Below are 56,482 nucleotides of genomic sequence, written 5' to 3'. Positions count from 1 at the left end.
CCCGCCGCCTTCACCGACGACGTCATTGACGCCATGGCAGAAACCCCCAACGTGATGCCCCAGCTGCACATGCCGCTGCAGTCCGGGTCCGACAAAGTCCTGAAGGACATGAAACGGTCCTACCGGTCCACTAAATTCCTCGGCATCCTGGACAAGGTCCGCGAAAAGATCCCGCACGCCGCCATCTCCACCGACATCATTGTCGGCTTCCCCGGCGAAACCGAAGAAGACTTCCAGGCCACCCTCGACGTTGTGGAGCAGTCGCGGTTCGCTACCGCCTTCACCTTCCAGTACTCGAAGCGTCCGGGCACTCCGGCCGCGGACCTGCCGGACCAGCTTCCCAAAGCCGTGGTCCAGGAGCGATTTGAACGCCTGACCGCGCTGCAGGACAGGATTGCCGCCGAGGAAAACGCCACGCAGCTTGGCCGCCGGGTAGAGGTGATGGTCACCGCCCATTCAGGGCGCAAGTCCGAAGAAACCCACAGGCTGTCCGGCCGGTCCCAGGACCAGCGGCTGGTGCACTTCTCTGTTCCCGATGGGGCAGGGGCGCCGCGTCCAGGGGACCTGGTCACCGTGACCATCACCGACGCAGCAGCCTTCCACCTTGTGGCCGACCCGTCGTTGCAGGACTACAGCCTGCGGCGCTCCCGCGCCGGGGACGCTTGGGACAGGTCCCAGGCAGATTCGTGCGGCGCTCCCGTGCCGGCTGCCGCAGGCGGTGGCGCCAGCCGGACCGGAGTCTCGCTGGGTATGCCCACGCTGCCGGTCCGGAGCCGCTGACCGGTGGCCCCGCCTCCGGTCCTTGCAGTTGTTGGTCCCACGGGGTCGGGTAAATCCGATCTGGCCTTGAACCTTGCCCTGGAACTGGACGGCGAGGTCATCAATGCCGATGCCATGCAGTTCTATCGCGGGATGGACATAGGCACCGCCAAGATCACTCCGGCAGAACGCAAGGGCGTTCCGCATCACCTTCTGGACATCCTGGACGTCACGGAGGAAGCCAGCGTTTCAGACTTCCAGCATCAGGCCCGGAGCATCGTCAGCGATATCCACGCGCGCGGCAAGCGCGCCATTCTGGCGGGCGGTTCGGGTCTCTACGTGCGGGCTGCCCTCGATGTCCTCGAATTCCCCGGCACGGATCCTGTCCTCCGGCAACGGCTTGAGGCCGAGCTCGATGAAGCCGGCCAGGATGCCCTCCTGGCGCGGCTCCGGGAGGTGGATCCGGTGTCCGCGGGCCGTGTCTCCGATGCGCGCCGGATCATCAGGGCGCTCGAAGTCCACGAACTCACCGGCCGGCCCTTCAGCTCCTTTATGCCCCAGCGCGAGTATTTCCAGCCTGCCGTTCAGATCGGGCTGGCGGTGGACCGCGACGTCCTCCGTGAACGGCTGGCACTGCGGGTCCACACCATGGTGGACAACGGGCTGTTGGCGGAAGTGCGCCGGCTGGACGCGGCCGGTCTCCGCGCTGGCAAAACCGCGCCGCGGGCCCTGGGCTATGCGCAGTTCCTGAAAGTGCTCGACGGCGGCTCAACAGTTGCCGAGGCTGCCGAGGACACCATTGTGGCCACCCGGCAGTTCGCCAGGCGCCAGCTCACGTGGTTCCGTGCCGATCCCCGCATCACCTGGCTGGACTGGCAAGCGCCGGACCTCGCGGCCCAGGCCGTGGCTCTCAGCCGGTAATCTAGGACCATGGACGCAACTCCCGCAGAGACCACAGAGCCCGCCTTCCGTACTTTGGGCGGACTCCGCTTCTCCAAGGGCCACGGCACTGGCAACGACTTTGTGCTGATCGCAGATCCCGACGGCATCCACACCATTGACGCCGACCAGGTAGCCGCTCTCTGCGACCGTCACCGCGGGATCGGCGGCGACGGCCTGATCCGGGCCGTCCCCTCCCGGTATCTCTCCGAAGGCCGCGAGCTGCTGCTGAGCAGCCCCGAGGCCGAATGGTTCATGGACTACCGCAACGGCAACGGGTCCCTGTCGGAAATGTGCGGCAATGGGGTCCGCGTTTTTGTGCACTTCCTGCATGCCGAGGGCCTGGTAGACCTGCCCGACGGCGGCGCGCTCACCATCGGGACGCGCGGGGGCGTTAAGACCGTGGTCCGGACAGGGGACAGCTACGCGGTGGACATGGGGAGGTGGGAATTCATTTTCCCCGGCGACGCGACCGCCAAAGCCATGGATTCGCTGGTATCCGCGGACGGCCTCGAAGTGCCCCGCCCGGCCTTGTCAGTCAGCATGGGCAACCCGCACACCGTGGTGGCACTGGCGGAACTGTCCGAACTGGAAGCCACCAGGCTCTACACGGCTCCGCAGGTCGATCCGGTTCCCGCCAATGGAACCAACGTTGAATTCGTCGTGCCTTCTGAACCGCTGGTCCACAACGGGATCGGCACAATCACCATGCGCGTCCATGAGCGCGGCGTGGGCGAAACGCAGTCCTGCGGAACAGGCGCGTGCGCCGCCGCCGTGGCCATCCGGCACTGGGCAGGGGCGGAAGCGCCGGACTCCTGGCAGGTCAACGTGCCGGGCGGCGTCGTCGGGGTCAAGTTCTTCGCCGGGGCGGGTGGGCACGAGCACGTCGAGCTCAGCGGGCCCGCCGAGATTGTTGCTACTGGGACGCTTTCCTGACCCGAAGGATCCGGAAGGACTTGGACGTGGACTCCCGGCTGACGGCGAACGATGCATCCAGCTCCGTCGACAGCCAGCGCTGAAGCGAATCCGAGCCCAGGTTCTTTTGGACCACCAGCCACGCGGAGCCGCCCGGTGCCAGCCGGGGCAGCCACATCTTCAGGAGGCTGTGGAGTTCATCCTTGCCGATCCGGATGGGCGGATTGGACCAGATCGTGTCAAAACGCAGTTCCGCGTCCACCGCCTCAGGCGTGCTAGCCAGCACGTTGGCCAGGCCCAGCAGGGCCGCATTCTCATTGGTCAGCGTGATGCAGCGTTCATTGACATCCACGGCGTACACCTTGGCATGCGGCGCCCGCAATGCGAGGGTCAGGGCAATGGGCCCCCAGCCGCAGCCGATGTCAAGGAGGTTGCCTGTGGGGTCCGGAGCCGGGACTTCAGCCAGGAGCACCGCCGTCCCCTTGTCGATGCCGTCGGGGCTGAAGATGCCGCCGGACGTCTGCAGCGTGCGCGTCTCGCCGGTCAGTTCCACTGTGAGCGGCTTGCGGGTGAACGGCCCGGCGGGCGATGCGCTGAAATAGTGTGCGGACTCCATAACTGGCCAGATTAGTTGGCCGGGGTGGACAATGCGAAACCGCGGCCACCGCTTCTGCTAATCTTGAACCCATGTTCCTGATCTTCGAGTAGCCGGCACGGCCGCGGTCCCTTCCGACGCCGCCTGTCCCGAAGCCGTGCCCCGCAGCGATGCAGGTATTAACCTTCCGCAAGTGCGCCACCTAACAGGTCTTTCGTATCTGTTATGCCGCCGGGCAATACTCGAGCGATCTGCCGCTGCCGGTTGCTTGCTGTTTCGCCCGTGCTTTCCACCACTCCACGCATCTCCCGGATGCGAAGATTCCCTGCGCGCCACGGTCCTGACCGGCGCGCGCAGCAGACCAGGAGGCCCGGATGACTGCAAACCGTCAGCCCAGCGCGAATACTTCACCACTGACCAACGATCGGCACTATTCTGAAAATGCCGAATCTTCAAAGGAGACCATGACCAGCCAGCCCAACACCGGTTCCGATCCAGCAGCCCAGGACATGAGTCCCGAGGAGATCCAAGCTGTCATCGACCGAATTCTCGCCAAGGACGTACCGGCCAGGAACGTCACCGCCGCAGACGGTGACAAGGCCGTGTTCGGCAGGGCTCAGGCGATTTCCCGCTTGGACGACGAACACACCAGCTATGACGGCGACCAGCAGGACCGGGAGGAACGCCGGGCACTGCGGCGCGTGGCCGGCCTGTCCACCGAACTCGAAGATGTCACCGAAGTCGAATACCGGCAGCTGCGGCTCGAACGTGTGGTCCTGGCCGGGCTATGGTCCGAAGGCACCTTGGCGGACGCGGAAAATTCCCTGCGTGAACTCGCCGCCCTTGCCGAAACAGCAGGCTCGGAAGTCCTGGACGGGATGGTGCAGCGCCGTGCCAAACCGGACCCGGGCACGTTCCTGGGTTCCGGAAAGGCCCTTGAGCTCAAGGAAATCGTGATGGCCACGGGGGCTGACACCGTTGTGGTGGATGCCGAGCTGGCACCGTCCCAGCGCCGCAGCCTTGAGGACATTGTCAAGGTCAAAGTCATTGACCGTACGGCCCTGATCCTTGACATCTTCGCCCAGCACGCCAAGAGCCGTGAAGGCAAGGCCCAAGTCGAGCTGGCGCAGCTTGAGTACCTGCTGCCACGCCTGCGTGGCTGGGGTGAATCGATGTCACGCCAGGCCGGTGGCCAGGTGGGCGGCGCGGGCGCCGGCATGGGTTCGCGCGGACCCGGTGAAACGAAAATCGAACTGGACCGGCGCCGGATCCGCACCCGCATGGCCAAGCTACGACGGGAGATCGCGGCGATGAAGCCGGCACGGGAAACCAAGCGGGCCAACCGCCGTCGTAATTCAGTGCCGTCTGTTGCGATCGCCGGGTACACCAACGCCGGGAAGTCGTCGTTGCTGAACAGGCTGACCGACGCCGGCGTGCTGGTGGAGAACGCACTCTTCGCCACCCTGGATCCCACCGTGCGAAAGGCCGAGACCTCCGATGGCCTCGGGTACACCCTGGCGGACACCGTGGGTTTTGTCCGTTCACTGCCCACCCAGCTGGTGGAGGCTTTCCGCTCCACGTTGGAGGAAGTGGCTGACGCGGATCTGATCCTGCACGTGGTGGACGTGTCCCATCCGGACCCCGAGGGCCAGATTGCTGCCGTCCGCAAGGTCTTCAGTGAAGTGGATGCCCGCAAGGTGCCCGAGATCATTGTCCTGAACAAGGCCGATGCCGCAGATCCGTATGTGGTGGAGCGCCTCAAGCAGCGCGAGCCGCATCACGTGGTGGTCTCGGCCCGCACAGGCCAGGGGATCACCGAACTGCTGCACGCCATCAGTGAAGGGATTCCGCGGCCGGGCGTGAAGCTGGAACTCCTCATTCCTTACGACCGCGGTGACCTGATCAGCAAACTGCACGAGACCGATGCCGAGATCCTGAGCCTGGAGCACGGCGAGCACGGTACCCGCGCTGTGGTGATGGTGCGTGAGGGCCTTGCGGCTGAACTGGAATCCTTCATCAACCATGACTGAGGTTGCGGCGGGGGAAGTCAAAGGTACGGCCGGCGAGCAGTTCGTGATCGAATTGCTCGACCGCGCCGTCGCCGGAATGGGCGGTCAAAGCCGCAGTGGGCAGCACGAGATGGCCAGGCAGGTGGCCAAGGCCATCGAAACCGGCGACCACCTCCTGGTTCAGGCCGGAACAGGGACCGGAAAGTCGCTGGCCTACCTGATTCCGCTCATTGCGCACTCGCTCGTGAGCAACAAGCCCACCCTGGTGTCCACAGCCACGCTGGCCCTGCAGACCCAAATTGTGGGACGCGACCTTCCCCGCCTGTTGAAGACCATCACCCCTGCCCTGGACCGCCCGGTCAAGGTGGCCCTGGTCAAGGGCCGCTCCAACTACGTGTGCCAGCACAAGCTCGAAGGCGGGTTCCCCTCCGAGGAACCCTCCGAGGGTCAGCTGTTCTCCCTCGGCGAAGACACCAGCGTCCCGCACTTCGCCGCTGCCATGGGCGGGCCGTCGTCCCAGCTGGGGAAGGAAGTGGTGCGACTGCGCGAGTGGGCGGAAAAGACCACCACGGGCGACCGTGATGAACTGCTTCCCGGTGTTACTGACCGGGCCTGGCGGCAGGTTTCTGTTACGTCCATGGAATGCCTGGGGGCCCAGAAATGCCCCATGGCGGCCGAATGCTTCAGCGAACTGGCGCGCCACGACGCCGCCGAGGCCGACGTTGTGGTCACCAACCATGCCATGCTCGCCGTCAGCGCCTTTGAAGGCCTCGCAGTGCTTCCCGAATACGACGTTGTGGTGGTGGACGAGGCCCACGAACTGCAGGACCGGGTCACCGGTGCGGTGTCGGGGCAACTCTCCGTGGCAATGGTGCATGCTGCGGCGTCGGGCGCGCGGAAACACACGGCCATCACGGTGGATGCCCTCAACGCAGCTGCCGCCAACATGGAACTCGCCCTGGCCGGGGTGCCCAACGGGCTGCTCCCCAACGGCCTCAACGACGAACAGTTGGACTGCGTGGACCAGTTGCGTGAGGCCTGCCGGGCTGCCCTGTCCGATTCCAAGGGCGACGGCAGCCAAACGGCCGATGGCGGGCGGCAGCTCGCGCGGTCCCGCCTGATGCTGATCCTCGAACTGTGTGAACGGCTGATTGTGGCCCGTGAAAACCGTGAAGTGGTGTGGTTTTCCCGCGCAAGTTCCTTCGATCCGCAACAGGGCTATGCGCAGCCCGACGAGTCCGCGCCGGCCCTGGTCAACATCGCGCCGCTTAGCGTTGCCGGCAAGCTCCGCGAAGGGCTTTTCGCCGGCCACACCGTGGTGCTGACCTCGGCAACGCTTGCCATCGGCTCAGCCTTTGAACCGGCCGCCGGAGGCTTGGGGCTGGTGGGGGAGGGTGCGCCGAGCTGGACCGGGATCGACGTCGGATCGCCCTTTGATTATCCCAAGCAGGGGATCCTTTACGTCGCAGGGCACCTCCCCAAGCCAGGCCGCGGGGCGTCGCCGGAGGCGCTCGATGAACTTGAGGCGCTGATCCGGGCATCGGGCGGCGGCGCCCTGTGTCTCTTTTCGTCGCGCCGTGCCGCCGAGGAGGCCGCTGAGGCGATGCGTCCCCGGCTCGGCCTCAGCATTCTCTGTCAGGGCGACTCCACCATGACGGCTCTCGTGAAGCAGTTCGCGGACGAGCCCGATACCTGCCTGTTCGGAACCATGTCCCTGTGGCAGGGTGTTGATGTTCCGGGCGGATCATGCCGGCTCGTGGTGATCGACCGCATTCCGTTCCCGCGCCCGGACGATCCGCTGATGACCGCACGGTCCCGCGCCGTTGCGCAGGCCGGCGGAAACGGCTTTATGGCGGTCTCGGCGACGCATGCTGCCATCCGCCTGGCCCAGGGTGCGGGCCGGCTGATCCGATCCACCGGAGACAAAGGCGTGGTGGCCGTGCTTGATTCCCGGCTTGCCACCGAGCGCTACGCCGGATTCCTCCGCGCCGCGCTGCCGCCGTTCTGGCCCACCACCGACCGTAAGACAGCGTTTGCAGCCCTGGAAAGGCTGGCCGGGAAGGGCGCCTGACTGAGCGCGGACCCTGCACGGGTCCCAAAGCCGGGCCTGTCCTAGCCAGGGCGTGTAGGGCCCGCATGCGTCCTAGAGTGACCGCAGGACCGAGACGACCTTGCCCATGATCGTGGCGTGATCGCCCAGGATGGGCTCGTACTGGGTGTTCTGCGGCAACAGCCACGTGTGGCCATCGCGCTGGCGGAACGTCTTCACGGTGGCTTCATCGTCCAGCAGGGCCGCGACAATATCGCCATTGGCGGCGTCGGCCTGCCGGCGGACCACTACCCAGTCGCCGTCGCAGATGGCCGCGTCCACCATGGAATCGCCGGCCACGCGCAGCATGAACAGCTCACCCTGGCCCACGAGCTGCCGGGGCAGGGGCATCACGTCTTCCACCACTTGATCAGCAAGGATGGGCCCGCCGGCGGCGATCCGGCCCACCAGCGGCACCATGGCGGTGTCCATGGCAGTGGGAAGTTCGGTAACCGTTCCGCCGATGCCGTGCAGGACTGAGGGCTTGGTTGTCCCGTTGGTTCTGGCCGACCCGCCGTCCAGCGTCAGGGGCATCAGGACTTCCATGGCGCGCGGACGCTTGGGGTCCCGGCGGAGGTAACCCAGCTTCTCCAACTGCGACAGCTGGTGGGTCACGCTGGACAAACTCGCGAGGCCCACGGTGTCGCCGATTTCTCGCATGGATGGCGGATAGCCGTTGTCATTCACCGAGCGCTGGATGGTTTCTAGGATCTTCTTTTGGCGGGCGGTGAGCCCCTTGGGGGTCCGTTGGGGCTGGCGGCGCTGCGGTGTCGCCTTGCCCTCGGCGGCTGGTGCTGCCATGTTCGCCAATGCCTTTCAGTTGCCCGGATCCGCTATGGCCACTGGTGCCTGGAACGCCCCGGGCTGTTGTCGGAGTTGATTGTCAGACCCTGCTGATCAACTACAGAGATGGTTGTTCTTTGATTCAAACGTAGGCCAGCCACAGTGCTTTTTCAAACATTTGTTCTAGCGAGTCTCGACAATATTCGTTGATAGGTGCTAAAAATGAAGAAGCAAAGTTCGAACATGTGTTCTACTCGTTGCTTGCGGATTCGAATATTCGAATCTATGGACGGCCCAGGCCGGCACCGGCAAGTGGACGCGGAGGGCGCGCCGGGCAGCACAGTATGGTCCAGGAGGGCTCATTTCATGTCAGCTATATCTGCTTCGCAGGACTCGCGTCCGCAACTCATTTCCGTGCAGGACCTCACCTCGCGGCAGTGGTCCGCACCCGTGTCGACCTCAGGTTTGGCGCCCAGACAGCGTGGGGAATCCTTGCCGCCGCTGCGCCTGACCCGCAGGGGTCGGATTGTCCTCATTGGCATCCCGCTGGTGATCCTCGCCGCAATCCTGCTTTCGCTGGCAGGTTTCCTCAATGCCCCGGCTAAGGCGGCCGATTCTGCCGCCGACCTGTCGTTGACGCCAACAGTCTTGGTCACAGTGCAGGCCGGACAGTCTCTTTGGGCCATCGCCGGTACCGTGGCGCCCGAGCGTGATCCCCGTGATGTCATCGCGGATATTGCTCAGTTGAACAACCTATCCGCCGGGGGCGTTGTCCCCGGACAGCAGCTCTTCGTGCCCACCAAGTAAGGAGCCTCAAGGCTCGGGAGCGTGCCGCCGCAGGCCGTCACATTTTCAGGCCGTCTGCTTCGGACCTAAACTGTTCAGGTGAATGACCAGCTAGAGCGTCTGAACAGACTTCCCCTCCGGTCCAACCTCCGCGGACTGACCCCGTACGGTGCCCCGCAGTTGGACGTACCTATCCTGCTTAACGTCAACGAAAACACCCATGGCGTCCCGGCGGACGTACGGGCCGCGATCAGCGTGGCCGTGACGGAAGCCGCGGCAGGCCTCAACCGCTACCCGGATCGTGAGTTCACCGAACTCCGGGAAGCGCTGGCCGAATATCTCGGCCACGGTCTTGATGCCACCAACATCTGGGCGGCCAACGGGTCCAACGAGGTCCTCCAGCAGATTCTCCAGGCTTTCGGCGGACCCGGGCGCACGGCCCTGGGATTCCCGCCCACGTATTCCATGTACCCACTCCTGGCCAGCGGCACGGACACCGGGTACATCGTCGGCCGGCGGGCCGATGATTACGGGCTCAGCGCCGAATCGGCCGCATTGCAGGTCAAAGAGCTTCAGCCCAATATCGTTTTCCTGTGCTCACCGAACAACCCCACCGGCACGGGACTTGGCCTGGACGTTGTGCAGGCCGTGTACGCGGCCGGCGAAGCCAGCCAAGCCATCGTGATCGTTGACGAGGCGTACCACGAGTTCGCCCACGATGGAACGCCCAGCGCCCTTACCTTGCTGCCCGGCCGGGAACGCCTCATCGTGTCCCGCACCATGAGCAAAGCCTTCGCCCTCGCGGGTGCTCGCCTGGGCTATATGGCCGCCGCCCCTGAAGTCACGGACGCGCTCCGCCTGGTCAGGCTGCCGTACCACCTTTCGGCCATCACCCAGGCAACGGCCCTCGCCGCCCTCCAGCACCGCACGGCCCTGATGGCCGACGTCGAGGACATCAAGGAGCAGCGCGACCGCATCGTGTCGGAGCTGACCCGCATGGGCCTCAAGCCTGCTGCCTCGGATTCGAACTATGTCTTCTTCGGCGGCCTGGATAACCCGCATGATGTCTGGCAGCAGTTGCTGGACGATGGCGTGCTGATCCGCGACGTCGGCATCCCCGGCCACCTGCGTGTCACTGCGGGCACTGAGACGGAGACCACAGCGTTCCTGACGTCGCTGGAACGCATCCTGGCCAGCCAGGCCAAGCTGCCCGCCTAAACTTGAAGTATCGGCGCCGCCGCGCGCCGGCACATCTCCTTCGCTGACGCACTACTGACTTCGCTTAAAGGACATATGACCATGAGTTCCACCGGATCGAACGCAGCCGAGCCCCGGACCGCACGCATGGAGCGTGCCACCAGTGAATCGTCAGTGCTCGTGGAGATCAACCTTGACGGCACGGGCGTATCGGACATCGATACGACTGTCCCGTTCTACGACCACATGCTGACGGCGCTGTGCAAGCACTCACTCATTGACATGACGGTCAAGGCCATCGGTGACACCCACATTGACGTCCACCACACGGTGGAGGACGTAGCTATCACATTCGGCGAGGTCCTGCGTACCGCCCTGGGCAACAAGGCCGGGATCCGCAGGTTCGGTGAGGCCACGGTGCCCCTCGACGAAGCACTGGCGCACGCTGTCGTCGACGTCTCCGGCCGCCCCTACCTGGTGCACGGCGGCGAGCCTGCCGGGCAGGAGTACCACCTGATCGGCGGCCACTTCACCGGGTCACTGACCCGCCACGTCTTTGAGGCCATCACACTTCATGCCGGCATCTGCCTCCACATGAACGTCATCGCGGGACGCGACCCGCACCACATCGTGGAAGCGCAATTCAAGGCGTTCGCCCGGGCCCTGCGTGCTGCGGTCGAACCCGATCCCCGCGTTGAGGGGATTCCGTCCACGAAGGGTGCCTTGTGAGCGGTCAAATTCTCCGGGACGGCGCCGTCATCGATCCGGCCGCTGGTAAGAAGCCCGTATCGCCCGAAGGCAAGCCGACGGTCACAGTCCTGGACTATGGTTCCGGGAACGTCCGCTCCGCCGTGCGCGCCCTTGAGCGGGCCGGGGCCGAGGTCATCCTCAGCTCCAAACCTGAGGAAGTGCTTAATGCCGATGGCCTGGTAGTACCCGGCGTCGGCGCCTTCGAGACTGTTATGCGCGAGCTCAAGGCCGTGGACGGCATCCGGCTGATCGGCAGGCGAGTGGCCGGGGGCAGGCCGGTCCTGGCAATCTGCGTCGGCCTGCAGGTCCTGTTCGAAGCCGGGGTAGAGCACGGGACAGAAGCCGAAGGCATGGGGGAGTGGCCTGGCAAGGTGGAGCTGCTTCCCGCAGAGGTGGTGCCGCACATGGGCTGGAACACCGTGGACGTACCGGAAGGATCCAAGCTCTTCGCCGGGGTCGCGGACCAGCGGTTCTACTTCGTTCACTCCTATGGTGTCCAAGCATGGAACTTCGACGTGATCCAGCCGCGGATGACTGCGCCGCTGGTGACCTGGTCAGAGCACGGCGCCCGCTTTATCGCCGCTGTGGAGAACGGGCCGCTTTGCGCTACCCAGTTCCACCCCGAAAAATCCGGCGACGCCGGTGCACGGCTGCTGCGCAACTGGGTAGACGGCCTTCGCAGGCCAGCTGCCACGGACGCCGCCTAGATGTGGTCGATTGTCCTGATGGGCCTGGCCGGTGTCCTGGTGGGCGGCGCCCTGTCCTTCAGGCAGCAGCACAAACCGCTGTGGACCCAGGTGGGCTTCTATGTCCTGGCCGGTATGGCGCTGCTGGCCGCCTACCTGCTGACGCTTCCTGGAAACTAGCCCCAAGCATTCACCCGTTCCGCTTCCACGAGCAACCCAACACCCAAGAGGATTTGAGATGACCACCGCAACCGATCTGCCGGTTCTTGAACTGCTGCCCGCCGTCGACGTCGTAAACGGACAGGCCGTGCGGCTGGTCCAGGGAGAGGCCGGCAGCGAGACGAGCTACGGCACGCCGCTGGAGGCGGCCCTCAACTGGCAGGAGCAGGGCGCCGAATGGGTGCACCTGGTGGACCTTGACGCCGCGTTCGGCCGCGGCTCGAACGCCGAGCTGCTCCGTGAAGTGGTGGGCCGGCTGGACATCAAGGTGGAGCTCTCCGGCGGACTCCGGGACGACGAATCCCTCGAGGCGGCGCTGGCCCTCGGCGTGGCCCGCGTCAACCTCGGCACGGCTGCGCTGGAAAACCCCGAGTGGACCCGCAGTGCCATCGACCGCTTCGGCGACAGGATCGCCGTCGGCCTCGACGTCCGCGGAACCACGCTGGCAGGCCGCGGCTGGACGAAAGAAGGCGGCGACCTCTGGGAGGTCCTGGGCCGGCTCGAAGAGGCCGGGTGCTCGCGGTATGTTGTCACGGACGTCACGAAAGACGGCACGCTGCAGGGTCCCAACGTTGAACTCCTGCGCCAGATGGTGGAGAAGACCGGCAAGCCGGTGGTGGCCTCCGGTGGCATCTCCAGCCTGGACGACTTGAAAGTGCTGCGCTCCCTGGTGCCGCTGGGCGTGGAAGGCGCAATCGTGGGCAAGGCGCTGTACGCCGGTGCCTTCACGCTCCCCGAAGCCCTCGACGTCGCCGGACGCCGCTGAGCAGTTTCCGTGGACAGCACGCACAACGCCGATACGGCTGCGGAATCCCCGGCGCCGCGCCATCTGCCCGGACACATTGCCGCGGCACTGGCGGGCGCGGGCGGCCGTACTGACTCGGCCGGCCAGCCGTGGGAAGGCCGGAGCCTTGCAGGGGACGACGGCAGGATCCACAACTTCGAGGACGACGACGGAACGGCTGACGCCGGTTACCTCGCCGCCGTCACGGCTTTGGTTGAAGGCGCCGGCGACGAAGCGGCTGTGGTGGCCTCGCTGGCCACCGCCCGCGTGTTTATCCCGATCATCGCGCAGCTTGGCGAGGAAGCGGCAGGCGTCGACGGCCTGACGGCGGACAAGCAGGCGGACATGGCGCTGGTCACCCTGAGGGCAGCCGACGGCCGGACGGCCATGCCGGCCTTCACCTCGGCGGATGCCTTGGCCGCCTGGCACCCCGAAGCCCGGCCGGTGGCGGTGTACGCTGCCCGGGCTGCCCTTTCAGCCGTGGCCGAGGGGGCCGAACTGCTGGTGCTCGATCCGGGCTCGGAGGTCACGTTTGTGGTCCGGCGACCCGCCGTCTGGGCACTGGCCCAGCAACAGGACTGGATCCCTTCCTACGCTGATGCAGTGTTGGCAGCCGAGATGGCTGAGGCAACGGCCGCATTCCCGGCGGTACGCCAGCTTGCCCTCCTCCCGGGTTCCGGCGTCGCCGCCCTCACTGGTACGGGTGCCACGCTCACTGGGGGCGGTGCCGGACCGGAACTGCAGGTGCTCCTCCACCTTGAGGATGGTCTGGACGCCCCGGCAGTCCAGGACCTGGTGTCCGGGCTCCAACAGGCATGGTCCCGGAATGTATTGTTTGGAGAGCGTGTTGACTCGATCGAGATCAAGTTGCGGCGCGCAGCACAGTAGCTAACGGTTGGCGCGGAGATCCCGGGCTGCCGTGGGCAGACCCAAAGGATTTTCCGTGAACTTCGCTCTTTACCGGGAGCTGCTGGCCGTCCGGCCCATCCGGCGGTTGCTGCTGGTCGGCATGATTGCCCGCATTCCCCACTCGGCGGCAGGCATGCTGCTGACCCTGCACATCGTCCTGACCCTGGACCAGGGCTACGCCGCCGCCGGTGCCGCGGCGGCTGTTATGACCATCGGCATTGCAGTTGGCGCACCGTGGCGCGGCCGGCGTGTGGACACTGTTGGCCTGCGCCGGGCTCTGATTCCGTCAGTGGTGTCGGAGGCCCTCATCTGGTCCGTGGTGCCGCACGTGTCCTACCAGTGGCTGCTTCCGCTGGTGTTCGTCGGCGGCCTGCTGACGTTGCCGATCTTCAGTGTGATTCGCCAGTCCCTGGGCGTCCTCGCGGACGGCGACCAGCGGCGGACCGCCTTTGCGTTGGACTCGATCGCCACGGAGATGGTGTTTATGATCGGGCCTGCTGCCGGAGCCGTTGTGGCCACCAGCGGTTTCACCGTTCTGGGACTCACGGTGGTGGGTGTTTCAACATCACTGGCGGGGTTGTTCCTCATCTGGTTTAACCCGCCCACTCGAAGTGCCACGCAGACTGAGGAAAGCGAGGCGGACCAGCGCCATGCCGCGGAAGTGGCTGTGGTTTCCGCCGCGCCGGCCCACCTCCAGGAAGCGGCGGCAGACCTCGTCCCGGCCCGGGCCGAACGCGTCGGAAGCGGGCCGGCGGGGCTGCGCGGCAAGGTGGCCCACAACTTCACCTGGTTCACGGCCACTGTCGCGGCCGTCTTCGCCGTGGCGGCTGGAACCGGCATGGTGCTGAGCGGCACCGACGTTGGCATTGTTGCTGCCTTGGAAACTGGCGGCCACCAAGCCGAAATCGGCATTGTGTTCCTCTTTTGGTGCGCCGCATCGGTGGTCGGTGGGCTGGTGTACGGGGCCATGCACCGTCCAGTCTCGCCGATCCTCCTGCTCCTGGGCATGGCAGCCCTGACCATCCCGATGGGCTTCGCCCAGGACACCTGGACCTTGGCCTTTGCCTCGATCCTTCCGGGCCTTTTGTGCGCCCCCGTCCTGTCGGCCGCCTCTGAACAGGTGGCAGACCTGGTGGCGGAGGACCGCCGCGGCGAGGCAATGGGCTGGTACGGTTCTGCGCTGACTGCCGGCGTGGCGCTCGGGGCACCACTTGCCGGGATTTTCATCGACGGGATGGGGTCATCCGGCGGGTTTGTCTCCGTGGGCGTTGCCGGCGTTCTGCTCTGCGTGGTGGGACTGCTGCTTCAGGCCCACCGACGCCGCCGCGCCGCCGTCTGACGCCGATCCTTCCCATCGATGGCTCCATAGCCGTCCTTTGGGCCCTCAAAACGGCGGCTAGGGAGCAATCGATGAGACGCGCGGCCAGGCGTGCCGGTGCCTGAACGACGGCGGCGGCGGTAGGTCCGTGTGGACCGTCCGCCGCCGTCGTCGTACTTTATGAAGTTTGCTGGTTGGGTCTAGTTAACGGCGCCGGTGTACTTCTCGCCCGGGCCCTTGCCCGGAGCGTCCGGAATGATGGACTCCTCGCGGAACGCGAGCTGCAGGGAACGCAGGCCGTCTCGCAACGGGCCGGCGTGCTGGGATCCGATTTCGGGCGCCGCTGAGGTCACCAGCCCGGCAAGGGCGGTGATGAGCTTGCGGGCCTCGTCCAGGTCCTTGAGTTCCTCGGCATTGTCCTCGGCGGCGAGGCCCAGCTTGACCGCGGCTGCGCTCATCAGGTGCACTGCGGCGGTAGTGATGACCTCGATGGCCGGCACCTCCGAGATGTCGCGGATTTGCTGGGTCACGTCAGCCTTGGCATCCGGGGCCTCGAAAACGTGTGAATTACTGTCTGGGGTGCTCATACTGGTAAGCTTGTCACAGACCGACTGGATGTCGTTATTTTGTTGTGGAAGGTCCCATTAACGCCTAGCTGCGTTGGGCGGGATTTTTTCTGTAGAATGACATGCAGTTTGCAAGCGGAGTTCTCTCCCACCCGCGTCAGCCGTTTTCCCGCCGGAAGTAATTCCTGAGGAACCAAAGGTTGCCGGGTACCGGTCGGACAGTTCTTTCAGGCGTTGAGCCTGGGGAAGTGCGCACTGCCTCTACTGAGGACCGTGCATCCGATCATCGAGGCCTTCGATTGCTCCGGCAATTGGGGGCCTTCTCTATTTGCCGGTGGAATACCACATCAATCACAGGAGTTTTAACATTAGCGAGCCAAGAATCAATGAGCGTATCCGCGTCCCCGAGGTGCGGCTGGTCGGCCCTGCAGGCGAACAAGTAGGAATCGTCCGTATTGACGATGCCCTGCGTTTGGCTGCCGAGTCTGATCTTGATCTCGTTGAAGTTGCACCTCAGGCCAAGCCTCCGGTGTGCAAGCTGATGGACTTCGGCAAGTACAAGTACGAGGCCGCCGTCAAGGCACGTGAAGCACGGAAGAACCAGACCAACACTGTTCTGAAGGAAATCCGCTTCCGCCTCAAGATTGACACCCACGACTACGAGACCAAGCGCGGCCATGCACTGCGCTTCCTCGGTGCCGGTGACAAGGTCAAGGCCATGATCCAGTTCCGCGGCCGTGAGCAGCAGCGTCCGGAAATGGGCATTCGCCTGCTTCAGCGCTTCGCTGACGACGTCGCCGAAGTGGGCGTTGTTGAGTCCAGCCCCCGTATCGATGGCCGCAACATGGTGATGGTTGTGGGCCCGCTGAAGAACAAGGCCGAAGCCAAGGCTGAGGCACGCCGCGCATCGCAGCGTGCAGACGCCAAGGCGGAGAACGAAGCGAAGGCTACGGGCGGCGGCCGCATCGACGTCTCCGGCGACGACCAGGCACCGCTGACGCAGTCGCTGGCTGATCTTCTTCCGGAAGGTTTCGCCATCACCACCGAGCCGGAAACTGAAGCTCCGGTACAGTCTGAAGCACCTGAGGCGCCTGTTGAAGCCGCTCCGGAAGTCGAAGCCCCCGTCAAGGAAGCTCCGGCAGAGGCGGCTCCCATAAAGGAAGCTGCCGCGAAGGAAGCTCCTGCAAAGGAAACCGCCGCGAAGGCAGCTCCCGTCAAGGAAGCCGCCGCCCAGGAGGCGCCCAAGCAGGCTGCCCCGAAGGCCGCTGCTTCCAAGCGTGAGGCTCCCAAGGCAGCTCCGGCGCCGGTCAAGGCTCCTGCCGCTGCCAAGGCCGCCGAAGCAGCTGCTCCGGCTCCGGCCGCCCCAGCCGCTCCTCGGCCGCCGGTGCCGATGCCCAAGCCGGTAGCCCGGCCGGCAGCGCCGAAGCCTGCTGCAAGGCCTGCCCCCAAGGCAGCTCCGAAGCCGGCCAGCAAAAAGACTACCTAGTTCAAAGCTGCGGGAGGTTATCCTCCCGCAGTACGCAACCAGCACGCCGCCTGCAGGGGCGGCTGCTCGAAAGAACTGCAGACAATGTCTGTGGACACGTAAGGAGATCGGTTCCCATGCCGAAGATGAAGACCCACAGTGGTGCTAAGAAGCGCTTCAAGCTGACCGGCAGCGGCAAGCTGCGCCGCCAGCAGGCCAACCGCCGCCACTACCTTGAGCACAAGTCCTCCAGGCTGACTCGTCGCCTAGCCGGCGACAAGATTGTCTTCAAGGGTGACGCAAAGGTCATCCGGAAGATGCTCGGCATCTAAGTCCAAGTTCTCTGACTGATGCCACCTGGCAACAGTCAACTACCAAAAAGGCTTCTCAGGCCAGCCGGTTGTTCCGGCAGTAGATGCTTGGGATCAGAATTTTCGAAGGAGTACGCACGTGGCACGTGTGAAGAGGGCGGTCAACGCCCACAAGAAGCGCCGGGTTATCCTTGAACGCGCAAAGGGCTACCGTGGACAGCGTTCACGCCTGTACCGCAAGGCCAAAGAGCAGCTGCTGCACTCGTTTGTGTACAGCTACGGCGACCGCAAGAAGAAGAAGGGCGACTTCCGCCGCCTTTGGATCCAGCGCATCAATGCTGCATCCCGCGCCAACGGTCTGACCTACAACCGCCTGATCCAGGGCCTGAAGGCCGCTGAGGTCGAGGTTGACCGCCGCATGCTTGCTGAGCTGGCTGTTTCGGATGCGAACGCATTCGCCGCGCTGGTGAAGATCGCCAAGGATTCCCTGCCTGCTGACACGTCCGCTCCGGCCGTCGAGGCTGTAGCCCCCAAGGCTGCCAAGGCTGCCAAGGCTGCCAAGGCACCCAAGGCCAAGGCTGCAAAGCCTGCCGCTGACGTGGCTGCCAAGTAGCACCCACGCCAGTTCGAGGACTGGTGGCTGAAGCCACTAAGGTTCTTATATGAACGAAACCGGGCGCCCGCAAGACTTTCCACTCTCCAATCCCCGAGCTGATCGGGTGAGGAAGGTGGCACAGCTTGCCGGGCGCCCGGCCCGTTTAAAGCGCAGCGAGTTCCTGGCGGAGGGTCCGCAGGCTGTCCGTGAGGCCATGACGCTGCACCAGAAAAGGATTGCTGCGGGGGAGCCCGGCGTCGTCTATGAGGTCTACGCGAGCGAGGCCTGCCTCGACCGGCACCCGGACCTGGAGGCACTCGCGGAGGGCATCGACGCATACCTCACTACCGACGAAGTGCTGGCCGCGATGGCGGACACGGTAACCCCACAGGGCATTCTCGCGGTCTGCGGCTTCCTGGACGTGAGCCTTGAGCAGGTCCTCGACGCCGGCCCGCGGCTGCTTGCAGTGCTGTGCCAGGTCCGGGACCCCGGCAACGCCGGCACCGTGCTCCGGGCAGCTGACGCGGCCGGGGCGGACGCCGTCATCCTGACACCATCCAGCGTTGACATCTATAACCCCAAGGCGGTCCGTTCCACCGCCGGTTCCCTGTTCCATCTGCCCGTGGTCCTGGGCGCCGATATTTCGGAAGTGGCAGCCGCCTGCCGGGCTCGGGGGATTGGCATACTGGCCGCCGACGGTGACGGTGACGTTAACCTGGATACGCTCCAGGACGAAAACGCCGCCCGCCGGATCGCAGGCCCCGGCGTTGAATCGTTGTTCGCCCTGGAGAGTCCCACCGCGTGGCTGTTCGGAAACGAAGCGCAGGGGCTCTCCGAAGATGAGCTGGCTTTGGCCGATCACCGGGTGGCTGTGCCCGTATACGGTGCCGCGGAAAGCTTGAACCTCGGCACGGCGGCAACGGTGTGCCTCTACGCGAGTGCCCGTTCCCAGAAGGCATGACTGACCTCCAGGCGTGGCTCACGAGAAATTCTGGCTCGCCTGGACACGTGACCTAACAAGGCAGGGCCCCGGAAGTTCTCCGGGGCCCTTGCTGTATATGAATCAGATGAGGTTGGGGTAATCAGGGCGCCCGCGTGCTCTTGCTGCGTCCTGTGATGGCGCCGTAGACACCGGCAACTACCAGGCCGCCTACGATAGCCATGATCCAGGTACCCAGATCAAAGAAGGCAAGGTCACCCCTGCCGAACAGGAGACTGCCAATCCAGCCGCCTACAATCGCGCCGACTACGCCGAGCACGAGACTCGTCACCCAGCCGCCGCCAACCTTGCCCGGCATGACAGCCTTGACGATGGCCCCTACGATGAGGCCGAGAATAATCCAAGCAAGAAAACCCATGTCTCCTCCTTCATATTCGTCGGGATTAAACGTCCCGATTAGTGTTCAAGCTAACATACGGTCCCTCTAATGTCAGCAGGCTTAGTGCATGTCAGAGGCGCGTCTTCTTCACCCGAAAAGGTACGGTGTTCGTGGGCGGGGCCGACTGCGGCGCCGCGAATATCCCTGCTTGTTCTTGAAACCTGTGAAGAGGAGAAGCCTCCGTGGCTGCAAATGGCGGTACCAAGGCGATCGTCGCGGCCCTAGCCGCAAATCTGACCATCGCCGTCCTGAAATTCGTGGCCTTTTTTCTGACGGCATCCTCGTCAATGCTGGCCGAAGCCATCCACTCTGTGGCCGACTCGGGCAACCAACTGCTGCTCCTGATCGGCGGCAAGCGCGCCAGGAAGGCAGCCAGCCCAGAGCACCCGTTCGGGTATGGCCGCGAACGCTACATTTACGCCTTTATCGTCTCGATCGTGCTCTTCAGCGTGGGCGGGCTCTTTGCACTTTTCGAAGCGTGGGAGAAACTGCAGCACCCGCATGCCATCGAAGGGGACTTCTGGTGGGTTCCCCTGGCTGTGCTGATCGGCGCCATCGTGGCTGAGTCCTTCTCGTTCCGGACGGCCATCATCGAGTCCAACCACGTCCGCGGCAAGCAAGGCTGGGTGAGTTTTGTGCGCACGGCCAAACAGCCGGAGCTTCCGGTCATCCTGCTGGAAGACCTCGGTGCGCTTCTCGGCCTTGTGTTCGCGCTCGTCGGTGTGAGCATGACCCTCGTCACCGGCAACGGGATCTGGGACGCCGCGGGCACAGGCATGATCGGCCTGCTGCTTGTGGCCATCGCGGTGGTGCTGGCTATCGAAACCAAGTCCCTGCTGCTGGGCGAGTCTGCCACCCGCGATGACGTGGCCCGCATCAGTGAGGCCATCGAGGCCGGGGGACACAACCGCATCATCCACCTCAAGACCCTTCACCTCGGACCGGAGGAGCTGCTGGTGGCCGCCAAGATCTCCGTGGATGCCGCCGAAAACGGCCGGGACATCGCCGCCGCGATTGATGGTGCCGAGTCCCGGATCCGCACGGCTGTTCCGATGGCCCGGGTGATCTACCTCGAACCGGACCTGCATCGCGAAGACGGTCCGACGGACGAGATCTCAGGCGCAGGTCGGGTTCCAGGCGACGGCCACATTTCCGCCGAGGCCGGGGCTCAGGACGCGCAGGCCTGACGTTCGTTCCTCAGCGCACCGAATGCTTCGGTGAAGCCGCTGGCCGCCCCGTTCCCCCGGATCAGGCGGCCAGCGGCTTCTTGCGTTCCAGGAGGCCGCTGGTTACGGCGATGCCAAAGCCTAGGACAGCCAATACGGCCCCCACGAGCGCGGGCGCCACGAAGCCCCAGCCCCAGGCGATCACTACGCCGCCCAGGAAGGCGCCCAAGGCATTGGCAACGTTGAGCGCGGCGTGGTTGAGCGAAGAAGCGAGGGAGGGGGCGTCCGGCGAGGCATCCAACAAGCGGGTCTGCAGGGCCGGGATCAGCATGGAGCCGGACGCTCCCACCACAAAGACCATCACGAGGGCTGACCAGGGCCAGTGCACAGCTACCGCGTAAACCATCAGGGCGACGGCGATTCCGGGCAGGACCCAGTACAGCGTCCCCATCACTGACTTGTCGGCAAGCCTGCCGCCCACGATGGTTCCCGCCACCATGCCCAGTCCGTAGAGTGCGACGACAATGGGGAGCAGCGACGCCGGAATCCCGGCCACCAGGGTCATGGTGTGGGCTATGTAGGTGTAGGTCGCGAAGAAGCCGCCAAAGCCCACGATGCCGATCAGGATGGCCAGCCACACCTGAAGCCGCCTGAGCGCACCGAGTTCGCGGCGGATGCTCGCGTCAGGATGAGGTGCCTGGTACGGAACATAGCGCAACAGCAGTACCAGCGTCAGCAAGCCAATACCTCCCACGAGGAGGAACAGCAGCCGCCAGCCGAAGGTCTGGCCGACCCACGTGGCCGCGGGGACGCCGATGACGTTTGAAACGGACAGGCCTGCCATGACCATGGAAATGGCCCAACCGCGGCGGGTGGGGGAAACCAGGGAGGCGGCGATCACGGCCGCGACTCCGAAGAATGCGCCGTGCGGCAGTCCGGCCGCAAACCGGGAAACCAGCATGCTGCCGTAATCGGGAGCAAGATAGGACGTCAGGTTGGCAAGGGTGAAGAACAGCATGAGGCCGAGCGCGAGGTGTTTGCGCGGAAGTTTGGCTCCGACTGCGGCGAGCAGTGGCGCGCCCACCACAACTCCGAGAGCATAGGCGGAGATGAGGTGCCCCGCCTCCGGGGTGCTGATGCTGAGTCCTTGTTCCACCTCTTTCAGCAGGCCCATCATGGTGAACTCCGTGACGCCGATTCCGACGCCGCCCATGGCCAGCGCGAAAATCGCTGCGCCAACGTGCGGAGTCTTCGCCTTGGACGCGGTGGGTGTTTGGACGACGCTGCTCATGTGCCTGCTTTTCAAAGGGGTTGCTGGGGAAGGCCCGAAGACCATTCTCCCTCATAGACTGGTGCGGTGAGTGGACTGATACAGGTAGTTGGCGGAGCAATAGTGGACTCGTTAATGAAGCCGACGCGCATGCTGGTAGCCAGACGGACTGCTCCCGAGCAGTTCGCTGGACTCTGGGAATTCCCCGGCGGCAAGGTGGAGGCCGCGGAACAGTGCGAGGCTGCGCTGCACCGGGAACTCAGGGAGGAACTTGGCGTAGAGGTCCGTCTGGGGCCGGAACTCCCCGCCGGGACGGCGGCTGGCTGGCGGCTGAACGAGCGGGCCAGCATGCGGGTGTGGTTGGCGGAAATTTCCAACGGTGATCCCCAGCCGCTCGAAGACCACGACCTGCTGAAATGGATCAGCACTACGAACCGTGATGAAGCTCTCAGTCTTCCGTGGATCCCGGCCGACTTCCCTATTGTCCGGGCACTTCTTGAATCCTTGGGCACACCTGTTGTTTCAACTGCCCCCGCTGAATTTTAGGACGGCCCGACGCCCAAAATCGCGGCGTATGTTCGGCGCCGTTTCCCCGGAGGGCATTCCGGATTCATCACAGCACAGAACTTCTGAGGAGCGCCATGATGCCGGAAGCACCCTGATCCGCGCCATCAATTCACTGGAGCGTCCCGAATCCGGCAGCGTCACCGTTGACGGCCGTGACATGACCACCCTGGAAGGGGCGGAACTGCGCGCGGCACCGCACAACATCGGCATGATCTTCCAGCACTTCAACCTGCTCAGCAGTCGCACTGTCCAGGCGAACGTGGAGCTGTCCCTGGAAATCACCGGTGCCAGCCGCGGGCAGTGCCGTACGCGTTCGCTGGAATTCCTGGAGCTTGTAGGCCTTCATGGAAAGGCTTCGGCATATCCCGCCCAGCTGTCCGGCGGCCAGAAGCAGCGGGTGGGCATCGCCCGCGCCCTGGCGTCCAGCCCGTCCGTCCTCCTCAGCAATGAGGCCACCTCGGCGCTGGACCCTGACACAACGCAGCAGATCCTGGACCTGATCCGGCAGCTCATGACCTAGGATTGACCGTGCTTTTGATCACCCACGAAATGGACGTCGTGAAACGGATCTGCGACTCCGCCGCCGTGATGAGCCAGGGAAAAATCCTGGAGCAGGGATCGGTGGAGCAGTTGTTGACTACGGAAAGTCCCTTGCTCGGCCATGCGCTTTTTCCCCTCGGTGAGATTCCCGAGACGGCGAACACCATAGTGGAGATCACCTTACCGGCGTGACCGTGGGCCGCCCTGTCTTCGCCCAGTTGGCACGCAAGCGCGGCATTGACGTCGGCATCCTCGGCGCCGCGCTCGAAACCATCCACGGGCACCAGACCGGGCGGACCAGGCTGGAACTCCCGGGGGAGAGGCAGGCCGTGGACGCGGCCATAGCCCACCTTCGGTCGCAGGGGCTATTTGTGGAGGTAATCAAGTGATTGACCGCAATGATCCGTACTTCTGGGCAGACTGGTTTGAGACGATCCTCAAGGGCGCCGGGGAAACTTTCTACACCGTGGGCGTCAGCCTGCTATTCACCGTCCTGTTCGGGCTGGCCGCCGGTGTGCTGTTGGTGACCACCACAGCGCTCTGTATTTCCCTACGTGCACGCATCCCCATATCACCCCGCACCATCCTGAAGGGGATCCCCATGATCCGAACACATGTCATCAAAGCAGCAGCCGCCGGTATCGCAGTCGTCCTGGCGCTGTCCGCCTGCGGTTCCAGCAGCTCTTCCGATGCGTCCAGCACCATCAAGGTGGGGGCCCTGGCCGTCCCCGCCATGGGACATGCTCAAACATGTCCAGCGCGAGCTTGCTGAGGCCGAGGGCCTGACGGCCGAGTACAAGGAGTTCAGCGACTACACGCCGAACCCCGCCGTCAGCGACGGTGACATGGATGCCAACCTCTCCCAGACCACCACCTTCCTGGAGACGTACAACAAAGCGTCCGGCAAGAACCTGGTCAGCGTCGGTAAGGTCTACCTGCCGTCGATGGCGCTCTACTCGAATGACATCGCCGAACTGCAGGACCTGCCCGACGGCGCCAGCGTCGCCATCCCCCAACGATCCCACCAACGAGTCCCGGGCCCTGAAGCTGCTCGCCTCGAAGGGCCTCATCGAGGTGACAGAGAATCCCATCACGCTTAAGGACGTTACGGCCAACCCGAAGAACATCCAGTTCACCGAGATTGAGAACGCCAGCCTCCCGCAGGCCCTCAACGACAAGGACGCCGCCATTGTGACCCTGGCGTTCGCACTGCCTGCCGGATTGAGCGCGGATAAGCAGTTGCTGGTGGAAGGTAAGGACAGCGCTTACTACAACGTGCTTGCGGTCAAGGCCGAGATGACGGACGATCCCCGGGTGCAGAAGCTCTACAAGATACTGACCTCCCAGGACATGAAGGACTTCCTGCAGGAGAAGTACAAGGGTCTGGTCGTTCCGGCCAGCTAGGAATCTGCCACTAGAACAGGGTGGGCTGCTGACGCGGCCCGGTAGCGGCGGGCTGGGTCTCCGCAGCCGGGCGCTTTTGCGCGCCGACGGAGTTTGGTGAAGGGATGCTCCCGGCCGGATACGAGGCTTCCTCGCCGCGGGGGTCGTCCTCCAAATCGCGGTGGCTGAAGCCGTGGAAACTTGCAAAGCCGTGCCGCTGCTTGAAGTAGCGGACTTTGGCGGCGAGCCACGTGCGGTATTCCTTGGAGGCATAGGAGCCTGTGCCGTAGAGCCTCCGGTAGCGGCCTGCCAGTTCCGGGTGGTTCCTGGCAATCCACTCCATAAACCATTCCCGGGTACCCGGCTTCAGGTAAAGGGCGCCTGCCGTCACACCTGTGGCCCCTGCGGCGGCCAAGGAGCCGAACAGGGCATCGAGCGCTTCGTCACTGTCCGACAGCCACGGCAGGATGGGCATCGCCATTACACCGCAGGGGAGCCCGGCATCACGTAAGCGGGAGACCAGCTTCAGCCGCGCACGCGGCCCCGGCGTGCCTGGTTCCACGGCTTCCGAGAGTGCCTCGTCCGTCATCGCCAGGGAAATGCCCACCCCTACCGGCACCTGGGCGGCAGCCCGCTTCAGGAGCGGAATGTCCCGGGCCAACAACGTCCCCTTGGTGAGGATGGACAACGGTGTTCCTGAGTCCGCCAGCGCCGTGATGATTCCCGGCATCAGCTGGTAGCGGCCCTCGGCCCGTTGGTAGGGATCGGTGTTGGTGCCAAGCGCCACCTGGTGGCGGCCCCAGGACGGCTTGGCCAGCTCCTTCCGGAGGACCTCGGCGGCATTGACCTTGACCACCACCTGGCTGTCAAAATCCAGCCCGGCGTCAAAGTCCAAGTACGTGTGGCTCTTGCGCGCAAAACAGTAAACACAGGCATGGCTGCAGCCGCGGTACGGGTTCACGGTCCACTCGAACGGCATCCGCGACCCGGCCACCACCTTGTTGAGCACCGATTTGGCGGTGACCTCATGGAAGGTGATGCCGGCGAATTCGGGGGTGGTGACCGAACGGACCAACCCGGCAAGGGGGAGCAAGGCGGGTGATGGGCCACTTCCGAGGTCATCGGCGGGCCGGGGCATCAGTGCTTGTGCATCCCATCTCATGTCTTCTATTCGAAGATATGTTCGAACTTAAGTCAAGGACCGGATACTGCGGAAGTGCGCGCGCCGGACTCGACACCGGCTGGGGGAGCCGTCAGGCCTGCAGTTCCCACACCACAGTGACGCTGGCGTTGATGCTCGCGTGGCCCGCTTCCACGCTGATGGCTTCGCTGGCGGCCGCGCGCTGGAGTCGGGCCACCGGAACTGGCCCGGGCGCATCAGGGTGCTCGGCAAGGGAGATCACCGGGCCAAGCCGTGCGGACGCCAGGGACGCAAACTGTTCGGCCCGGGCGACGGCATCCTGCCACGCAGCTTCCCGGGCAAGGGCGGCAACGGCTGACTCATCCGAGAAACCAAGCTCCAGTCCGTGCAGACGCACGTCGTCGCCGCCGGCACCTACTGCGGCGGCAATAAGACCGGACGCCGCAGTCACTTGGCGCAGGCGTACTGTAAGCACACTGGAGGCCACATACCCGGTCACTTGCTGGCCCCCGCCGTCGCGCCAGACGAACTCCGGCCGGACATTCAGCCCGGACGTCCGGATGTCCGCGTCGGCCACGCCATGCTGGCGGAGCGCACTGGATACAGCGCCGGACGATGATCCCGCATCCGCATAAGCGGTGCCCACGCTGTCCCGCCGGCATTCGATGCCCACGGAAATGGTCAGTAGGTCAGGTGGCGCCTCGGCCGTCCCCGTTCCGGTCACGGTGATGGTCCTGGTATTGGGTTCGCCCGTCATTGTCAGACCTCGATTCCGCCGGCCCCTGGGGCGCCGGCCTTGGTGTCCTGATGTCAACGTAACCGCCGGCTGCCAGGCCGGCTTGCCGTTCGAAGTAATTTGCGGACGCCGGATCGCCCGTCCGTAGCAGCGACCAGCCTGCAGCCAAGAAATACAGCGGAAGGAAGGGCAGACCCAGGCAGTAGGCGTACTGGCTGCAGTGCTTTTCCTCATGCCCGAGGAGCGCCGGATTGGATGTCAGTTCTTCAGTCTGAATCCGGCAGATGACCATGTTGCCAAGAGTGAAGGCTCCCGCATACGGAATGCGCCACCGGTATCCGGACGCTATGACCAGCCCTCGGGGGCCTTGGCTGACGGCGGTTCCCGCAGCTGCGGCAACCGCCAAGCCCAACAGGGTAGTTCCGTTGGCCAGGTTGGCGAGCTGCCGCACCCGCTGCCCCGGCGTCAACAGCTGCGCGGCTGCCCGGCCCTGCCCTTGTGTCATGAGGCCATGGTAGCCGGAGCCTTCACTTAGACTGGAGGATAGCGGCCACCAGTCTTGATCGGTGTGCCCTGACCTGGTCATCGAGTGCATTCATCAAGCATGGATTCACGGAATGACCTGCCAGTGACGGATGCGCTGCCGGGAAACCTCGCACGGCCGCACCGCTCACCGGCAGCCCCGACTCGTAGCTAAGAACAGTAGATGACTGAAACTTTGCCGGGCGCCGCCATCCCGAACCCTACGGATGAAGCCGCCATCACTGCCGCTGTAGACCAGGCCATCGCCGCCATTGCCGGCGCCGGCTCCCTTGACGAACTCAAGGCGGTGAGGCTGGCGCACACCGGTGAGAAGTCACCGCTCAGCCTGGCCAACCGGGAGATCGGCGGACTGCCGAAAGACCAGAAAGCCGTAGCCGGCAAACTCATGGGTTCCTCCCGGGGCCGGGTCAACAAGGCGCTCGCCGACCGTACCGCCGAGCTGGAAGCCGAAAACGACGCCCGGATCCTGCTGGAAGAGACAGTGGACGTCACTGCCGCACCCCGCCGTCGTCGGGCAGGAGCCCGTCACCCACTCTCCACGCTGCAGGACCGCGTGGCGGACATCTTTGTTGGCATGGGGTGGGAAATCGCCGAAGGCCCCGAGGTGGAATCTGAATGGTTTAACTTCGACGCCCTGAACTTCAAGCCGGACCACCCGGCCCGCGAAATGCAGGACACTTTCTTCGTGGAGCCCCCCGAAGCCCACCTCGTAATGCGGACCCATACTTCCCCGGTGCAGGTTCGCTCCATGCTGGAGCGCGAACTGCCCATCTATGTGCTGTGCCCGGGCAAGGTGTTCCGCACCGATGAGCTGGACGCCACCCACACTCCGGTGTTCCACCAGTTCGAGGGCCTCGCCATCGACAGGAACCTGAGCATGGCCGACCTTCTCGGAACTCTGGAACACTTCACCCGCCAGATGTTCGGCGACGAAGCCCAGGTCCGACTGCGCCCGAACTACTTCCCGTTCACCGAGCCGTCCGCCGAGCTGGACATCTGGCACCCGGGCGCAAAGGGCGGCCCGCGCTGGATCGAGTGGGGCGGCTGCGGCATGGTCAACCCCAACGTGCTCCGCGCGGCGGGCATCGACCCGGACATCTATTCAGGCTTTGCCTTCGGCATGGGCATCGAGCGCGCCCTAATGTTCCGCAATGAGGTGGGCGACATGCGCGACATGATCGAAGGCGATGTACGTTTCAGCGAGCATTTCGGGATGGAGATCTAACAGTGCGTATCCCACTTTCCTGGCTGCGTGAATTCGCAGCAGTACCGGCCGGAGCAACGGCCGAAGACGTTATGGCCGAACTGGTCAAGGTTGGCTTTGAAGAAGAGGACGTCCACCGCCCCACGGACGCCCTGCAGGGTCCGGTTGTGGTGGGCCAGGTCCTGAGCGTCGTCAAGGAACCCCAGACCAACGGCAAGACCATCAACTGGTGCCAGGTCCGGGTTGTCCCCGAAGGCCAGGAACAGACCCTGACCGGCGACGGCATCGACCCCTCCGGCGTGCAGGGGATCATCTGCGGCGCCCACAACTTCGTTGAGGGCGACAAAGTAGTGGTCACCCTGCCCGGAGCGGTCCTGCCCGGCGACTTCCGTATCTCCGCCCGGAAGACGTACGGCCACCTCTCCGCCGGCATGATCGCCTCCGTCCGCGAGCTTGGCATCGGCGAGGACCACGACGGCATTCTGGTCCTGTCCCGCATCGGGCTTGATCCGGAAATCGGCACGGACGCCATGGAACTGCTGGGCCTCTATGACCAGGCAGCCGAGATCAACGTGACTCCGGACCGCGGCTACGCGTTCTCCATCCGTGGTGTGGCCCGTGAATACGCCCACGCCACCGGAACTTCCTTCACGGACCCCGCCGCCGAGGTCCGGGCCCCGGCGGAACTTTCCGGCGGCTACGGCGTGAAGCTCAACGATGATGCTCCCGTCTACGGCAAGCCCGGCTGCGACCGTTTCGTGGCCCGCACCGTCCGCGGTGTCAATGCCACCAAGCCGACGCCCCCGTGGATGACCTCGCGGCTGCGGCTTGCCGGAATCCGCTCCATCTCCCTGCCGGTGGACATCTCCAACTACGTGATGCTCGAGCTTGGCCAGCCCACGCACTGCTATGACCTGGACAAACTGTCCGGCGACATCGTGGTCCGGCGCGCCGTGGCGGGGGAGAAGATCACCACCCTGGACGACAAGGAGCGCACGCTCGACGTCGAGGACCTCCTCATCACGGACGGTTCCGGCGCGATCGGCATTGCCGGTGTGATGGGCGGTGCAGCCACGGAGGTGAGCGATTCGACGTCGAACGTCCTGGTTGAGGCGGCGCACTTCGACGAGGTGTCCATTGGCCGATCCCGCCGCCGGCACAAGCTGCCGTCCGAGGCGTCCAAGCGCTTCGAGCGCGGCGTCGACTGGCACGTGGCGGACATCGCTGCCCAGCGTGTTGTTGACCTCCTGGTGGAACTTGCCGGTGGGGTTGCTGACCAGGCGGGGACCGACGTCGGGACCGCGCCGGACGCCGTGACCATCGCGCTACCGGCTGCCTTCGCCGCCCAGCGGATCGGCATCGACTTCACGGAAGAACAGATCACCACCTCGCTGGTGGACCTCGGTGCCGTGGTGGAAAAAGCCGACGGCGGCTGGACCGTTACCGCCCCCAGCTGGCGCAACGACCTGGAAACCAAGGAAGACCTCTCCGAGGAAATCGCGCGGCTGGTGGGCTACGACAACATCCCCGCCACCCTTCCGGTGGCCCCTCCGGGACGTGGCCTGACCCGCGTGCAGCAGCAGCGCCGTCGGCTCATCCAGGCACTGGCTGACGCCGGTCTGACCGAAGTCCTGGCCTACCCGTTCGTCTCCAAGGCCGCCAACGAGACGTTCGGCGTCGCCGAGCAGGGTGCTGCCCGGAGCGCGGTCAAGCTGGCGAACCCGATTAGCGAGGAACACGGCTTCCTGCGCACGTCCATCCTCCCCGGGCTCATCGAGGTGGCCAAGCGGAACTACTCCCGCGGCTTCCGCGACCTGGCGCTCTTCGAGTCGGGCCTCGTTTTCCTGCCCGGCGGGACCGTGGGAACACCGTCCATCCCGCCGCTGGGCGTCAAGCCTTCCGACGAGGTGCTGGATGCGCTGTACGACGGCGTCCCGGACCAGCCGCTGTACGTCGCCGCTGTCCTCACGGGCCACGATTCACCCGCTGCCGCCGGCCACACGCCGCGCTTGTGGGACTGGTCCGACGCGCTGGATATTGCCCGGCTCGCCGGGGATGTCCTGGGTGTGGAGGTCGTTGTCAGCCAGGGTGCGCACCAGGCGTTCCACCCGGGCCGCGCTGCGCAGCTCTCGCTTCGGACCGGTGAAGTGGTGGGTTACGCCGGCGAGCTGCACCCGAAGCTCGTGGCCGCGCACGACATGCCTGCCCGTTCGGTGGCGCTGGAATTCAACGCGGATGCGCTGTTCGAGGCAGCCGCGGATGTGATTGTGGCCCGCCACATCTCCACGTTCCCGGTAGCCACCCAGGACGTTGCCCTGGTGGTACCGCAGGACATTCCCGCGGACCAGGTCCTCGAGGCTCTGCGCGAAGGCGCCGGCGAGCTGTTGGAGGACGTGGCGCTGTTCGACGTCTACGCCGGCAAGGGTATTGAAGAAGGCAAGAAATCGCTGGCCTTCGGCTTGCGTTTCCGGGCTACGGACCGGACGTTGACTGCCGATGAGGCCTCGGCTGCGCGCGAAAACGCTGTGGCCCTGGCTGCAGAGCGCTTCGGCGCCGTGCAGCGCTAAGCCCGGATCCGGATGGCGAGGCCGGGCTCTCCAATGCCGGTCCTGCGTTCCTGCCCTCCCGGCCTACCGGGAGGGTGGGAGCCGACGGCGGGCCGCCAGCCGGTACTGCTGGGGCCTGCCGAACTGGCCCGCGCCGCCGCCCTGGCTCCTCGCCCACGGGCCGTCTTTGTGGCTGGCCGGCGTGCCCTGCGAACGTTCGCCGCAGAACTCCTGGACGTCCCGGCGTCGGATTTAATCACACACTTCAGCTGCCCCCGGTGCGGCGCCGGCCCCGAGTTATCGCACGGCAGGCCCGGTTACATGCTCAGGGGAGAACCGGTGCCGCTCGCGCTGAGCCTGTCCCGGAGTTCCGGTTGGATCCTGCTGGGCGCTGTTGTGGAGCCACCTGCCGGACTCACGATAGGCGTGGACCTGGCGGACCCGTCCGGCATGGCCTTTGAAGGGTTCGACGGCGTGGCGCTCACCGCCGCCGAGCGCGCGGCCCTCGACGGGCTGGCCGGGCCTCAGCTGCTGCAGGAGCGGGCACGGCTCTGGACGCGCAAGGAAGCATGGCTCAAGATGACGGGCGACGGCCTCATTACTGCCCCGGACACCCTCGATGTTTTGTCCCGCCCGGGAATCCGGGACCTGGCCGCCGGAGAGGCGGGCCTCCCGCTCAACTTTCGCGCCGCCGTCGCGGTTTCACGAACCGGCAGCTAGCGCGCTGGCCGAACAATAGAGCTGGGGCCCGCTAGCGGCGTTGCCCGTCAGCGCACAGGCAGCGGCGGAAGGGTTGCCTCGAGCAGCCACGGGTGCAGCAGCGCCTCCGTGTCCAGGCCGGTGGCCCGGTCCGCGGCGATGATAAAGGCCGCCGTGGACACCGAACCGTGACGGTGGGCATCCGTCCAATCGTGCAACAGCGCAAAAAATGCCAGGTCGCCGCAACGGATCCGCAGGGCATGCAGGGCCAAGGCTCCGCGCTTGTAGACTCGGTCATCAAACATAAGCTCCGGCCCGGGATCGCCCACGATGATGTCTTGGCTGCCGGCGGCCAGCTTCCGCCAGGCTGAGGCGGCCCGGTCCGCGACGGGTAGGACGCCTGCTTCCTCGGACCAGATCCACTCCGCGTAGCAGGCGAAGCCCTCGTGGAGCCAGATGTCCGTCCAGGACGCGGCGGTGAGGGAGTTCCCGAACCACTGGTGCGCGAGCTCGTGGGCGATGAGGCGCTGGGACTCCCACTCCTGCGTCAGGTGGTTCCGGCCCAGGATGGAAAGCGTTTGCGCCTCTAGCGGTATTTCCAGCTCGTCTTCGGTCACCACCACGGAATATTCCGAGAACGGGTAGGGCCCGAAGCAGTTGGCAAAGGTGCGCATCATCTCCGGCTGCCTCGCCAGGCCTTCGCGGGCCGCATCGACCAACAGCGCCGGGATGGCGGCGAACTGCGGAACCTGCCCGTCCACGGGGAAGGGAGTCAGTGTGAGGAACTCATACCGGCCGATCTGGACCGTGGCAAGGTAGGTGGCCATGGGCTCCGCCTGCTCGTAGACCCAGGTCTCGCGGCTGGCCCTGCTGGTATGGGAGACCAGCGTGCCGTTACACACGGCCCGGTAACTGGCGTCGGTGGTCACACTGATCCGGTAGCTGGCCTTGTCACCGGGGTGGTCGTTGCACGGGAACCAGGAGGCGGCACCGTTCGGCTGGCCGGCCACGAGGACGCCGTCGGTGAGTTCTTCCCAGCCCACCTCGCCCCAGAACCCGCGCCGGGGACCAGGGTTGCCTTCGTACCGGATATCCAGGGTAAATTCCTCGCCCGCCGGCAGTGCGGCCTCGGGCACAATGACCAATTGCCCGGCGCGCTGGCTGAACTTTTTTACCCGGCGCCCGCTGAGCTGGATCTTCGTGGCCCGGAGCCCCGTCAGGTCCAGCACAAGGGCCGCCGTCGCGTACTGGGTGACAGCGCGCAGGACCGCGCGCCCGCTTAGGCGGTTGCTGCTGAGCTTGTAGTCAAGGTCCAGTTCATAGCGACTGACCTTGTACGCGTTCGTGCCATGGCCCGGCATGTAGGGATCAGGTGCTGAAGCAGCCTGCTCCGACGTGCGGGCAGGGCCGGTACTCGCGGCCGTCGGGCTCGGTGCGGGGGAACTCATAAGTCGGTCTTTCCGATCAGCGTAGGGGCGGCAGGACAGCTGCAGGGCTACCGTGGTTTGGGAGCGGACGCTGCGGGACCGCTCCAGGGGCTCACCGGGTTACCCATCCAATAGGTCGCGGCTGGCACCGATTCGCCCCGCATCACCAGCGACGCCGGCCCTACAGTTCCACCGCTGCCGATGCTCGCCTGCGGCAGGATGACACCGTGGGGCCCCATGGTTGCTCCGTCTTCGAGGGTAACAGTGTCCAGGCTCATGACGCGGTCGTGGAACAGGTGCGTCTGGACCACGCAGCCCCTGTTGACGGTGGAGTTCCGCCCGAGGAACACGAGGTCAGCTTCGGGGAGCCAGTAGCTTTCGCACCATGTTCCGCGGCCGATCCGTGCGCCGAGCGCCCGGAGCCACCAGACCAGGGCCGGCGTGCCGGTTGCTGCACGGGCGAACCAGGGGGCGCTGACCATTTCGATAAACGTGTCCACCACCTCATTGCGCCAGATGAAGGAGCTCCAGAGCGGGTGTTCGCCGGTACGGATCCGTCCCACGAGGACCCATTTGGCGACGACGGCGCTGCCCGCGGCCACCGCGCCCGCCAGCAGCATCACGACACCGCCCAGGGCTGCGGCAATTCCGTAGTTGTACGTGGCGGCCAGCCAGTCGAAGGCAAGTATCACGGCGGCTGCGATGGAGACCGTGGTCATGACGGGGACGAAGCGGCCCAGTTCCCAGAGGCCGCGCGCAATCTTGAGCCTCAGCGGCGGCTGGAAGGTGCGCGTGTCATCCGAGGCGATGGCGGTGCGCCGGAGCCGCACGGGCGGGCTGCCCAGCCACGACGTCCCGGACTTGGCCTTGGCTGGTGTGGCCGACAGGACGGCGACGAGTGAGTTCTTGGGGACGTTCCGCCCGGCAGCGGTCATGCCGGAGTTGCCCAGGAAGGAGCGCTTGCCGATCTTCGCAGGCGCAATTCGCAGCCACCCGCCGTCGAGCTCGTAGGAGGCCACCATGGTGTCGTCGGCCAGGAAGGCGCCTTCGCCCACGGTGGTCATCTTGGGGATGAGCAGGACCGTGGAGGCTTCGACGTTCTTGCCGATCTTGGCACCGAGGAGGCGCAGCCAGACTGGAGTGAAAAGGCTGGCGTAGATCGGGAAGAGCAGGTCGCGGGCCAAGTCCAGTACGCGTTCCGTGGCCCAGACCTGCCAGCCGATCCGGCTGCGGACGCGGTAGTAGCCCTCGGCTAGGCCGATGCCGAGCAACCGGGTGGTGACCAAAATGAGCAGCAGGTTGACGACGAACCACACGAGGGCCGCGGGTGCGAGGCCGAGCAGGAGCTGCGGGACGGCGGCGGAGAGCGATTCACTGCCCCGGATAAAGCCAAAGACCACCAGTGCCGCGGCGGCGGCGGACACGTAAGGGATCAGGGCCAGCACGGCCGAAGCCGCGGCGAATCCGGCGAACCAGAGCCGACCAATCAGCCGATGTTCTGCGGGAGTGTCCGGCAGCGAGTGCTTGGCCTTGCCCCGACGCTCGGCCGGGGACCCGGCCACGTGGTGGCCGGCCTTCACCTTGCCGAGGACGGCCGAGCCCGGCTCCACCTGGGCTCCGGCGCCGATGGAAGCCCCGGGCATCAGCGTGCTGCGCGCCCCGATGCTGGCTCCTGCCCCGATGTGGACCGCCCCGATGTGGACGATGTCCCCGTCGATCCACCAACCGGAAAGATCCACCTCAGGCTCGACGTTGGAGCCACTGCCGAGGGAAAGCAGCCCGGTTACCGGCGGCAGCGAGTGCAGCTGGACGTCGTTGCCGATCTTGGCGCCCAGCGCCCGGGCGTAGTACGGCACCCACGGTGCGCTGGCGAGGCTGATGGCACCGGCTAGGTCCTGGATCTGTTCGGCCAGCCAGAGGCGCAGGTGCACGCGCCCGGAGCGCGGGTACGTTCCAGGTCCCACCTTCCGGAGCAGGATCCGGGCCGCGGCCACGGAAAACAGCATCCGGCCGGCCGGAGAGACGAATACGAGCCAGGATGCGGCCACCCACCACCAGGAAACGGTGGGGGCCGCGCTGAAGCCGGCCAAAGCGGCCAGCACGTTGTTAGCCGCCATGACGTAGGTCAGCCAGCGCATCCCCACCAAGATGTGCAAGGGAATGCCCATCAACGTCTGAAAGACCTGGGACTTGAACGCGGTGGGGCGCACAGTCCTGGACGGCGCCGGTCCGGCGGCCACTCCGTCGGGAAGCGTCTGGCGGGCCGCATCAATCAGGGCCCCGATCCTGGGCGTGGCATAGATGTCGGCGACCGTGATGGTCGGGTACCGGCCCCTGAGGGCGGAGACCAGCTGGGCAGCGGACAGCGAGCCGCCGCCGTAGGCGAAGAAGTCGGCGTCGAGGCTTGATACGGGGCTGCCAAGGACGGCAGTCCACTGTTCGGCCACCCAGGCGGCATCTTCCGGCAGGTTCAACGGAGCAGCGTCGGCCTCCGCCGCGCCGGTCCCGGTTAATGGCCAGGGCAGGGCATGACGGTCCACTTTGCCGCTGGTTTTCGTAGGCAGGGACTCGACGACGGTCAGCAGCGGAATGAGGGGGGCGGGGAGACTCGCCGCCAGGAGTTCGCGGGCTGCCACCAGATCAAGGTCCGCATCAGCGGCGGCCAGGTATCCCACCAGGATCTGGTTGCCCGCCGCGGTAGTCCGTACGGCCGCCGCAGCTCCGGCAACGTGGGGGAGGGCCTGCAGGGCGGCGTCAATTTCGCCCAGCTCGATCCGGCGTCCACCGAGCTTGACCTGTTCGTCGGCGCGGCCCATAAAGATCAGTCCGGCGGCTTCGTAGCGGACCAGATCGCCGGAACGGTAAGCGCGATCCCAGCCGAAGGACGGCATGGGCGCGTACTTCTCCCGGTCCTTGTCCAGGTCAAGGTAACGGGCCAGCCCGACGCCGCCGATGATCAGCTCGCCGATGTCCCCTTCGTCGACGGGCAGCCCTTCGGCATCCACCACGGCCAGGTCCCAGCCGTCCAGCGGCAGCCCGATCCGGACCGGACTGGGGCCGCCCAGAGGGGCCGCGCAGGCCACTACCGTGGCCTCCGTGGGGCCGTAGGTGTTCCATACTTCACGGCCCGGGACGGCAAGCCGCTCGGCGAGCTCGGGCGGGCAGGCCTCGCCGCCGAAAATCAGGAGCCGGACACTCTCCAGGGACTCGGCCGGCCAGAGGGCAGCAAGTGTAGGAACAGTGGACACTGCGGTAATGCCGTGGCTGATGAGCCACGGGCCGAGGTCCGTTCCCGTCCTGACCAGGGCACGCGGCGCGGGCACCAGGCAGGCACCATGACGCCAGGCAAGCCACATTTCCTCGCACGAGGCATCAAAGGCGACGGAAAGCCCTGCCAGCACCCTGTCCTGCGGGCCGAGGGGTTCCTCCTGCAGGAGGAGCCGGGCTTCGGCGTCAACAAAGGCAGCGGCGGAGCGGTGGCGGACGGCGACGCCCTTGGGTGTGCCGGTGGACCCGGACGTAAAGATCACCCACGCGTCATCTCCGGGTTCGGCAGCACGGCGCTCGGCTTCACGGCGTTCTGCGGGTTCCCGGGAGCCAGGTTCGGAGACTGCGGCCCCGCCGGTGAGCACTGCGGCCACGCCTGCCTCGCCGAAGACGAGCCTTGCACGTTCCTCGGGGTCGTCGGCGTCCACAGGCACGTAGGCGGCACCGATGTGCAGGATCGCGAGAATCGAGATGTACAGCTCGTTGGTCCCAGACGGAATCCGCACGCCGATCCTGTCGCCGGCGCCCAGCCCGGCGGCCTGGAGCTCACGTCCTTTGGCCCGGACCGCGGTCATCAGGTCGGCGTAGCTCAGGGAACCCCGGCCGTCGTCGAGCGCCGATGCCTCGGGGAATCTTGCTGCCGAGTCCTCCAGGATAGCCATGAGGGTCCGCTCGGGCGGGGCTAGGGGCATACCGGCCAGCTGGGGGCGGTATAGATTTTCCGGCAGGGATGCCACGACGTTTGACTGATGCTCACTCACGGACGGATTCTGCCTGAGGAAAGTGAATGGAAGGTGTCCAGGGTTCGTTGAAGATTCATGTTCTTTTCACGCGGGAAGCGGGCGCCATTAGGGAACCAGCAGGACCTTGCCCGTGGTGCGCCGGCCCTCGAGGTCCTCATGGGCGCGTCGCGCCTCGGCCAGGGGGTAGGTGGCACCGATCCGTACCTTCACGCTTCCGTCGGCTACGGCCCCAAAGACCTCGCTGGAGCGCCACAGCCGTTCCTGCGGGTTGGCGAGGAAATGCGCCAGTGTCGGCCGCGTCAGCGACAGCGAGCCGCCGGCATTGAGCCGCTGCGGATCCACCGGCGGCACCGCCCCGGAGGCGGCCCCGAACAGGACAAGGAAGCCGCGTGTGCGCAGGCTGGCAAGCGAACCGTCAAACGTATCTTTTCCCACGCCGTCGTAGACCACCTGGACGCCGGCGCCGTCCGTGAGGTCGCGGACTGCTTCGGCGAATCCTTCATAGCGGAGCACAACGTCGGCGCCGGCTCCCTTGGCCAGTGCTTCCTTCTCGTCGGTGGAGACCGTGGTGATAACCCGGGCTCCGCGGGCCTTCAGGAGCTGGGTAATCAGCAGACCCACGCCGCCTGCGCCCGCATGGACCAGCACTGTGTGGCCGGGCTCCACCTTGAAAGATGAGTTGATCAGATAGTGGGCGGTCATGCCCTGGAGGGGCAACGCAGCCGCCGTCAGAAGGTCCACGCCATCCGGTACGGGGAGCGCTTTCGCAGCGTCCACCACGGTGTAGCCTGCGTAGCATTGCCGGCCCTCGGCTGTTGCCACCCGGCTGCCTGCGGTAAAGCCCTCAACGCCCTCGCCGATTTCCTCGACAACGCCCGCTGCCTCTGAGCCCGGCGTGAAAGGGTAGGCAACCTTGTACATGCCGCCGCGCTGGTAGGTGTCAATGAAATTGACGCCCGTGGCCGCCACTTTCATGAGCAATTGGCCAGGGCCAAGCGTCGGTCGGTCCTCCTCGGCAAGCTCGAGGACTTCCGGGCCTCCGGACTGGCGGGCGACGATGGCATGCATAAAGGGTCTCCTCTCCGGGCGGGGATTTCCCGCGGCCGGTGTCTCTGACCATCCTAGGGACACCGCCACCGACGGCGAAGCGACGGCCGGTAGCCGGCCGTCGCTTCGGGTCATGCGGGGGAAGAGTCTTACGGGGGAGCCGCGTGACTCGTGGGGTGCTAGAACCGCCGGGTCACCGTGGCCATGGGGCACTCGAAGTGGCGTCCTGCAGCAAGGCCTACGTCGTTGAGGTAGCGGACGATGATGCCGTAGGACTGCAGCAGCGTGGTTTCCGTGTAGGGAACCTGGTGCTTCTTGCAGTACTCACGGACGATCTTGGCAGCCTTGTCCAGCTGGGGGCGTGCCATGTCCGGGAAGAGGTGGTGCTCAGCCTGGCGGTTCAGGCCGCCGAGCAGGATGTCCATAAACCGGCCGCCGGAGATGTTCCGTGACGTCAGGACCTGGCGGCTGAAGAAGTCCACGCGGCTGTCCGCGGGCAGGACCGGCATGCCCTTGTGGTTCGGTGCAAAGGAAGCGCCCATGTAGAAACCAAACACGGCAAGCTGCACGCCGATGAAGGCAAACGCCATTCCCAGCGGCAGGAACGTAAAAGCGAGCACGGGCAGGAGGCTTAGCCGGACCAGCAAAATGGGAAGCTCTACCCAGCGGTGCGTGACCTTGGCCCGGCGGAAGACGAACTTCACCGAATCGATCTGCAGACCGAGGCCAACAAGGAACAGCAACGGGAAGAAGAACCAGCCCTGCTTGCGGGTCAGGAATGAAAACCGGCCCTGCCGCGTGGCGGCACCTTCGGTGTGGAAGGCGATGGCCCCGGTGGCAATGTCCGGATCCTTGGAAATGACATTGGGGTGGTTGTGGTGGGCGCCGTGCTTCTGCTCCCACCAGGAGTAGCTCATGCCTGCCACCGAGGTGGCCAGGATCCGAGCCGTCCAGTCGTTGGCCCGGCGCGACGCGAAGATCTGGCGGTGCCCGGCCTCGTGGGCCAGGAAACTCAGCTGCGTGCAAAGAACCCCGACGGCCGCGGCGATGAGGAGCTGGAACCAGCTGTCGCCGATCAGGGCGAAGCCGAACCAGGTGGCGGCCATCAGGAGGACCAGGCTGGCAAAGAGCGTGATGTAGAAACCGACGCGGCGTTCCAGCAGGCCTTCAGCCTTGACGCTCTTCAACAGCTCCGAATAGCTCAGGACAACGGCGTTGGGCTGCCGGACACGCGATTTAGGGCGCTCTGACGTGGGGAGGGTGGTGGTCATGGAGCGGGGCCTCGTAACTGTTTCGGGCAACGGTGCAGCCGACATTCGGACGGCACGGTCAGGATCACCCTCACCCCATCTTACGCGTGCTTGTCTAGCGGCCCTGAGAATCGAAGAAACGCGGATGCATAAATATCGGGCACACTGAATACTTTTGCTGTAAGATTCAGGGCATGACTATTTCTGTTGCCGTCTCCGGAGCCAGTGGCTACGCCGGGGGAGAAGTCCTGCGCCTCCTCGCAGGGCATCCGGACGTGACCATCGGTGCCATCACAGCGCACAGCAATGCAGGCTCCCGCCTCGGTGAGCTGCAGCCGCACCTGCATGGGCTGGCCAGCCGCATCCTGGAAGACACCACGGTGGAAAATCTTTCCGGGCACGATGTGGTGTTCCTGGCACTCCCGCACGGGGCTTCCGCCGAGATCGCGGCGCAGCTTCCCGAAGACACTATTGTGATCGACGCCGGCGCAGACCACCGCCTCGAAGATCCGGCAGCGTGGGAAAAGTTCTATGGCTCGGCCCATGCCGGCACGTGGCCCTACGGTCTGCCGGAGCTCCCCGGCCAGCGCGAGGTCCTCAAGGGCGCCACGCGGATCGCCGTCCCGGGCTGCTACCCGACGTCAGCCCTCTTGGCGCTGACGCCCGGGTTCGCCGCCAAGCTGCTCCAGCCCGACGACGTCGTGATCGTCTCCGCCTCAGGCACCTCAGGTGCGGGCAAGGCCGCGAAGGTGAACCTCATCGGTTCTGAGGTGATGGGCTCCATGAGCCCCTACGGCGTGGGCGGCGGCCACCGCCACACCCCCGAGATTGAACAGGGGCTTTCCAGCGCCGCGGGGGAGAGCGTCACGGTGTCCTTCACCCCGACGCTCGCGCCGATGAGCCGCGGCATCCTCACCACCGCCACCGCTAAGGTCAAGCCCGGCACCACTGCTGCGGACCTCCGCCAGGCCTGGGCTGATGCCTACGACGACGAACCGTTTGTCCACCTCCTGCCGGAAGGACAATGGCCTGCCACCAAATCGGTCCAGGGCTCCAACCACGCCGCCATGCAGCTGGCACTGGATGAACACACCGGCCGCGTGATTGTGACTTGCGTCATTGATAACCTCACCAAGGGAACTGCCGGCGGCGCCGTGCAGTCCATGAACATTGCGCTAGGCCTGCCGGAAACCGCCGGCCTCAACCTGCAGGGAGTTGCACCGTGACCGTTACCGCCCCCCTGGGATTCCGCGCCGCAGGCGTCACCGCCGGCCTGAAGACGTCCGGCAAGCCGGACTTCGCCCTGGTCGTCAATGACGGCCCGTCCAAGGCGGCGGCCGCCGTCTTTACCAGCAACCGTGTGGCCGCGGCTCCCGTCCACTGGTCCCGCCAGGTGGTCTCGGATGGCCGAGTGGACGCAGTTATCCTCAACTCCGGCGGTGCCAACGCCTGTACCGGACCCCTGGGGTTCCAGAACACCCACAGCACGGCCGAGAAAGTGGCTGCTGTCCTGGGCCTCTCGGCGACGGACGTGTTTGTCTGTTCCACCGGGCTGATCGGCGAGCAGTTGCCCATGGACAAGATTCTCCCGGGCGTCGAAGCTGCCTCGGCAGCGCTCAGCACCGACGGCGGGCCGGATGCGGCCAACGCCATCATGACCACAGACTCGGTGCCCAAGTCCGCGCTGTTCATCGGCACGGACGCCGACGGCCAGGAGTTCACCATCGGCGGCATCGCCAAGGGCGCCGGCATGCTGGCACCCGGCCTGGCCACCATGCTGGTGGTCCTCACCACTGACGCCGACGTCGAAGCGGAAATGCTCGACGTCGTCCTTCGCGATGCCACGCGCGTCACCTTCGACCGGGCTGATTCGGACGGCTGCATGTCCACCAACGACACCGTGGTGCTGCTGGCTTCCGGCGCGTCCGGCGCGGTCCCGTCCGCGGAAGCCTTTGGTGCCGGGCTGACCCAGGTGTGCGCTGAACTGGCGCGCAAGCTGATCGGGGACGCCGAAGGCGCCAGCCACGATATCGCAATCCGTACGTTCAACGCGGCCAGCGAGCGGGACGCCGAAACCGTTAGCCGCTCCGTGGCCCGGTCCAACCTGTTCAAGGCAGCCATCTTCGGTAAGGACCCCAACTGGGGCCGCGTGCTGTCCGCGGTGGGCACCACGGACGCCGTGTTCGAACCGGACCAGCTGAACGTCGCCATCAATGGCATCCAGATCTGCCGCAGCGGCAGCATCGGCGACGACCGAAACCTGGTTGACCTGGAACCCCGCGAAGTCCTGGTGGAAATTGACCTGCAGTCCGGTGACGCCGAAGCCACCATCTGGACCAACGACCTCACCCACGACTACGTCCACGAGAACAGCGCCTACTCGAGCTGATCCTCACGCTAGATCCACCAGCAACCCTGGAGATACTGCACGCATGAATACCCAGACCCGTGAGACGACGTCCATGAGTGATGCCCAAAGCAAGGCTGGCACGCTGATCGAGGCGTTGCCCTGGATCCAACGGTTCGCCGGCACCACCATGGTGATCAAATATGGCGGCAACGCCATGGTTAATGACGAACTGCGCCGTGCCTTCGCCGAAGACGTGGTATTCCTGCACCATGTGGGCATCCACCCCGTGGTGGTCCACGGTGGCGGCCCGCAGATCAACTCCATGCTGGCGCGGCTGGGCATCGAGTCCGAGTTCAAAGGCGGCCTCCGCGTCACCACCCCCGAAGCCATGGACGTGGTCCGGATGGTCCTCACCGGCCAGGTGGGCCGCGAACTGGTGGGCCTGATCAACTCCCACGGCCCCTACGCCGTGGGAATGTCCGGCGAAGACGGCGGCCTGCTCCGTGCCGTCCGGACCGGCACTGTCATTGACGGCGAGGAAGTGGACCTGGGCCTGGTGGGCGAAGTCGTCGGCGTAAACCCGGAGGGCATCCTGGACATCCTGGCCGCGGGCCGCATCCCGGTCATCTCCACCGTGGCCCCGGAAATCGAGTCCTACGGCGTCGAGACCGCAGCCGGAGAGGTCCAGACAACAGGCCAGGTCCTGAACGTCAACGCGGATACTGCTGCGGCGGCCCTGGCCGAAGCGTTGGGGGCGTCCAAGCTGGTGATCCTCACTGACGTCGAAGGACTGTACGCCAGCTGGCCGGACCGGTCCTCGCTCATCTCCTCCCTGACGGCCTCGGAGCTGCGGCAGCTTTTGCCGTCGTTGGAATCCGGCATGATCCCCAAGATGGAAGCGTGCCTCAAGGCGATTGACGGCGGGGTGGAACGCGCGCACATCGTGGACGGCCGTTTGCCGCACTCGATGCTCCTGGAAACATTCACGACGGCGGGCATCGGCACGCAGGTCGTCCCTGATACAGAGGTGAACGCAGCATGACCCACACAGGACTAAGCCAGTCGGCTGAAGGCCGCAGCAGCGATGGGCGGCCGGGTGTGGTCGGGCACCGCGAAGCGGGCGGGGCCCCCATCGCTGCGGAGGCCGCCGCAAGCGCACTCGTTGGCCACACCAGTGGGGCTGACTGGCTGGCTCGCTACTCCACGTCCTTGATGGGCGTCTTTGGTACCCCGCAGCGGGTCCTGGTCCGCGGTGCCGGCTGCCTGGTCTGGGACGCCGACGGCAAGGAATACCTGGACCTGCTCGGCGGCATCGCCGTCAACGCCCTGGGCCACGCCCATCCATTTGTCACTTCCGTGATCTCCAGCCAGCTGGCCACCCTTGGCCATGTCTCCAACTTCTTCACAAGCCCCACCCAGATCGCACTGGCCGAAAAGCTGTTGGCACTGACGCACGCCCCGGCGGGCTCCAAGGTGTTCTTCACGAATTCCGGCACCGAAGCCAACGAAGCCGCCTTTAAGCTGGCACGGCGCAACGGAGCCAGCCCCGACGGCACCACGGGAAAGCGCACCAAGATCATAGCCCTGGAAGGTGCCTTCCACGGCCGCACCATGGGTGCCTTGGCCCTGACCGCCAAGGAAGCCTACCGAGCACCTTTCGAGCCGTTGCCCGGCGGCGTGGTCCACATCCCGTTCGGCGACGTTGACGCCCTCGAAGCCGCAGTCGACGAGACCGTGGCCGCCGTTTTCCTGGAGCCCATCCAGGGCGAAGCCGGAGTCCGGCCGCTGCCCCCGGGCTACCTGAAGGCAGCCCGCGAGGCGAGTACCAAAGCGGGAGCCCTGCTGATCCTGGACGAGGTCCAGACCGGAATCGGCCGGACCGGCAAATGGCTCGCGACGGAGGACGCCGGGATTGTTCCGGACGCCATCACCCTGGCAAAGGGCCTCGGCGGCGGCTTCCCCATCGGCGCGCTCCTGACGTTCGGTGAGCAGACGTCGTCGCTCCTGACCGCAGGCCAGCACGGCACCACCTTCGGCGGCAACCCGGTGGCGACGGCGGCCGCGCTGGCCACGCTGCACGCGATCGAAAGCCAGCGGGTACTGGAGAATGTTGCTGCCGTGGGGGACTACCTCCGCGCCGGACTCGCCGCCGTCGACGGCGTCACCGAAGTCCGCGGCGAAGGCCTGCTCATCGGCTTCGACCTGGATGCCGACGTGGCCCCCGCCGCCGTGACCGCCGGCCTTGACGCCGGCTTCATCGTCAACAGCCCCGGCCCGCGCACCATCCGGCTTGCCCCTCCGCTGGTCCTCACCAAGGACCAGGCAGGCACCTTCCTCGCCGCCCTCCCGGCAATCCTCCAGACAGCTAAGGACGCGCAGTGACCCCTGTAGCCAGCACCACCCGCCACTTCCTAAAGGACACAGACCTCAGCCCCGCTGAGCAGGCCGAGGTCCTGGACCTGGCCGTCCGCATGAAGGCCGCGCCCTACAGCGTGCAGCCATTCGCCGCGGAGGGCAACGGCCGCAAGACCGTAGCCGTGATCTTCGACAAAACCTCCACCCGTACCCGGGTCTCCTTCGCCACAGGCGTTGCCGACATGGGCGGCAACGCCCTGATCATCAACCCCGGCGAGGCACAGATCGGCCACAAGGAATCGGTGGAGGACACCGCGAAGGTCCTGGAACGCATGGTCTCCACTATTGTGTGGCGCACGGGCGCACACTCGGGCCTGGTAGTGATGGCGGAAAACTCCAGCGTGCCCGTGATCAACGCCCTGTGCGACGACTACCATCCCTGCCAGCTCCTCGCGGACCTGCTCGCGGTCAAGGAGCACAAGGGCGAACTCAAGGGCCTCACCATGAGCTACCTTGGCGATGCCGCCAACAATATGGCCAATTCCTACCTGCTGGCGGGCGTCACCGCCGGGATGCACGTCCGCATCGCCGGACCGGTTGGCTACCTCCCGGCTGCAGAGATCGTAGCCGCGGCCGAGGAACGAGCTGCCCAGACCGGCGGTTCCGTGCTGATCACCACCGACGCCGCCGAGGCCCTCAAGGGCGCCGACGTCGTGGCCACGGACACCTGGGTGTCCATGGGCCAGGAAGCCGAAAAGGAAGCCCGGATGCAGCTGTTCCGGGAGTACTCCGTGGATGAGGCGGCCATGGCACACGCGGCGGATGACGCCGTCGTGCTTCACTGCCTGCCCGCGTACCGCGGCTACGAGATTTCGGCGGGCGTCATCGACGGCCCGCAGTCGATCGTCTGGGACGAGGCCGAGAACCGGCTGCACGCGCAGAAGGCCCTGATGGCCTGGCTCATGCACCGCTCGGGCCTGGCCGTGGTTGACGGACTGCAGCCCGTGGAGGTTGGCAACTAGTGTCCGTTCCGCCGGCAGCGCCGGGCTCCAGCCCGGCCACCAAAACGGCCCGCCAGGCGCGCATCGCCGCCATCCTGACGGGTGAATCGGTGCGTTCCCAGGCGGAGCTGGCCGCTTTGCTGGCGGACGACGGCGTCCAGGTCACCCAGGCCACGCTGTCCCGGGACCTCGTGGAACTCGGCGCCGTCCGGGTCCGCGGCAAGGAAGGCGTGCTGGTTTACGCCGTCCCCGGCGAGGGCGGCGAACGGGCGGCCAAGAGCGGGGTCAGCCAGGAGATCCTGGATGCCCGGCTTGCCCGGCTGTGCAGCGAGCTCCTGGTCACGGCGGAGGCCTCGGCCAACATCGCGGTGCTCCGGACCCCGCCCGGTGCAGCCAACTTCCTGGCACTGGCCATCGACCACTCGGTGATGCCCTCCATCCTGGGGACGATTGCCGGTGACGACACCGTGCTGCTGGTCTCCCGGGATCCGCAGGGCGGGCAGGGCCTCGCGGTCCGGTTCCTGCAGCTCGCCGAGGAAGCCGGCGGCAGCCAGTAACAGCGCACGCCGCCAGAACACCTTCCCGGTGTGACAGGCTTTCCCGAGAACGTTGTTCCCTGAAGAATTTCCCGACAATATCTACAACCCCCAATTAGGAGCATTTTCGTGACTGAGCGTATTGTTCTGGCCTACTCCGGTGGCCTCGATACTTCCGTAGCCATCGGCTGGATCGGTGAAGCCACCGGTGCCGAGGTCATCGCCGTGGCGGTCGACGTCGGACAGGGCGGTGAGTCCCTGGAGACCATCCGCCAGCGTGCACTGGGCTGCGGCGCCGTCGAGGCATACGTGGCCGACGCGTCCGACGAGTTCGCTGACGAATACTGCATGCCCACGCTGAAGGCCAACGCCCTCTACCAGGGCCACTACCCGCTGGTTTCGGCCATCTCCCGGCCGGTGATCGTCAAGCACCTGGTCAAGGCCGCCCGTGAATTCGGCGCCACCACCGTGGCCCACGGATGCACCGGCAAGGGCAACGACCAGGTCCGCTTCGAGGTGGGCATCCAGACCCTCGGCCCGGATCTGAAGTGCATCGCCCCCGTCCGCGACCTCGCCCTGACCCGCGACAAGGCCATTGCCTTCGCCGAGGAAAAGGGACTGCCGATCGAGACCACCAAGAAGAACCCGTACTCGATCGACCAGAACGTCTGGGGACGCGCCGTCGAAACCGGTTACCTCGAGGACATCTGGAACGCGCCCACCAAGGACATCTACGACTACACCGCGACGCCGGAGTTCCCGCCGGCCCCGGATGAGGTCACCATTTCCTTCGAAGCGGGCGTGCCGGTAGCGATCGACGGCGTCCGGGTCACCCCGCTGCAGGCCATCAAGGAACTGAACCGCCGTGCCGGCGCCCAGGGTGTGGGCCGCATCGACGTCGTGGAGGACCGCCTCGTGGGCATCAAGTCCCGCGAAATCTACGAAGCCCCGGGTGCCATGGCGCTGATCACTGCGCACAAGCACCTTGAGGACATCACGATCGAGCGCGAGCAGGCCCGCTTCAAGGCCTCTGTTGGCCAGCGCTGGGCCGAACTGGTCTACGACGGCCAGTGGTTCTCACCGCTCAAGCGCTCGCTGGACGCGTTCATCGAAGACACCCAGAAGTACGTCACCGGTGACATCCGCATGGTGCTGCACGGTGGACAGGCGATCGTCAATGGACGCCGTTCCGAGACCTCGCTCTACGACTTCGACCTCGCCACCTACGACACCGGCGACACGTTCGACCAGTCCATGGCGCGCGGTTTCATCGAACTGTGGGGCATGTCCGCCAAGGTTGCCTCCGGCCGCGATATCCGCGTCGCAGGAAAGTGAATCAGCGTCCGGGGACGACCCCGGTTTCGACAGGCTCAACCACCGGCTCGACGAACACCGGCGCACTGTGGGGCGGCCGGTTCGCCGGCGGCCCCGCGGATGCCCTCGCGGCTCTGAGCAAGTCCACGCACTTTGACTGGCGGCTGGCCCGCTACGACATCGCCGGCTCCAAAGCGCACGCCCGCGTGCTGCACAAGGCCGGGCTGCTGGACGACGCCGAGCTAGAAGGGATGCTCGACGCCCTAAGCCGGCTGGATGACGACGTCGCCTCCGGCGCGTATCTTCCGGCGGAGTCCGATGAGGACGTGCACGGGTCACTGGAACGCGGCCTGATCGAGCGCGCCGGCTCCCAGCTGGGCGGCAAGCTCCGCGCCGGCCGGTCCCGCAACGACCAGGTGGCCACGCTGGGCCGTATGTTCCTGCGTGACCACGCCCGGATCATTGCGCGCGGCGTGCTGGCAACCATCGAGGCCCTGGTGGACCAGGCCAAGGCCCACCACGGCGTGGCCATGCCCGGCCGCACTCACCTGCAGCATGCCCAGCCCATCCTGCTCAGCCACCACCTGCTGGCCCATGCCTGGGCGCTGCTGCGCGATGTGCAGAGGCTCCAGGACTGGGACAAGCGCGCAGGGGTCTCGCCTTACGGCTCCGGTGCCCTCGCGGGCTCGTCACTGGGCCTCGACCCGGAGGCCGTCGCTGCGGACCTTGGGTTCTTCTCCGCCACCCACAACTCGATCGACGGCACCGCCTCCCGCGATGTCTTCGCCGAGTTTGCGTGGGTTACGGCCATGATCGGCGTGGACCTGTCCCGCGTCTCGGAGGAAGTCATCCTGTGGGCCACGAAGGAGTTCTCCTTTGTGACCCTGCACGATTCCTACTCCACCGGTTCCTCGATCATGCCGCAGAAGAAGAACCCGGACGTGGCCGAACTGGCCCGCGGCAAGGCGGGGCGCCTGATCGGCAACCTGACCGGGCTGCTGGCCACGCTCAAGGGCCTGCCGCTCGCGTACAACCGCGACCTGCAGGAGGACAAGGAACCGGTCTTCGACGCCGCCGACACCCTGGAGCTGCTGCTCCCGGCTGTCTCGGGCATGATCGCGACGCTGAAGTTCAACACGGAACGGATGGAGTCGCTGGCACCGCAGGGCTTCGCGCTTGCCACGGACATCGCCGAATGGCTGGTCCGCCAGGGCGTCCCGTTCCGCGAGGCACACGAGCTGTCCGGAGCGGCCGTGAAGCAGGCCGAAAGCCGCGACGTGGAGCTGTGGGACCTGACCGATGAGGAGTACGCCGCCATCTCGGAGCACCTGACTCCGGAGGTCCGCGCGGTCCTGTCCACCGAAGGCTCGCTCAAGAGCCGCAACTCCCAGGGCGGCACCGCACCCGCCGCCGTCGAACGCCAACTGCTTGCCCTCGAAGTCGAGCTTGCCGGCGTGCGCGGGTACGCCGGGTAGTCGTTCCCTTCTGCGCGAGATGGCATTTCACGGCAATGTTTTTCGAAACAACTGCCGTGAAATGCCATCTCGCTGCGTTTAAAGTGGGGGAATGAGCGATGCCTTCCGCAGCCACCTGCGCGCCCTGCCGGACTTCCCCGAAAACCTGCCAGACTTCGACCCGGCCAAAGCGCCGCCAGACCCAGTGGCGTTATTCAAGCTATGGCTGGATGAGGCCCTCGCTGCCGGTGTGTTGCAACCGCATGCCTGCAGCCTGGCCACGGCGGACGGAAACGGCCAGCCCTCTGCCAGGCTGCTGATCCTGAAGAACATCGACGACGACGGCTGGCACTTCGCTACGTCCCGTACGTCCCGGAAGGGCAGGGAGCTGTCCGTCAACCCGCGCGCGGCCCTGAACTTCTTCTGGCCGCAGCAGGGCCGGCAGGTCCGGGTCGCCGGCCCGGTGGTTGAGCTGTCCGCTGAAGCGTCGGCGGACGACTGGCAGGCGCGCCCGGCAGCTGATGGCAGCGATAATCCGGACTGGCAGCTCTACGCGATTAGGCCGACGGAACTGGAGTTCTGGCAGGCCCGCCACGACCACCGGCACATTCGGCACCGCTATGGACCGGACCAGCTGAGTTAATCCCGGTTAGCCCGGAGGCTCGGCTAGGATGGCGCCATGACCGCAATTACCCCAGAGAAACTGCTGGAAGAACTCCGCCGCGCCGCCGACGTTGTGGCCGGAATCACCGCGAAACTGACCGAACAGGACGTCAAGGCGCCCTCGGAACTGCCTGGCTGGACCCGGGGCCACGTCCTGGCGCATGTCGCCGGCATTGCCAACGCGATGGCCCGCCAGCTCGAATACGCCGCCCGCGGTGAAAGCATCGAGCTGTACGACGGCGGCTTCGAGGGCCGCACCCGGGCGATCGAGCTGGCCGCCGGACACAGCCCGTCGGAGCACCGGGCCGACGTGGACGCGGCCCTGGACCGGGCCCTTCGCGCCTTCGGCGCGCTCGATGCCGCGGGCTGGAACCGGCCCATCACCTACCGCGGAGGAGTGGTCTTCGACGGCGGCCTCGCGCTGTGGCGGGAACTGGTGATCCACACGGCGGACCTGGGTGCGGGCCTCGGCCCCGAGACGTGGAGCCGGAAATTCTGCGAGCACCTCTTCGACTTCCTGGCGGCCCGCGTGCCGCCGGGGGACAAACTGGTGCTGCAGCCACTTGGGCTTCCGCCCGTGACCCTTGGCGCCGGCCGCTCCACCGTCATCAGCGGCATGATCACCGACATCGCTGCCTGGCTGGCCGGCCGTGAACCGTCGCTCGGCAGCCTGCGTGCCTCAGCCGCCGCGGACGGCGTGGACCTCCCGGAACTGCTGCCCTGGCCATCCGGGACACCCGCTGCTGGAGCCACGCCATCTGGGACACACGCAGCGCGGTAGCCCCTATCCGGCTTCGCGGGCCAGCAGGCTCTCCTTGATGGCCAGGCCCCAGCGGAAACCGCCCAGGGAACCGTCGGTGCGGATGACGCGGTGGCACGGAACAAACAAGGCTGCCGCGTTGAAGGCACAGGCGCTGGCCGCGGCCCGGACCGCTTTCGGGTTTCCGGAAAGTTCGGCGTATTCGGTGTACGTCACCGGTGACCCGGGACGCACGGTCCTCAATACATCCCAGGCATGGGACCGGAAGGAACCCGACTTCTGCCGTACGGGGACGGCCATGGCGGGCGCGGGGTCGCCGGCATAAAAGGCGTCAACAGCCCTGGAAATGGGGCCGAGGTCCGCGGCGGCCTCAATGTCTCCGGGCCGCAGCTCGGGGTGGATCTGGCCAGTCAGCTCATCCGGCTCGGCGGTCCAGCCCGAGGCGAGGACTACGCCGTCCTGGGCAAGGATGGTGAACGGACCGTCCGGCGTGGACATCACTAACAGCTGGGCTTTCATAGCATCGCTTTCTCTGGAACGGCTTGTACACGTTTGGGGGATTTGGGCGCCGCGGCGGCGCGCCACAGGTGCATGGTGGCGTAGGACCGCCACGGGCTGACCTTCCGGAAGTCCGGGCTGGGCACCACGCCAGGCGAGTCAGCGCCGCGGCCATCTTGGCTGTTGAGGGCTGGGGCGAGCGCCCTGATGCCGTTTCGCACCGCGGCGTCGTTGGCCAGGAAGACGTCCGGGGCACCGAGCACGCGCATTGCCACGTAGCCGACGGTCCACGGGCCCACGCCGGGAAGGGGAAGCAGCTTGGCGCCGAGCCCGGGCAGATCGTCCCCGTAGCCAAAATCCAATTGGCCGCCAGCGAGGGCCGACGCGGCAGAACGGATGGCGTCAATCCGGCGTTGCGGACCGCGCAGCAGCGAGTAGCCGGCCTCGGCGATTTCGGCCGCCGTGGGAAACAGCCGGTCAAGCCCCTCGCCGGGGACCGCGCTGGCACTGCCGGCGGCGGCCAGTTGCGTCAGTGCGGTCCGGGCCGCAGCCACCGTGATTTGCTGCCCGATCATCGCCCGGATGAGCAGCTCCTGCGGGTCCAGTGCGCCGGGCATCCTGATGCCCGGGGCACTGGCAACCGAAGCGGCCAGGCGGGGCTCCTGCGACAGGGCAATGTCGATGGCTACAGGATCGGCGTCAAGATCGAAGAGCCGGCGTACCCTGCTCAGCAGGGCGGGCAGGTCCCGGAGGGCCACCGCGCCGATGGTGAGGGTCAACGGCCGTCCGCGATCGCCGTCGTCGTACGTCACGCTGAAGCGGGCATCACCATGCGGAAGCTGCAAAGTACGGGCGTACGACGTCGGCGTCCCCGCCTCGATCCCGGGGATCGCCCTGACAGCGAGGAAGGAAAAGATGCCGGGATCGAACGGTTCGCGGTAAGGCAGGCTCAACGTCAGCGACGTCGCGGCGGCGGGGGAGCGGTGGTGCCTGGCGGTCGCGCGCAGGGCAGTGGGAGTCATGGCGAACACCTCCACCATGGTGTCGTTGAACTGGCGGACGCTGCTGAATCCGGACGCGAACGCGATGTCTGCCAGCTTCATCGCCGTGGACACCAACAGCGTGCGGGCGGTCTGGGCGCGGCTGGCCCGGGCCAGGGCGAGCGGACCGGCGCCGAGTTCGTGGCTGAGGATACGGTTGAGCTGGCGGGAGGAATATCCCAGCCGGGCGGCGAGGCCCTCCACCCCATCCCGGTTGATCACGCCGTCGTTGATCAGGCGCATCGCGCGGCCCGCCAGGTCCTGCCGGATGTTCCACGCAGGAGTGCCGGGCACCGCCTCGGGGAGGCAGCGCTTGCACGCCCGGTAGCCGGCGTCGTGGGCTGCGGCTGATGTTTCGTAGAAGGTGACGTTGACCGCTTTCGGGGTCCTGGCGGGGCAGGACGGACGGCAGTAGATGCCGGTGGTCCGGACAGCGGTGTAGAACTGCCCGTCGAACCGGGTGTCCCGCGCGTCAATCGCTCGGTAGCGCTGCCAGAAGTCCATGCCCTCCATCCTGCCAGCCAGCGACCGGGTCTGCTAGCGGAAATCAGACACTGTCGTGGGCGTTGGGTAGAGTCGGACCATGACCGTCAGCAGCAGCCCCGCCAGCCCGGAGCGGCTCCGTGAACTGCTGTCGGGCGACGCACGGAGGGTCGCTCCGCAACTGCTGGGATCCGTCCTGACCCACCACAGCCACGAGGGAACGGTGGCTGTGCGGATCACCGAAGTGGAGGCGTACATGGGTCCTGGCGACTCGTCGCATCCGGATCCCGGCTCCCACACTTTCCGTGGACCCACGGCGCGCAACGCTCCCATGTTCGGCCCGGCCGGCCATCTCTACGTCTATTTCACGTATGGCATGCACTACTGCGCCAACATCGTCTGTGGCCCTGCGGGCACCGCGTCTGCCGTCCTGCTGCGGGCGGGCGAGGTGGTGGAGGGGCAGCGCCTCGCGCTGGTGCGGCGTCCGACGTCGAAATCGGCCCTCGACCTGGCGAGCGGCCCGGCCCGGCTGGCCACCACCCTGGCCCTCACCACTGCCGACAGCGGACGGGATGCGCTGGCTGACCCCTTCGAACTGCGGCTGCCTTCCGTTTCTGCCACCGAATTCATGTCCGGGCCGAGGGTAGGCGTCTCCGGCGACGGCGGCTCCGCGACGTATCCCTGGCGCTTCTGGCTGCCAGGCGATCCCACGGTGTCCCGCTACAAGGCGGCGAAGGTGCGCCGGGCATAGTCCGTCCCGCCCGGGTGGTCTCCCGCCAGTGCGAACGGCGCCAGCCGGCGCTGGATTCGCTGCTGCACCGCAGGCCATTCCTGCCCCAGGATCGAGTAGACCGCGGAATCCGCACGTGTGCCCTCAGGCGCCAGACGGTGGCTGCGCAGCACGCCCTCGAACGTTGCCCCCAGCCGTTCGATTGCTGCGGCACTGCGCACATTGCGTGCATCGCAGCGGAACGCAACCCGCTGCACTTGGAGGACTTCGAACGCAAAGGCGAGCAAGGCGTGCTTGCTGGCGGGATTTACGTGAGTGCCCCAGAATTGCCGTCCAAAGAAGGTGCCGCCCACTTCCACGCGATGCTGGGCGGCCTCGAAGGCTTTCAGGGCGGTGGTGCCCAGGAGGGCCCCGGTCCGCTGGTCCGTCACGGCGAAGGCCAGGCTGGTTGGGTCCTCAATCCTGGCCGCAAAGCCCGTATCCGGTCAGGACGCTCTTGTGGTGCATCGCAGTATTGAATCACTCACGGGGCGGCGCAGCTACTGATGTGTGCGGCCTGAAGGTGAACATTGGGTGACTTCCGGGGCAGGGGACCGGCCGGCGCGTTAGCGGAAATGGTTGTAGAATGGACGGTCTGTCTTTTGCGATAGGGGAACGTTTAATGCTCGACGCCGATTTGGCCCACGAACGGGACTATGTTGCCGGCCTGTATGCGCGGCTGGAAGAGCTCCGCACGGAAAAGCGCCTGCAGTTGGCACAGGTCCGCCGGGCCGGTGCCGTGGGCACCATGCAGAATGTTTCCGAACGGGACGCCTTCGCCGCGCTCTACGAGGACCGCCTCGCGCAGCTCGACGCCGTCGATGACCGCTTGGTCTTCGGCCGCCTCGACCTGGATTCCGGTGAGGCCCAGTACATTGGGCGAATCGGCCTGACCACCGATGACCTCCAGCGGCTCATGGTGGACTGGCGCGCGCCCGAGGCCGGCCACTTCTATCAGGCAACGGCGTTTGACCGGCAGGGCGTCCGCCGCCGGCGGCACCTGGTTCTGCAAGGCCGGGAAGTCAAGGCCATAGAGGATGACGTCCTTGATGCGGACATGCTCGCGGACGACGCATCACTGCAGGGTGAAGGAGCACTGCTGGCCGCCCTGGACTCCAAGCGCACCGGCCGGATGTCCGACATCGTCGGCACCATCCAGTCCGAGCAGGACCGCATCATCCGGTCCTCCATTTCCGGAGCCCTCGTGGTGCAGGGTGGTCCCGGAACCGGTAAAACTGCTGTGGCACTGCACCGGGCCGCGTACCTGCTTTACACGCACCGGGAACGGCTGAAGACCGCCGGTGTGCTGCTGGTGGGCCCGTCGTCGTCGTTCATGAAGTACATCGAACGTGTTCTTCCCTCGCTCGGTGAGACCGGTGTGGTCATGGCCAGCGTGGGTCGACTGATGCCCGGAATCAAGGGGGTAGCTGAACCCGAGGCAGAGGTCGCGGCCATCAAGGGGCGGCTGGACATGGTGAAGGTTGTGGCCAATGCGGTGGCGAACCGGCAGCGGATCCCTGCCGAAGACCGCGTCCTGGACGTCGACGGCCGCAAGCTGGTGCTGACGCGGCGGCAGGTAAGCCGTGCGCGCGAACGTGCCCGGTCCACCGGCAAGCCCCACAACGAGGCACGCCTGACGTTTATCAAAATTCTGCTCCGCGAGCTGACCGAGCAGCTGACCGATCTTGTGGAGGCCGGGAGCATCGGCAACAATGCCGACCGCTCGTATCTGGCCGAAGATGTCCGCACGGCCCGCGACGTCCGGACCGTCCTGAACCTGTGCTGGATGCCGATGACTCCGGAGAAGCTGATCACCGAGCTTCTGAGCAAACCCACAGTACTGGCGTCCTGCACACCGCATCTGTCCCTTAAGGAGCAGTCGCTGCTGCTGCGCCCCGCTGATGCTCCCTGGACCGAGGCTGATGTCCCGCTGTTGGACGAAGCCGCCGAGCTCCTTGGCGAACTGGACCCGGCGGCCGGACGTGGACTTGCACAGCAGGAGCACGACCGCGCCCGGGACCTTGCCAACGCCAAGCAGACGCTGGTGAACATGGGGGACATGGGTGTCGATGTCCTCATCACCGCCGAGGAACTCGCCGATCAGAACCAGGAGCGCGAGAATCGCCTGACCGCCGCCGAGCGCGCCACCAGCGACCGCACGTGGGCATTCGGCCACATCGTGGTGGATGAGGCGCAGGAGCTTTCGCCGATGCAATGGCGCCTGCTGGTCCGCCGTTGCCCGCTGAAATCCTTCACCATCGTGGGCGATATCGCGCAGACCAGTTCTGTTGCCGGTGCCAACTCCTGGCAGGGGGCCCTGGCACCCATGTTCGGTGACCGCTGGCAGCTGGAGGAGCTGACAGTCAACTACCGGACACCCTCCCAGATCGCCGAAGCCGCGGCCCGCATGGCCAACGCCGCCGGACTCGTGGTTTCCGCGCCGAAGGCCGTCCGCGAGGGGCGCTGGGCCCCTGTCATCGACAAGGTTGACCACGGACAGGTGGTGAGCCGTTTGGTGGAGGTGCTCCCCGAGGAACTGGCAGCGCTCGACGGCGGCCTCCTGGCAGTGATTGCCGACGGTGACCTTCTGCCCGCAGCAACGTCAGCCCTTCGTGCCGTGTACGGCCGGCGCATCGGCAACGGGGCAGGCAGCTACGAACAGGACATCGTGGTCATCAGCCCGCGCGAAGCCAAGGGCCTGGAGTTCGACGGCGTTGTGGTCCTCGAGCCGTCCGTCATGCTCAACCACGAGCACGGCCGCGTGGGCGATTTGTATGTCGCCATGACTCGGCCCACGCAGCGGCTCAGGCTGATTGCCGCGGAAGGTATTCCGGCCGGCATAGAAGGCTGAGCCGGTCCGCTTGCCCCTTGACGCCCGGCGCCGTTCATTTCGGCGCCGGGCGTCGCCGATCCTGCTAACTTAGAAGTCGTGTCAGAACTCAACGATCTCGAATCCCAGCAGAACGACCCCGCCTTCGCCAATGTCTGGCAGGAACTGAAGTGGCGCGGCCTGGTCCACGTCTCCACTGATGAAGAGGAACTGGAAAAGCTCCTCGCCGGTGATCCGATCACCTATTACTGCGGATTCGACCCCACCGCGCCGAGCCTGCACCTGGGAAACCTGGTCCAACTCCTCGTTATGCGCCGGCTGCAGCTCGCTGGGCATAAGCCGCTGGGCCTGGTGGGCGGATCCACGGGACTGATCGGCGATCCGCGGCCCACCGCCGAGCGAACGCTGAACACCAAGGACACCGTCAATGAATGGGTGGGCTACCTGCAGGCCCAGGTCCGCCGATTCCTCAGCTTCGATGGCCCCAGCGCCGCCCGTATGGTCAACAACCTCGACTGGACCGCGCCGTTGAGCGCCATTGACTTCCTGCGCGAGATCGGAAAGCACTACCGGGTCGGCACCATGCTTCGCAAGGATGCTGTCGCTTCCCGCCTCAGTTCGGACGAGGGCATCAGCTACACGGAATTCAGCTACCAAATCCTGCAGGGCATGGACTACCTCCAGCTGTTCCGCGACTACAGCTGCATGCTGCAGACCGGCGGCTCGGACCAGTGGGGCAACCTCACCAGCGGCACTGAACTCATCCGCAAGGTTGAGGGTAAGAGTGTGCACGCCCTGGGCACGCCGCTGATCACAAACTCCGACGGCACCAAGTTCGGCAAGAGCGAAGGCAACGCCATCTGGCTTGATGCCGGCATGTGCAGCCCGTACGCCTTCTACCAGTTCTGGCTGAACACCGCCGACTCTGATGTGGTGGACCGGCTTAAGGTCTTCACCTTCCTGAACCGCGCGGAGATCGAAACGCTTGAAGCGGCTGTGGCCGAGCGTCCCTTCGCACGGGAAGGCCAGCGGAAGCTGGCTTTCGAAGTGACTTCCCTGGTCCACGGTGCGGAGGCCACGGAGAAAGTCATCGCGGCATCTGCTGCCCTCTTTGGCAACGGTGACCTGTCCGCCCTGGACCGACTGACGCTGGAAGCAGCCACGTCAGAGCTTCCGTCCGCCCGCATCCAGGTGGATGGCCTCGGGATCATCGACCTCCTGGTGGCATCTGGCCTGTCGGAGAGCAAATCCGCGGCACGGCGGACTGTCGGCGAAGGCGGCGCCTATGTAAACAACGAGAAGGTGTCCGACCCGGAAGCTGTCATCTCCGAGTCGGAGCTGCTGCATGGCCAGTACCTGCTCCTGCGCCGCGGCAAGAAGAATCTCGCGACTGTCGAAGTCTTGGTTCCTTAGCCTTCCCAAGCTCCTATTCACGCTCCTCCGCAGCCGATTTGCACGGCCGCGGGGGAGCGTGTATTGTTTTCTGAGTCGCCGCCGCTGAGTGGCGACAAACCCCCTTCACAAGAGAAGCAATTCATCGTGTGCAAAGCACGAAAATGATGAAAAGCTTCACTTTTTGATGGGCGGATTCGTTCCACAGAGTGAATATCGGAAAAATAACCCGGATTTGCAAAGTGAATAAGAATGAAATAAGCTATAAACATCGCAGCGAAGAAAAGCGAAACATAAAAAATTCATTTGAATATGAATTTGTTTCGGGAATTATTCGAATGTGTCTGTTGTTTGAGAACTCAATAGTGTGCCAAGTTTGTTGATACCAATTTATTGTATTGAATTGGTTGAATTGACTGGATTATGCCACCCCGTGGTGTGGTCTGGTTTTTAC

At 65.7% G+C, this 56,482-nt stretch carries 56 protein-coding genes (1 of these 56 cut by a window edge); 41 read left to right on the top strand and 15 right to left on the bottom strand.

Annotated features, from left to right (window positions below; translation table 11 throughout):
• The 3 genes in view from miaB to dapF are tightly spaced (at most 9 nt apart) and all read left to right on the top strand, a layout consistent with a single transcriptional unit that may run on beyond the window.
• Positions 1–780 carry the 3' portion of a tRNA (N6-isopentenyl adenosine(37)-C2)-methylthiotransferase MiaB gene (miaB, locus tag ACZYZ4_RS09755; protein WP_463860352.1) on the top strand. Its footprint begins 771 nt before the window's first position, so only the last 780 of its 1,551 coding nucleotides appear in the window; the start codon falls outside the window, past its left edge; it ends in the stop codon at positions 778–780.
• Positions 781–783: 3 nt separating this feature from the next.
• Positions 784–1,680, top strand: coding sequence for a tRNA (adenosine(37)-N6)-dimethylallyltransferase MiaA (gene miaA, locus ACZYZ4_RS09750; RefSeq protein ID WP_463860350.1), 897 nt, complete (start codon positions 784–786; stop codon positions 1,678–1,680).
• A 9-nt stretch (positions 1,681–1,689) separates the two neighbouring features.
• On the top strand, positions 1,690–2,634 hold the full coding sequence (dapF, locus tag ACZYZ4_RS09745) for a diaminopimelate epimerase (RefSeq protein ID WP_463860348.1): 945 nt from the start codon (positions 1,690–1,692) through the stop codon (positions 2,632–2,634).
• Here dapF and ACZYZ4_RS09740 read toward each other — a convergent pair.
• Positions 2,615–3,229: a class I SAM-dependent methyltransferase gene (locus tag ACZYZ4_RS09740; RefSeq protein WP_463860346.1), complete on the bottom strand. Its 615-nt coding sequence runs from the start codon at positions 3,227–3,229 to the stop codon at positions 2,615–2,617. The two genes, dapF and ACZYZ4_RS09740, sit on opposite strands and share 20 nt — an antisense overlap.
• A gap of 443 nt (positions 3,230–3,672) precedes the next feature.
• On the opposite strand from ACZYZ4_RS09740, the gene hflX reads away from it, so the two are divergent.
• Together hflX and ACZYZ4_RS09730 are read left to right on the top strand one after the other, a co-directional pair.
• Positions 3,673–5,238, top strand: coding sequence for a GTPase HflX (gene hflX / locus ACZYZ4_RS09735; RefSeq protein WP_463860344.1), 1,566 nt, complete (start codon positions 3,673–3,675; stop codon positions 5,236–5,238).
• On the top strand, positions 5,231–7,288 hold the full coding sequence (locus tag ACZYZ4_RS09730) for an ATP-dependent DNA helicase (RefSeq protein WP_463860342.1): 2,058 nt from the start codon (positions 5,231–5,233) through the stop codon (positions 7,286–7,288). Before hflX ends, ACZYZ4_RS09730 begins: the two co-directional genes overlap by 8 nt.
• A gap of 72 nt (positions 7,289–7,360) precedes the next feature.
• Here ACZYZ4_RS09730 and lexA read toward each other — a convergent pair whose 3' ends face one another.
• Complete coding sequence (gene lexA, locus ACZYZ4_RS09725) at positions 7,361–8,107, bottom strand: transcriptional repressor LexA (protein WP_463860340.1); 747 nt, start codon at positions 8,105–8,107, stop codon at positions 7,361–7,363.
• A gap of 348 nt (positions 8,108–8,455) precedes the next feature.
• Between lexA and ACZYZ4_RS09720 the strand changes: the two genes are divergently transcribed.
• The 8 genes from ACZYZ4_RS09720 to ACZYZ4_RS09685 all read left to right on the top strand — a co-directional run bounded on the left by ACZYZ4_RS09720 (position 8,456) and on the right by ACZYZ4_RS09685 (position 14,759).
• Complete coding sequence (locus ACZYZ4_RS09720; RefSeq protein WP_463860338.1) at positions 8,456–8,896, top strand: LysM peptidoglycan-binding domain-containing protein; 441 nt, start codon at positions 8,456–8,458, stop codon at positions 8,894–8,896.
• Between the two features lie 78 nt (positions 8,897–8,974).
• Entirely contained in the window at positions 8,975–10,093 is a 1,119-nt protein-coding gene (locus ACZYZ4_RS09715; RefSeq protein ID WP_463860337.1) for a histidinol-phosphate transaminase, read from the top strand.
• An 81-nt stretch (positions 10,094–10,174) separates the two neighbouring features.
• Complete coding sequence (gene hisB / locus ACZYZ4_RS09710; RefSeq protein WP_463860335.1) at positions 10,175–10,801, top strand: imidazoleglycerol-phosphate dehydratase HisB; 627 nt, start codon at positions 10,175–10,177, stop codon at positions 10,799–10,801.
• Positions 10,798–11,529 carry an imidazole glycerol phosphate synthase subunit HisH gene (gene hisH, locus ACZYZ4_RS09705; protein WP_463860333.1) on the top strand — a complete coding sequence of 244 codons (732 nt, stop codon included), beginning with the start codon at positions 10,798–10,800 and terminating at the stop codon, positions 11,527–11,529. Before hisB ends, hisH begins: the two co-directional genes overlap by 4 nt.
• A complete protein-coding gene (locus tag ACZYZ4_RS09700) occupies positions 11,530–11,688 on the top strand; it encodes a CG2302 family histidine operon protein (protein ID WP_181577254.1) in 159 nt (52 codons plus the stop codon). It abuts the gene before it with no gap.
• 58 nt (positions 11,689–11,746) lie between these two features.
• Complete coding sequence (priA, locus tag ACZYZ4_RS09695; protein ID WP_058929461.1) at positions 11,747–12,493, top strand: bifunctional 1-(5-phosphoribosyl)-5-((5-phosphoribosylamino)methylideneamino)imidazole-4-carboxamide isomerase/phosphoribosylanthranilate isomerase PriA; 747 nt, start codon at positions 11,747–11,749, stop codon at positions 12,491–12,493.
• Between the two features lie 9 nt (positions 12,494–12,502).
• Complete coding sequence (locus tag ACZYZ4_RS09690; RefSeq protein ID WP_463860331.1) at positions 12,503–13,399, top strand: SseB family protein; 897 nt, start codon at positions 12,503–12,505, stop codon at positions 13,397–13,399.
• 55 nt (positions 13,400–13,454) lie between these two features.
• A complete protein-coding gene (locus tag ACZYZ4_RS09685) occupies positions 13,455–14,759 on the top strand; it encodes an MFS transporter (RefSeq protein ID WP_463860329.1) in 1,305 nt (434 codons plus the stop codon).
• Positions 14,760–14,938: 179 nt separating this feature from the next.
• Here ACZYZ4_RS09685 and ACZYZ4_RS09680 read toward each other — a convergent pair whose 3' ends face one another.
• Positions 14,939–15,325, bottom strand: coding sequence for a DUF1844 domain-containing protein (locus ACZYZ4_RS09680; RefSeq protein WP_058929458.1), 387 nt, complete (start codon positions 15,323–15,325; stop codon positions 14,939–14,941).
• Positions 15,326–15,713: 388 nt separating this feature from the next.
• Between ACZYZ4_RS09680 and infC the strand changes: the two genes are divergently transcribed.
• The 4 genes from infC (at position 15,714) to ACZYZ4_RS09660 (ending at position 18,636) form a co-directional block, all read left to right on the top strand.
• On the top strand, positions 15,714–16,790 hold the full coding sequence (gene infC, locus ACZYZ4_RS09675) for a translation initiation factor IF-3 (RefSeq protein WP_463860327.1): 1,077 nt from the start codon (positions 15,714–15,716) through the stop codon (positions 16,788–16,790).
• 116 nt (positions 16,791–16,906) lie between these two features.
• On the top strand, positions 16,907–17,101 hold the full coding sequence (rpmI, locus tag ACZYZ4_RS09670) for a 50S ribosomal protein L35 (protein ID WP_009358635.1): 195 nt from the start codon (positions 16,907–16,909) through the stop codon (positions 17,099–17,101).
• A gap of 118 nt (positions 17,102–17,219) precedes the next feature.
• Positions 17,220–17,693 carry a 50S ribosomal protein L20 gene (gene rplT / locus ACZYZ4_RS09665; protein WP_463860324.1) on the top strand — a complete coding sequence of 158 codons (474 nt, stop codon included), beginning with the start codon at positions 17,220–17,222 and terminating at the stop codon, positions 17,691–17,693.
• Between the two features lie 49 nt (positions 17,694–17,742).
• The gene (locus ACZYZ4_RS09660) at positions 17,743–18,636 is read left to right on the top strand and encodes a TrmH family RNA methyltransferase (RefSeq protein WP_463860322.1); all 894 of its coding nucleotides are present in this window, start codon (positions 17,743–17,745) and stop codon (positions 18,634–18,636) included.
• Positions 18,637–18,757: 121 nt separating this feature from the next.
• Here the strand turns inward: ACZYZ4_RS09660 and ACZYZ4_RS09655 are convergent, their stop codons facing one another.
• Complete coding sequence (locus tag ACZYZ4_RS09655) at positions 18,758–19,033, bottom strand: GlsB/YeaQ/YmgE family stress response membrane protein (protein WP_463860320.1); 276 nt, start codon at positions 19,031–19,033, stop codon at positions 18,758–18,760.
• 203 nt (positions 19,034–19,236) lie between these two features.
• On the opposite strand from ACZYZ4_RS09655, the gene ACZYZ4_RS09650 reads away from it, so the two are divergent.
• Entirely contained in the window at positions 19,237–20,241 is a 1,005-nt protein-coding gene (locus ACZYZ4_RS09650) for a cation diffusion facilitator family transporter (RefSeq protein ID WP_463860318.1), read from the top strand.
• 61 nt (positions 20,242–20,302) lie between these two features.
• On the opposite strand, the gene ACZYZ4_RS09645 is transcribed toward ACZYZ4_RS09650, so the two are convergent.
• Entirely contained in the window at positions 20,303–21,511 is a 1,209-nt protein-coding gene (locus tag ACZYZ4_RS09645; protein ID WP_463860317.1) for an MFS transporter, read from the bottom strand.
• 66 nt (positions 21,512–21,577) lie between these two features.
• Between ACZYZ4_RS09645 and ACZYZ4_RS09640 the strand changes: the two genes are divergently transcribed.
• From ACZYZ4_RS09640 to ACZYZ4_RS09610, 7 genes are read left to right on the top strand one after another with little or no spacing between them, the layout of a single operon-like run.
• Entirely contained in the window at positions 21,578–22,036 is a 459-nt protein-coding gene (locus tag ACZYZ4_RS09640; RefSeq protein WP_463860315.1) for a (deoxy)nucleoside triphosphate pyrophosphohydrolase, read from the top strand.
• 28 nt (positions 22,037–22,064) lie between these two features.
• Positions 22,065–22,577: an ATP-binding cassette domain-containing protein gene (locus ACZYZ4_RS09635; RefSeq protein WP_463860313.1), complete on the top strand. Its 513-nt coding sequence runs from the start codon at positions 22,065–22,067 to the stop codon at positions 22,575–22,577.
• 8 nt (positions 22,578–22,585) lie between these two features.
• Complete coding sequence (locus ACZYZ4_RS09630; protein WP_463860311.1) at positions 22,586–22,789, top strand: hypothetical protein; 204 nt, start codon at positions 22,586–22,588, stop codon at positions 22,787–22,789.
• Positions 22,786–22,986: an NIL domain-containing protein gene (locus tag ACZYZ4_RS09625; protein ID WP_463860309.1), complete on the top strand. Its 201-nt coding sequence runs from the start codon at positions 22,786–22,788 to the stop codon at positions 22,984–22,986. Before ACZYZ4_RS09630 ends, ACZYZ4_RS09625 begins: the two co-directional genes overlap by 4 nt.
• Positions 22,983–23,369, top strand: a complete 387-nt coding sequence (locus ACZYZ4_RS09620; RefSeq protein ID WP_463860307.1) for a hypothetical protein — start codon at positions 22,983–22,985, stop codon at positions 23,367–23,369. Before ACZYZ4_RS09625 ends, ACZYZ4_RS09620 begins: the two co-directional genes overlap by 4 nt.
• Complete coding sequence (locus tag ACZYZ4_RS09615; RefSeq protein WP_463860305.1) at positions 23,338–23,697, top strand: MetQ/NlpA family ABC transporter substrate-binding protein; 360 nt, start codon at positions 23,338–23,340, stop codon at positions 23,695–23,697. Before ACZYZ4_RS09620 ends, ACZYZ4_RS09615 begins: the two co-directional genes overlap by 32 nt.
• A complete protein-coding gene (locus ACZYZ4_RS09610; protein ID WP_463860303.1) occupies positions 23,672–24,001 on the top strand; it encodes a MetQ/NlpA family ABC transporter substrate-binding protein in 330 nt (109 codons plus the stop codon). The genes ACZYZ4_RS09615 and ACZYZ4_RS09610 overlap by 26 nt, the downstream gene beginning before the upstream one ends.
• Positions 24,002–24,011: 10 nt before the next feature.
• Here the strand turns inward: ACZYZ4_RS09610 and ACZYZ4_RS09605 are convergent, their stop codons facing one another.
• The 3 genes from ACZYZ4_RS09605 to ACZYZ4_RS09595 form a co-directional block, all read right to left on the bottom strand.
• Positions 24,012–25,142: an Rv2578c family radical SAM protein gene (locus tag ACZYZ4_RS09605; RefSeq protein WP_463860301.1), complete on the bottom strand. Its 1,131-nt coding sequence runs from the start codon at positions 25,140–25,142 to the stop codon at positions 24,012–24,014.
• 91 nt (positions 25,143–25,233) lie between these two features.
• Positions 25,234–25,878, bottom strand: coding sequence for an SIMPL domain-containing protein (locus tag ACZYZ4_RS09600; protein ID WP_463860299.1), 645 nt, complete (start codon positions 25,876–25,878; stop codon positions 25,234–25,236).
• Complete coding sequence (locus ACZYZ4_RS09595) at positions 25,811–26,362, bottom strand: hypothetical protein (RefSeq protein ID WP_463860297.1); 552 nt, start codon at positions 26,360–26,362, stop codon at positions 25,811–25,813. The genes ACZYZ4_RS09600 and ACZYZ4_RS09595 overlap by 68 nt, the downstream gene beginning before the upstream one ends.
• Positions 26,363–26,563: 201 nt before the next feature.
• On the opposite strand from ACZYZ4_RS09595, the gene pheS reads away from it, so the two are divergent.
• The 3 genes from pheS to ACZYZ4_RS09580 all read left to right on the top strand — a co-directional run bounded on the left by pheS (position 26,564) and on the right by ACZYZ4_RS09580 (position 30,870).
• Positions 26,564–27,625: a phenylalanine--tRNA ligase subunit alpha gene (gene pheS / locus ACZYZ4_RS09590; RefSeq protein ID WP_463860295.1), complete on the top strand. Its 1,062-nt coding sequence runs from the start codon at positions 26,564–26,566 to the stop codon at positions 27,623–27,625.
• A 2-nt stretch (positions 27,626–27,627) separates the two neighbouring features.
• On the top strand, positions 27,628–30,171 hold the full coding sequence (gene pheT, locus ACZYZ4_RS09585) for a phenylalanine--tRNA ligase subunit beta (RefSeq protein ID WP_463860293.1): 2,544 nt from the start codon (positions 27,628–27,630) through the stop codon (positions 30,169–30,171).
• Between the two features lie 300 nt (positions 30,172–30,471).
• Complete coding sequence (locus ACZYZ4_RS09580; protein WP_463860291.1) at positions 30,472–30,870, top strand: 4'-phosphopantetheinyl transferase family protein; 399 nt, start codon at positions 30,472–30,474, stop codon at positions 30,868–30,870.
• Positions 30,871–30,917: 47 nt separating this feature from the next.
• On the opposite strand, the gene ACZYZ4_RS09575 is transcribed toward ACZYZ4_RS09580, so the two are convergent.
• The 4 genes from ACZYZ4_RS09575 to ACZYZ4_RS09560 all read right to left on the bottom strand — a co-directional run bounded on the left by ACZYZ4_RS09575 (position 30,918) and on the right by ACZYZ4_RS09560 (position 38,604).
• Positions 30,918–32,297, bottom strand: a complete 1,380-nt coding sequence (locus tag ACZYZ4_RS09575; protein ID WP_463860289.1) for a M1 family metallopeptidase — start codon at positions 32,295–32,297, stop codon at positions 30,918–30,920.
• Positions 32,298–32,344: 47 nt separating this feature from the next.
• The gene (locus ACZYZ4_RS09570) at positions 32,345–36,235 is read right to left on the bottom strand and encodes a Pls/PosA family non-ribosomal peptide synthetase (RefSeq protein WP_463860575.1); all 3,891 of its coding nucleotides are present in this window, start codon (positions 36,233–36,235) and stop codon (positions 32,345–32,347) included.
• A gap of 156 nt (positions 36,236–36,391) precedes the next feature.
• Entirely contained in the window at positions 36,392–37,354 is a 963-nt protein-coding gene (locus tag ACZYZ4_RS09565; protein ID WP_463860287.1) for a quinone oxidoreductase family protein, read from the bottom strand.
• Positions 37,355–37,512: 158 nt separating this feature from the next.
• On the bottom strand, positions 37,513–38,604 hold the full coding sequence (locus tag ACZYZ4_RS09560; protein ID WP_104063390.1) for a fatty acid desaturase family protein: 1,092 nt from the start codon (positions 38,602–38,604) through the stop codon (positions 37,513–37,515).
• 173 nt (positions 38,605–38,777) lie between these two features.
• Between ACZYZ4_RS09560 and argC the strand changes: the two genes are divergently transcribed.
• From argC to ACZYZ4_RS09510, 10 genes are all read left to right on the top strand, one after another.
• Positions 38,778–39,809: an N-acetyl-gamma-glutamyl-phosphate reductase gene (argC, locus tag ACZYZ4_RS09555; protein ID WP_463860285.1), complete on the top strand. Its 1,032-nt coding sequence runs from the start codon at positions 38,778–38,780 to the stop codon at positions 39,807–39,809.
• The gene (gene argJ, locus ACZYZ4_RS09550) at positions 39,806–40,972 is read left to right on the top strand and encodes a bifunctional glutamate N-acetyltransferase/amino-acid acetyltransferase ArgJ (protein WP_463860283.1); all 1,167 of its coding nucleotides are present in this window, start codon (positions 39,806–39,808) and stop codon (positions 40,970–40,972) included. The genes argC and argJ overlap by 4 nt, the downstream gene beginning before the upstream one ends.
• A gap of 43 nt (positions 40,973–41,015) precedes the next feature.
• Entirely contained in the window at positions 41,016–41,975 is a 960-nt protein-coding gene (gene argB, locus ACZYZ4_RS09545) for an acetylglutamate kinase (RefSeq protein WP_463860281.1), read from the top strand.
• A complete protein-coding gene (locus ACZYZ4_RS09540) occupies positions 41,972–43,315 on the top strand; it encodes an acetylornithine transaminase (RefSeq protein WP_463860279.1) in 1,344 nt (447 codons plus the stop codon). The genes argB and ACZYZ4_RS09540 overlap by 4 nt, the downstream gene beginning before the upstream one ends.
• A complete protein-coding gene (gene argF / locus ACZYZ4_RS09535) occupies positions 43,312–44,310 on the top strand; it encodes an ornithine carbamoyltransferase (RefSeq protein ID WP_463860277.1) in 999 nt (332 codons plus the stop codon). Before ACZYZ4_RS09540 ends, argF begins: the two co-directional genes overlap by 4 nt.
• Complete coding sequence (locus ACZYZ4_RS09530; RefSeq protein ID WP_463860275.1) at positions 44,310–44,846, top strand: arginine repressor; 537 nt, start codon at positions 44,310–44,312, stop codon at positions 44,844–44,846. The genes argF and ACZYZ4_RS09530 overlap by 1 nt, the downstream gene beginning before the upstream one ends.
• A gap of 108 nt (positions 44,847–44,954) precedes the next feature.
• On the top strand, positions 44,955–46,160 hold the full coding sequence (locus ACZYZ4_RS09525) for an argininosuccinate synthase (protein ID WP_463860273.1): 1,206 nt from the start codon (positions 44,955–44,957) through the stop codon (positions 46,158–46,160).
• Positions 46,157–47,614 (top strand): argininosuccinate lyase, encoded by a 1,458-nt coding sequence (argH, locus tag ACZYZ4_RS09520; protein WP_463860271.1) that lies wholly within the window; start codon positions 46,157–46,159, stop codon positions 47,612–47,614. Before ACZYZ4_RS09525 ends, argH begins: the two co-directional genes overlap by 4 nt.
• A 91-nt stretch (positions 47,615–47,705) precedes the next feature.
• Positions 47,706–48,236, top strand: coding sequence for a pyridoxine/pyridoxamine 5'-phosphate oxidase (locus ACZYZ4_RS09515; protein ID WP_463860269.1), 531 nt, complete (start codon positions 47,706–47,708; stop codon positions 48,234–48,236).
• A 36-nt stretch (positions 48,237–48,272) separates the two neighbouring features.
• Positions 48,273–49,037, top strand: coding sequence for a maleylpyruvate isomerase family mycothiol-dependent enzyme (locus tag ACZYZ4_RS09510; RefSeq protein ID WP_463860267.1), 765 nt, complete (start codon positions 48,273–48,275; stop codon positions 49,035–49,037).
• 3 nt (positions 49,038–49,040) lie between these two features.
• Here ACZYZ4_RS09510 and ACZYZ4_RS09505 read toward each other — a convergent pair whose 3' ends face one another.
• On the bottom strand, positions 49,041–49,535 hold the full coding sequence (locus ACZYZ4_RS09505; protein WP_463860265.1) for a methylated-DNA--[protein]-cysteine S-methyltransferase: 495 nt from the start codon (positions 49,533–49,535) through the stop codon (positions 49,041–49,043).
• Positions 49,532–51,058, bottom strand: coding sequence for a DNA-3-methyladenine glycosylase 2 family protein (locus tag ACZYZ4_RS09500; protein WP_463860263.1), 1,527 nt, complete (start codon positions 51,056–51,058; stop codon positions 49,532–49,534). Before ACZYZ4_RS09500 ends, ACZYZ4_RS09505 begins: the two co-directional genes overlap by 4 nt.
• A gap of 79 nt (positions 51,059–51,137) precedes the next feature.
• Here ACZYZ4_RS09500 and ACZYZ4_RS09495 point away from each other — a divergent pair, with 79 nt between their 5' ends.
• Positions 51,138–51,788, top strand: coding sequence for a DNA-3-methyladenine glycosylase (locus ACZYZ4_RS09495; protein WP_463860261.1), 651 nt, complete (start codon positions 51,138–51,140; stop codon positions 51,786–51,788).
• On the opposite strand, the gene ACZYZ4_RS09490 is transcribed toward ACZYZ4_RS09495, so the two are convergent.
• Positions 51,758–52,228, bottom strand: coding sequence for a GNAT family N-acetyltransferase (locus ACZYZ4_RS09490; protein WP_463860573.1), 471 nt, complete (start codon positions 52,226–52,228; stop codon positions 51,758–51,760). The genes ACZYZ4_RS09495 and ACZYZ4_RS09490 overlap by 31 nt on opposite strands.
• 200 nt (positions 52,229–52,428) lie before the next feature.
• Here ACZYZ4_RS09490 and ACZYZ4_RS09485 point away from each other — a divergent pair, with 200 nt between their 5' ends.
• The gene (locus ACZYZ4_RS09485; RefSeq protein WP_463860259.1) at positions 52,429–54,657 is read left to right on the top strand and encodes a HelD family protein; all 2,229 of its coding nucleotides are present in this window, start codon (positions 52,429–52,431) and stop codon (positions 54,655–54,657) included.
• 78 nt (positions 54,658–54,735) lie between these two features.
• Positions 54,736–56,049 (top strand): tyrosine--tRNA ligase, encoded by a 1,314-nt coding sequence (gene tyrS / locus ACZYZ4_RS09480; protein WP_463860257.1) that lies wholly within the window; start codon positions 54,736–54,738, stop codon positions 56,047–56,049.
• Positions 56,050–56,482: the final 433 nt, after the last annotated feature.

Source organism: Pseudarthrobacter adonitolis, assembly GCF_055412845.1.
Note: the sequence above shows the minus strand (reverse complement) of the source record. Positions and strands in the feature narration are given on the sequence as shown.

Bases quoted from the DNA above. Each gene is read 5' to 3' on its own strand.
- dapF (WP_463860348.1), top strand. From the start codon at position 1,690: ATGGACGCAACTCCCGCAGAGACCACAGAGCCCGCCTTCCGTACTTTG.
- ACZYZ4_RS09740 (WP_463860346.1), bottom strand. From the start codon at position 3,229: ATGGAGTCCGCACACTATTTCAGCGCATCGCCCGCCGGGCCGTTCACC.
- hflX (WP_463860344.1), top strand. From the start codon at position 3,673: ATGACCAGCCAGCCCAACACCGGTTCCGATCCAGCAGCCCAGGACATG.
- ACZYZ4_RS09730 (WP_463860342.1), top strand. From the start codon at position 5,231: ATGACTGAGGTTGCGGCGGGGGAAGTCAAAGGTACGGCCGGCGAGCAG.
- lexA (WP_463860340.1), bottom strand. From the start codon at position 8,107: ATGGCAGCACCAGCCGCCGAGGGCAAGGCGACACCGCAGCGCCGCCAG.
- ACZYZ4_RS09720 (WP_463860338.1), top strand. From the start codon at position 8,456: ATGTCAGCTATATCTGCTTCGCAGGACTCGCGTCCGCAACTCATTTCC.
- hisB (WP_463860335.1), top strand. From the start codon at position 10,175: ATGAGTTCCACCGGATCGAACGCAGCCGAGCCCCGGACCGCACGCATG.
- ACZYZ4_RS09700 (WP_181577254.1), top strand. From the start codon at position 11,530: ATGTGGTCGATTGTCCTGATGGGCCTGGCCGGTGTCCTGGTGGGCGGC.
- priA (WP_058929461.1), top strand. From the start codon at position 11,747: ATGACCACCGCAACCGATCTGCCGGTTCTTGAACTGCTGCCCGCCGTC.
- ACZYZ4_RS09680 (WP_058929458.1), bottom strand. From the start codon at position 15,325: ATGAGCACCCCAGACAGTAATTCACACGTTTTCGAGGCCCCGGATGCC.
- rpmI (WP_009358635.1), top strand. From the start codon at position 16,907: ATGCCGAAGATGAAGACCCACAGTGGTGCTAAGAAGCGCTTCAAGCTG.
- ACZYZ4_RS09660 (WP_463860322.1), top strand. From the start codon at position 17,743: ATGAACGAAACCGGGCGCCCGCAAGACTTTCCACTCTCCAATCCCCGA.
- ACZYZ4_RS09655 (WP_463860320.1), bottom strand. From the start codon at position 19,033: ATGGGTTTTCTTGCTTGGATTATTCTCGGCCTCATCGTAGGGGCCATC.
- ACZYZ4_RS09645 (WP_463860317.1), bottom strand. From the start codon at position 21,511: ATGAGCAGCGTCGTCCAAACACCCACCGCGTCCAAGGCGAAGACTCCG.
- ACZYZ4_RS09635 (WP_463860313.1), top strand. From the start codon at position 22,065: ATGTTCGGCGCCGTTTCCCCGGAGGGCATTCCGGATTCATCACAGCAC.
- ACZYZ4_RS09615 (WP_463860305.1), top strand. From the start codon at position 23,338: ATGCTCAAACATGTCCAGCGCGAGCTTGCTGAGGCCGAGGGCCTGACG.
- ACZYZ4_RS09605 (WP_463860301.1), bottom strand. From the start codon at position 25,142: ATGAGATGGGATGCACAAGCACTGATGCCCCGGCCCGCCGATGACCTC.
- ACZYZ4_RS09600 (WP_463860299.1), bottom strand. From the start codon at position 25,878: ATGACGGGCGAACCCAATACCAGGACCATCACCGTGACCGGAACGGGG.
- ACZYZ4_RS09595 (WP_463860297.1), bottom strand. From the start codon at position 26,362: ATGACACAAGGGCAGGGCCGGGCAGCCGCGCAGCTGTTGACGCCGGGG.
- pheS (WP_463860295.1), top strand. From the start codon at position 26,564: ATGACTGAAACTTTGCCGGGCGCCGCCATCCCGAACCCTACGGATGAA.
- ACZYZ4_RS09580 (WP_463860291.1), top strand. From the start codon at position 30,472: ATGCTCAGGGGAGAACCGGTGCCGCTCGCGCTGAGCCTGTCCCGGAGT.
- ACZYZ4_RS09575 (WP_463860289.1), bottom strand. From the start codon at position 32,297: ATGAGTTCCCCCGCACCGAGCCCGACGGCCGCGAGTACCGGCCCTGCC.
- ACZYZ4_RS09570 (WP_463860575.1), bottom strand. From the start codon at position 36,235: ATGCCCCTAGCCCCGCCCGAGCGGACCCTCATGGCTATCCTGGAGGAC.
- ACZYZ4_RS09565 (WP_463860287.1), bottom strand. From the start codon at position 37,354: ATGCATGCCATCGTCGCCCGCCAGTCCGGAGGCCCGGAAGTCCTCGAG.
- ACZYZ4_RS09560 (WP_104063390.1), bottom strand. From the start codon at position 38,604: ATGACCACCACCCTCCCCACGTCAGAGCGCCCTAAATCGCGTGTCCGG.
- argC (WP_463860285.1), top strand. From the start codon at position 38,778: ATGACTATTTCTGTTGCCGTCTCCGGAGCCAGTGGCTACGCCGGGGGA.
- argB (WP_463860281.1), top strand. From the start codon at position 41,016: ATGAATACCCAGACCCGTGAGACGACGTCCATGAGTGATGCCCAAAGC.
- ACZYZ4_RS09540 (WP_463860279.1), top strand. From the start codon at position 41,972: ATGACCCACACAGGACTAAGCCAGTCGGCTGAAGGCCGCAGCAGCGAT.
- ACZYZ4_RS09515 (WP_463860269.1), top strand. From the start codon at position 47,706: ATGAGCGATGCCTTCCGCAGCCACCTGCGCGCCCTGCCGGACTTCCCC.
- ACZYZ4_RS09510 (WP_463860267.1), top strand. From the start codon at position 48,273: ATGACCGCAATTACCCCAGAGAAACTGCTGGAAGAACTCCGCCGCGCC.
- ACZYZ4_RS09505 (WP_463860265.1), bottom strand. From the start codon at position 49,535: ATGAAAGCCCAGCTGTTAGTGATGTCCACGCCGGACGGTCCGTTCACC.
- ACZYZ4_RS09500 (WP_463860263.1), bottom strand. From the start codon at position 51,058: ATGGACTTCTGGCAGCGCTACCGAGCGATTGACGCGCGGGACACCCGG.
- ACZYZ4_RS09495 (WP_463860261.1), top strand. From the start codon at position 51,138: ATGACCGTCAGCAGCAGCCCCGCCAGCCCGGAGCGGCTCCGTGAACTG.
- ACZYZ4_RS09485 (WP_463860259.1), top strand. From the start codon at position 52,429: ATGCTCGACGCCGATTTGGCCCACGAACGGGACTATGTTGCCGGCCTG.